This window comes from Promicromonospora sukumoe (assembly GCF_014137995.1).
Lineage (GTDB): Bacteria > Actinomycetota > Actinomycetes > Actinomycetales > Cellulomonadaceae > Promicromonospora > Promicromonospora sukumoe.
In genome coordinates this window covers 687574-743006 of record NZ_JACGWV010000002.1, presented here as the reverse complement: position 1 = coordinate 743006, position 55433 = coordinate 687574, and the positions used below count along the sequence as shown (strand labels likewise).

At 73.3% G+C, this 55433-nt stretch carries 53 protein-coding genes (2 of these 53 only partly in view); 27 read left to right on the top strand and 26 right to left on the bottom strand.

Annotated features, from left to right (window positions below):
- On the bottom strand, window positions 1-332 hold the 5' portion of the coding sequence (locus FHX71_RS20320; protein ID WP_182619263.1) for an ATP-binding cassette domain-containing protein. It extends 1909 nt beyond the left edge of the window; 332 of the gene's 2241 nt are visible here — the first part of the coding sequence; it begins with the start codon at window positions 330-332; the stop codon falls past the left edge of the window.
- 197 nt (window positions 333-529) lie between these two features.
- Here FHX71_RS20320 and FHX71_RS20315 point away from each other — a divergent pair, with 197 nt between their 5' ends.
- Window positions 530-1024, top strand: coding sequence for a helix-turn-helix domain-containing protein (locus tag FHX71_RS20315; protein WP_281383858.1), 495 nt, complete (start codon window positions 530-532; stop codon window positions 1022-1024).
- A 15-nt stretch (window positions 1025-1039) separates the two neighbouring features.
- Here the strand turns inward: FHX71_RS20315 and FHX71_RS20310 are convergent, their stop codons facing one another.
- From FHX71_RS20310 to FHX71_RS20295, 4 genes are all read right to left on the bottom strand, one after another.
- Complete coding sequence (locus FHX71_RS20310) at window positions 1040-1642, bottom strand: ClpP family protease (protein WP_182619262.1); 603 nt, start codon at window positions 1640-1642, stop codon at window positions 1040-1042.
- A gap of 115 nt (window positions 1643-1757) precedes the next feature.
- Window positions 1758-2435, bottom strand: a complete 678-nt coding sequence (locus tag FHX71_RS28865) for an ArsR/SmtB family transcription factor (RefSeq protein WP_220490219.1) — start codon at window positions 2433-2435, stop codon at window positions 1758-1760.
- A gap of 30 nt (window positions 2436-2465) precedes the next feature.
- A complete protein-coding gene (locus tag FHX71_RS20300; protein WP_182619261.1) occupies window positions 2466-2681 on the bottom strand; it encodes a hypothetical protein in 216 nt (71 codons plus the stop codon).
- Between the two features lie 115 nt (window positions 2682-2796).
- On the bottom strand, window positions 2797-3288 hold the full coding sequence (locus FHX71_RS20295) for a MarR family winged helix-turn-helix transcriptional regulator (protein WP_182619260.1): 492 nt from the start codon (window positions 3286-3288) through the stop codon (window positions 2797-2799).
- A gap of 59 nt (window positions 3289-3347) precedes the next feature.
- Between FHX71_RS20295 and FHX71_RS20290 the strand changes: the two genes are divergently transcribed.
- Window positions 3348-4583, top strand: coding sequence for an MFS transporter (locus tag FHX71_RS20290; protein WP_182619259.1), 1236 nt, complete (start codon window positions 3348-3350; stop codon window positions 4581-4583).
- Window positions 4584-4808: 225 nt separating this feature from the next.
- Window positions 4809-8762 carry an efflux RND transporter permease subunit gene (locus FHX71_RS20285; protein WP_182619258.1) on the top strand — a complete coding sequence of 1318 codons (3954 nt, stop codon included), beginning with the start codon at window positions 4809-4811 and terminating at the stop codon, window positions 8760-8762.
- A 186-nt stretch (window positions 8763-8948) separates the two neighbouring features.
- Here the strand turns inward: FHX71_RS20285 and FHX71_RS20280 are convergent, their stop codons facing one another.
- Window positions 8949-9836 (bottom strand): ABC transporter permease subunit, encoded by an 888-nt coding sequence (locus tag FHX71_RS20280; RefSeq protein WP_182619257.1) that lies wholly within the window; start codon window positions 9834-9836, stop codon window positions 8949-8951.
- A complete protein-coding gene (locus FHX71_RS20275; protein WP_182619256.1) occupies window positions 9833-10786 on the bottom strand; it encodes an ABC transporter ATP-binding protein in 954 nt (317 codons plus the stop codon). The genes FHX71_RS20280 and FHX71_RS20275 overlap by 4 nt, the downstream gene beginning before the upstream one ends.
- Window positions 10787-10964: 178 nt before the next feature.
- Here FHX71_RS20275 and FHX71_RS20270 point away from each other — a divergent pair, with 178 nt between their 5' ends.
- The gene (locus tag FHX71_RS20270) at window positions 10965-11861 is read left to right on the top strand and encodes a Bax inhibitor-1/YccA family protein (RefSeq protein ID WP_182619255.1); all 897 of its coding nucleotides are present in this window, start codon (window positions 10965-10967) and stop codon (window positions 11859-11861) included.
- Window positions 11862-12007: 146 nt separating this feature from the next.
- Here FHX71_RS20270 and FHX71_RS20265 read toward each other — a convergent pair whose 3' ends face one another.
- The 4 genes from FHX71_RS20265 to FHX71_RS20250 form a co-directional block, all read right to left on the bottom strand.
- Window positions 12008-12778: a hypothetical protein gene (locus FHX71_RS20265; protein WP_182619254.1), complete on the bottom strand. Its 771-nt coding sequence runs from the start codon at window positions 12776-12778 to the stop codon at window positions 12008-12010.
- Entirely contained in the window at window positions 12775-13434 is a 660-nt protein-coding gene (locus FHX71_RS20260) for a TetR/AcrR family transcriptional regulator (RefSeq protein ID WP_182619253.1), read from the bottom strand. The genes FHX71_RS20265 and FHX71_RS20260 overlap by 4 nt, the downstream gene beginning before the upstream one ends.
- Complete coding sequence (locus FHX71_RS20255; RefSeq protein ID WP_182619252.1) at window positions 13427-14284, bottom strand: alpha/beta fold hydrolase; 858 nt, start codon at window positions 14282-14284, stop codon at window positions 13427-13429. Before FHX71_RS20255 ends, FHX71_RS20260 begins: the two co-directional genes overlap by 8 nt.
- 138 nt (window positions 14285-14422) lie before the next feature.
- Complete coding sequence (locus tag FHX71_RS20250) at window positions 14423-16450, bottom strand: glycoside hydrolase family 15 protein (protein ID WP_182619251.1); 2028 nt, start codon at window positions 16448-16450, stop codon at window positions 14423-14425.
- 179 nt (window positions 16451-16629) lie between these two features.
- On the opposite strand from FHX71_RS20250, the gene FHX71_RS20245 reads away from it, so the two are divergent.
- On the top strand, window positions 16630-17052 hold the full coding sequence (locus FHX71_RS20245; RefSeq protein WP_182619250.1) for a YciI family protein: 423 nt from the start codon (window positions 16630-16632) through the stop codon (window positions 17050-17052).
- Window positions 17053-17116: 64 nt separating this feature from the next.
- Window positions 17117-18424 carry an RNA polymerase sigma factor gene (locus FHX71_RS20240; RefSeq protein ID WP_182619249.1) on the top strand — a complete coding sequence of 436 codons (1308 nt, stop codon included), beginning with the start codon at window positions 17117-17119 and terminating at the stop codon, window positions 18422-18424.
- A 72-nt stretch (window positions 18425-18496) separates the two neighbouring features.
- On the opposite strand, the gene FHX71_RS20235 is transcribed toward FHX71_RS20240, so the two are convergent.
- Window positions 18497-19498, bottom strand: coding sequence for a DMT family transporter (locus FHX71_RS20235; RefSeq protein WP_246403350.1), 1002 nt, complete (start codon window positions 19496-19498; stop codon window positions 18497-18499).
- A gap of 83 nt (window positions 19499-19581) precedes the next feature.
- On the opposite strand from FHX71_RS20235, the gene FHX71_RS20230 reads away from it, so the two are divergent.
- A complete protein-coding gene (locus FHX71_RS20230; protein WP_182619248.1) occupies window positions 19582-20493 on the top strand; it encodes a LysR family transcriptional regulator in 912 nt (303 codons plus the stop codon).
- Between the two features lie 58 nt (window positions 20494-20551).
- Window positions 20552-20953 carry an FKBP-type peptidyl-prolyl cis-trans isomerase gene (locus FHX71_RS20225; RefSeq protein ID WP_182619247.1) on the top strand — a complete coding sequence of 134 codons (402 nt, stop codon included), beginning with the start codon at window positions 20552-20554 and terminating at the stop codon, window positions 20951-20953.
- A gap of 105 nt (window positions 20954-21058) precedes the next feature.
- On the opposite strand, the gene FHX71_RS20220 is transcribed toward FHX71_RS20225, so the two are convergent.
- From FHX71_RS20220 to FHX71_RS20210, 3 genes are all read right to left on the bottom strand, one after another.
- Window positions 21059-23053, bottom strand: a complete 1995-nt coding sequence (locus tag FHX71_RS20220) for a pectate lyase-like domain-containing protein (protein ID WP_182619246.1) — start codon at window positions 23051-23053, stop codon at window positions 21059-21061.
- 85 nt (window positions 23054-23138) lie between these two features.
- Window positions 23139-24545, bottom strand: a complete 1407-nt coding sequence (locus FHX71_RS20215) for a class I SAM-dependent methyltransferase (RefSeq protein WP_312877151.1) — start codon at window positions 24543-24545, stop codon at window positions 23139-23141.
- Window positions 24542-24943 carry a DUF5997 family protein gene (locus FHX71_RS20210; protein WP_182619245.1) on the bottom strand — a complete coding sequence of 134 codons (402 nt, stop codon included), beginning with the start codon at window positions 24941-24943 and terminating at the stop codon, window positions 24542-24544. The genes FHX71_RS20215 and FHX71_RS20210 overlap by 4 nt, the downstream gene beginning before the upstream one ends.
- Window positions 24944-25040: 97 nt before the next feature.
- Here FHX71_RS20210 and FHX71_RS20205 point away from each other — a divergent pair, with 97 nt between their 5' ends.
- Both FHX71_RS20205 and FHX71_RS20200 read left to right on the top strand, forming a co-directional pair.
- Entirely contained in the window at window positions 25041-25967 is a 927-nt protein-coding gene (locus FHX71_RS20205) for a LysR family substrate-binding domain-containing protein (RefSeq protein WP_182619244.1), read from the top strand.
- Between the two features lie 143 nt (window positions 25968-26110).
- Entirely contained in the window at window positions 26111-26413 is a 303-nt protein-coding gene (locus tag FHX71_RS20200; protein ID WP_246403463.1) for an LPXTG cell wall anchor domain-containing protein, read from the top strand.
- 29 nt (window positions 26414-26442) lie between these two features.
- Here FHX71_RS20200 and FHX71_RS20195 read toward each other — a convergent pair whose 3' ends face one another.
- The 4 genes from FHX71_RS20195 to msrA all read right to left on the bottom strand — a co-directional run bounded on the left by FHX71_RS20195 (window position 26443) and on the right by msrA (window position 32763).
- Window positions 26443-28617, bottom strand: a complete 2175-nt coding sequence (locus FHX71_RS20195) for an alpha-galactosidase (RefSeq protein ID WP_182619242.1) — start codon at window positions 28615-28617, stop codon at window positions 26443-26445.
- An 88-nt stretch (window positions 28618-28705) separates the two neighbouring features.
- On the bottom strand, window positions 28706-31252 hold the full coding sequence (locus FHX71_RS20190; RefSeq protein WP_182619241.1) for a glycoside hydrolase family 2 protein: 2547 nt from the start codon (window positions 31250-31252) through the stop codon (window positions 28706-28708).
- Between the two features lie 132 nt (window positions 31253-31384).
- On the bottom strand, window positions 31385-31987 hold the full coding sequence (locus FHX71_RS20185; protein WP_182619240.1) for a pentapeptide repeat-containing protein: 603 nt from the start codon (window positions 31985-31987) through the stop codon (window positions 31385-31387).
- A gap of 92 nt (window positions 31988-32079) precedes the next feature.
- Entirely contained in the window at window positions 32080-32763 is a 684-nt protein-coding gene (gene msrA / locus FHX71_RS20180; protein WP_182619239.1) for a peptide-methionine (S)-S-oxide reductase MsrA, read from the bottom strand.
- 163 nt (window positions 32764-32926) lie between these two features.
- On the opposite strand from msrA, the gene FHX71_RS20175 reads away from it, so the two are divergent.
- From FHX71_RS20175 to FHX71_RS20150, 6 genes are all read left to right on the top strand, one after another.
- Window positions 32927-33700 (top strand): metallophosphoesterase family protein, encoded by a 774-nt coding sequence (locus FHX71_RS20175; protein WP_182619238.1) that lies wholly within the window; start codon window positions 32927-32929, stop codon window positions 33698-33700.
- A 69-nt stretch (window positions 33701-33769) separates the two neighbouring features.
- Window positions 33770-34369 carry a YdeI/OmpD-associated family protein gene (locus FHX71_RS20170; protein ID WP_182619237.1) on the top strand — a complete coding sequence of 200 codons (600 nt, stop codon included), beginning with the start codon at window positions 33770-33772 and terminating at the stop codon, window positions 34367-34369.
- A 126-nt stretch (window positions 34370-34495) separates the two neighbouring features.
- Window positions 34496-35743 (top strand): AI-2E family transporter, encoded by a 1248-nt coding sequence (locus tag FHX71_RS20165; RefSeq protein WP_182619236.1) that lies wholly within the window; start codon window positions 34496-34498, stop codon window positions 35741-35743.
- 30 nt (window positions 35744-35773) lie between these two features.
- Entirely contained in the window at window positions 35774-37033 is a 1260-nt protein-coding gene (ilvA, locus tag FHX71_RS20160; protein WP_220490217.1) for a threonine ammonia-lyase, read from the top strand.
- A gap of 106 nt (window positions 37034-37139) precedes the next feature.
- The gene (locus FHX71_RS20155; RefSeq protein ID WP_182619234.1) at window positions 37140-37502 is read left to right on the top strand and encodes a YciI family protein; all 363 of its coding nucleotides are present in this window, start codon (window positions 37140-37142) and stop codon (window positions 37500-37502) included.
- Complete coding sequence (locus tag FHX71_RS20150) at window positions 37499-38959, top strand: RNA polymerase sigma factor (RefSeq protein ID WP_182619233.1); 1461 nt, start codon at window positions 37499-37501, stop codon at window positions 38957-38959. Before FHX71_RS20155 ends, FHX71_RS20150 begins: the two co-directional genes overlap by 4 nt.
- 21 nt (window positions 38960-38980) lie before the next feature.
- Here the strand turns inward: FHX71_RS20150 and greA are convergent, their stop codons facing one another.
- Both greA and FHX71_RS20140 read right to left on the bottom strand, forming a co-directional pair.
- Window positions 38981-39463 carry a transcription elongation factor GreA gene (gene greA, locus FHX71_RS20145; RefSeq protein WP_108495916.1) on the bottom strand — a complete coding sequence of 161 codons (483 nt, stop codon included), beginning with the start codon at window positions 39461-39463 and terminating at the stop codon, window positions 38981-38983.
- A gap of 205 nt (window positions 39464-39668) precedes the next feature.
- Window positions 39669-40178, bottom strand: a complete 510-nt coding sequence (locus FHX71_RS20140; RefSeq protein ID WP_182619232.1) for a DUF4307 domain-containing protein — start codon at window positions 40176-40178, stop codon at window positions 39669-39671.
- 172 nt (window positions 40179-40350) lie between these two features.
- Here FHX71_RS20140 and mca point away from each other — a divergent pair, with 172 nt between their 5' ends.
- From mca to FHX71_RS20125, 3 genes are read left to right on the top strand one after another with little or no spacing between them, the layout of a single operon-like run.
- On the top strand, window positions 40351-41238 hold the full coding sequence (gene mca / locus FHX71_RS20135) for a mycothiol conjugate amidase Mca (RefSeq protein WP_182620001.1): 888 nt from the start codon (window positions 40351-40353) through the stop codon (window positions 41236-41238).
- Window positions 41235-41657: a hypothetical protein gene (locus FHX71_RS20130; protein ID WP_182619231.1), complete on the top strand. Its 423-nt coding sequence runs from the start codon at window positions 41235-41237 to the stop codon at window positions 41655-41657. The genes mca and FHX71_RS20130 overlap by 4 nt, the downstream gene beginning before the upstream one ends.
- The gene (locus FHX71_RS20125) at window positions 41650-42468 is read left to right on the top strand and encodes a carbon-nitrogen hydrolase family protein (protein WP_220490216.1); all 819 of its coding nucleotides are present in this window, start codon (window positions 41650-41652) and stop codon (window positions 42466-42468) included. The genes FHX71_RS20130 and FHX71_RS20125 overlap by 8 nt, the downstream gene beginning before the upstream one ends.
- Before the next feature lie 50 nt (window positions 42469-42518).
- On the opposite strand, the gene trhA is transcribed toward FHX71_RS20125, so the two are convergent.
- Window positions 42519-43277 (bottom strand): PAQR family membrane homeostasis protein TrhA, encoded by a 759-nt coding sequence (gene trhA / locus FHX71_RS20120; RefSeq protein WP_182619229.1) that lies wholly within the window; start codon window positions 43275-43277, stop codon window positions 42519-42521.
- 297 nt (window positions 43278-43574) lie between these two features.
- On the opposite strand from trhA, the gene FHX71_RS20115 reads away from it, so the two are divergent.
- Window positions 43575-44336, top strand: a complete 762-nt coding sequence (locus FHX71_RS20115; protein WP_182619228.1) for an isoprenyl transferase — start codon at window positions 43575-43577, stop codon at window positions 44334-44336.
- A gap of 137 nt (window positions 44337-44473) precedes the next feature.
- Complete coding sequence (locus FHX71_RS20110) at window positions 44474-44941, top strand: MarR family winged helix-turn-helix transcriptional regulator (protein ID WP_182619227.1); 468 nt, start codon at window positions 44474-44476, stop codon at window positions 44939-44941.
- A 48-nt stretch (window positions 44942-44989) separates the two neighbouring features.
- Here the strand turns inward: FHX71_RS20110 and FHX71_RS20105 are convergent, their stop codons facing one another.
- On the bottom strand, window positions 44990-45889 hold the full coding sequence (locus FHX71_RS20105) for a LysR family transcriptional regulator (RefSeq protein ID WP_182619226.1): 900 nt from the start codon (window positions 45887-45889) through the stop codon (window positions 44990-44992).
- 87 nt (window positions 45890-45976) lie between these two features.
- On the opposite strand from FHX71_RS20105, the gene ald reads away from it, so the two are divergent.
- On the top strand, window positions 45977-47095 hold the full coding sequence (gene ald, locus FHX71_RS20100) for an alanine dehydrogenase (RefSeq protein WP_182619225.1): 1119 nt from the start codon (window positions 45977-45979) through the stop codon (window positions 47093-47095).
- A 26-nt stretch (window positions 47096-47121) separates the two neighbouring features.
- On the top strand, window positions 47122-48273 hold the full coding sequence (locus FHX71_RS20095) for a glycerate kinase (RefSeq protein WP_182619224.1): 1152 nt from the start codon (window positions 47122-47124) through the stop codon (window positions 48271-48273).
- A gap of 12 nt (window positions 48274-48285) precedes the next feature.
- Here the strand turns inward: FHX71_RS20095 and FHX71_RS20090 are convergent, their stop codons facing one another.
- A complete protein-coding gene (locus tag FHX71_RS20090) occupies window positions 48286-49584 on the bottom strand; it encodes an MFS transporter (RefSeq protein WP_182619223.1) in 1299 nt (432 codons plus the stop codon).
- 72 nt (window positions 49585-49656) lie between these two features.
- On the opposite strand from FHX71_RS20090, the gene FHX71_RS20085 reads away from it, so the two are divergent.
- The 3 genes from FHX71_RS20085 to hemQ all read left to right on the top strand — a co-directional run bounded on the left by FHX71_RS20085 (window position 49657) and on the right by hemQ (window position 52630).
- A complete protein-coding gene (locus tag FHX71_RS20085; RefSeq protein ID WP_182619222.1) occupies window positions 49657-50535 on the top strand; it encodes a LysR family transcriptional regulator in 879 nt (292 codons plus the stop codon).
- Between the two features lie 138 nt (window positions 50536-50673).
- Window positions 50674-51828, top strand: coding sequence for a ferrochelatase (locus FHX71_RS20080; RefSeq protein ID WP_182619221.1), 1155 nt, complete (start codon window positions 50674-50676; stop codon window positions 51826-51828).
- A 52-nt stretch (window positions 51829-51880) separates the two neighbouring features.
- Window positions 51881-52630, top strand: coding sequence for a hydrogen peroxide-dependent heme synthase (gene hemQ / locus FHX71_RS20075; protein WP_182619220.1), 750 nt, complete (start codon window positions 51881-51883; stop codon window positions 52628-52630).
- A 91-nt stretch (window positions 52631-52721) separates the two neighbouring features.
- Here the strand turns inward: hemQ and FHX71_RS20070 are convergent, their stop codons facing one another.
- Window positions 52722-53636 carry a class I SAM-dependent methyltransferase gene (locus FHX71_RS20070; RefSeq protein ID WP_312877150.1) on the bottom strand — a complete coding sequence of 305 codons (915 nt, stop codon included), beginning with the start codon at window positions 53634-53636 and terminating at the stop codon, window positions 52722-52724.
- 123 nt (window positions 53637-53759) lie between these two features.
- On the opposite strand from FHX71_RS20070, the gene FHX71_RS20065 reads away from it, so the two are divergent.
- The gene (locus FHX71_RS20065) at window positions 53760-54161 is read left to right on the top strand and encodes a hypothetical protein (RefSeq protein WP_182619219.1); all 402 of its coding nucleotides are present in this window, start codon (window positions 53760-53762) and stop codon (window positions 54159-54161) included.
- Window positions 54162-54262: 101 nt separating this feature from the next.
- Here FHX71_RS20065 and FHX71_RS20060 read toward each other — a convergent pair whose 3' ends face one another.
- Window positions 54263-55433, bottom strand: partial view of a Glu/Leu/Phe/Val family dehydrogenase gene (locus tag FHX71_RS20060; RefSeq protein WP_376770151.1) — the 3' portion only. 137 nt of this gene lie beyond the right edge of the window; only the last 1171 of its 1308 coding nucleotides appear in the window; its start codon lies off the right edge, out of view; its stop codon occupies window positions 54263-54265.

Below are 55433 nucleotides of genomic sequence, written 5' to 3'. Positions count from 1 at the left end.
CGCAGCATTGTGTAGGCGTCGGTGGCCGTGCCGACGGTCGAGCGCGCGTTGGCGCCCATCGGCTCCTGGTCCACGACGATGGCGGCCGACAGGTTCGACAGCGTGTCGACGTCGGGACGCGGGGGAGAGGGCATGAACCCCTGGAGGAACGCCGAGTAGGTCTCGTCGATCAGCCGCCGCGACTCCGCGGCGACGGTACCGAACACGAGCGAGCTCTTGCCTGATCCGGACACCCCGGTGAACACCGTGAGCTTGCGCTTGGGGATGTCGAGCGAGACACCCTGCAGGTTGTTCTCACGGGCTCCGCGCACCTCGATAGATCCGAACACCACTGTCCTCTCCTGGTCGGTGGTCCCATGGTGCCAGGAGCCACTGACACGCACCCGGCCTGCGCCGCCCGTGCCCGGGCCGCCCCTGCCCGCACCTCTCCTGCCCGGGCCGCGCGTTACGCCAGCAGCAGATGCCGGAACGACCCGGGATGTCAGTGGGGTTGGGTAGCGTGACGGGTACCAACGGCGGGAGTGGGCACATGGCGATGATCTCGGTAGGTACGGAGAGCCCGGCCGGGCTCGGCACCACGCACGACGGCGCACCGGGAGCCCGGTCGGGCACCCTCGAGCACACCCGGGAACCGCTGCTGCGCGACCTCGTCGGTGGCATCCTCCGGCGCGCGCGGCGCGAGCAGCGCCGCACCCTGGCCGACGTCGCCACCGACGCGCGCGTCTCGACCGCCTACCTCTCCGAGGTCGAGCGGGGGCGCAAGGAGGCCTCCTCCGAGGTGCTCGCCGCGGTGTGCGAGGCGCTCGGCCTGCGCCTGGTCGACCTCGTGGAGCGCGCGTGGGCCGACCTCGCGATCGCCCTCGCGGAGCAGGAGGAGGGCCGCCGGGTCCGCGTCCTGTCCTCCGCCGCCCGCCGCTCGGCCGGCTTCTCGTCGTCGCGCCACCCGCTCCAGGCCGGCCAACAGGCTCCGGCCCGCACGTCCGCCGTCGGGCGGCGCGGGGAGGCCGTGCTGCTGGCGGCCTGAGCCGCCGGCCCGGGCTCAGAGCCCGGCGCGCCGCTTCCCGCCCGGCCGGACGTCGTCCACCCGGTCCACGATCCTGTCGACGATGCCGTAGTCCACGGCCTGCTCGGCGGTGAACCAGCGGTCGCGCCCGGCGTCCGCGGCGATCGTCTCCACCCGCTGCCCGGTGTCCTCGGACTGGAGCCGCGTCACCACGTCCTCGATGTGCCGGATGTTCTCGGCCTGCACCACGACGTCCGTCGTCGTGCCGCCGGCCCCGCCGGCCGGCTGGTGCATCATGATCCGCGCGTGCGGCAGCGCGTAGCGCTTGCCCGGGGCGCCGGCCGCCAGCAGGAGCTGCGCCGTGCCGCCCACGAAGCCGATCGCGACCGTGGAGACGGCGTTCGGCAGCAGCCGCATCGTGTCGTGGACGACCAGCCCGGCGCTCGTCGGGCCGCCGGGGGAGTTGAGGTAGAGGCTGATGTCGGCCGCCGGGTCCTCGGCGGCGAGCAGCAGGAGCTGCGAGGTCACGCGGTTGGCGACGGCGTCGTCGATCTCGCTGCCGACCAGCACGATCCGCTGGTGCAGCAGGCGCGTGGCGAGGTGGTCGTCGAGGGGCTGGGTCTGGCTGGTCTCGGTCATGACTCCACGATCGCCCGACGGCGACGGCCCGGACAGCGGTCTCTGCCCGCCGCAGATCTGCTCCTGGCAGAGGCGGGGCGAAGACGGTACGGAGGCGGTGCGGAGGCCGGACGGATCAGAGCGGGTTGCCCGCCGGGTCGATCGTCGGGAACACGTCGAAGTGCACCTCGAACGGGAGCGTCCCGGGCACGTCCTCCTGAGAGCTGAGCGGGTCGATGTGCTCGGCCACGAAGCGGTCCCACGCCGCCACCAGCGCCTCCATCTGCTCCGGCGTGGCCCACTTGTTGGCGGCGAAGAACGTGGTGGCCCCCTGCCACTTCTCCAGCGTCTCCTCGTCCGCGCCCTGGCCCGCGCGGACGAAGGCCATCACCCGCTCGTGGCGCAGGCGCAGGAACTCCATGTTGACCGCCTCGGCGGTCTGCCGGCTGGCGGGGGACTCCTTGCCCACGGTCGAGATGCTGAACCCGCCGGGGGTGCGTTCCCACCAGCGCTCCCGCGCCGTGCCCTTGCCCTCGACCTCGCGGACGAGGCCGTGCTTGGCGAGCTGGCGCAGGTGGTAGCTCGTCGACCCGCTGGACTCGCCGACGATCTCGCCGAGCTTGCTGGCGGTCAGCGGCCCGTGGCTCGGGAGCAGGTCGAGGATGCGGATGCGGAGCGGGTGGGAGAGCGCGCGCAGTGCCTCCGTACCGAGCTCCGCCGGCGGCCCGGCGGTCGCGGCCGGGGCCGGCGGTACGGACGGTGCGGGCGCGTACTGGTCCGCCTCGTGCCCCGGGGTGTCTTCGCGCGCAGTCATAGGCAGGACGTTAACCGGTGCTCGGCGGGTTCAGCGCAGCGCGAGCGGGTGGCGGGCCGCCGCGTTGTCGCGGACGCGCTCGGCGTGGGCCCGCTGCCGGGCGGCGCGCTCGGCCTCCTGACGCTGGGCCGCGCGGTCGCGGGCGGGTGCCTCCTGGCGCCCGGCGGGGACGGACGACGCGACGGTGCGCGGCGGGAGGAAGTGGCGGACCTGCGGGGCGGTGGTGGTGGTGGCGAAGGCGCTCATCGTGGCTGCTCCTGGCTCGGTGGGGCTCGGGTGGGGTAGCTCGTGCCACCCACCCTACGGATGCCAACACACCTTTGCAAGGGTTTCTTTGCAACAAGTTCTTTGGAAGCGGAGGTCAGTCCTCGGGGTCGCGCCGGAACGCGTCCAGGTCGTGGTTCAGGCGCTCCAGCATCTCGGCGAGCAGCGCGCGCTCGAAGGGGGACCACCCAGTGAGGATCTGGTCGTACATCGCGCTGCGGCGTGCGCGTTCCTGTTCGAGCTGCGCCCGGCCGGCCTCGGTCGCCTCCACGCGCACGGCCCGCCCGTCGAGCGGGTCGCGGCTGCGCCGCGCGAACCCGGCCTTCTCCAGACTGACCACCTGGCGGGTCACCGTGGAGGCGTCGAGGCACTGGCGTGCGGCGAGCGCGTTGATGCCGAGCGGGCCCTCCCTGCCGAGCACCTGGAGCAGCAGGTACCCCGAGCGTTCGAGCGCCGGGGTGTGGCCCGCGCGGATCGCCCCGGTGCGCTCCGCGCGCCGCAGCAGGAGCGCGAGCTGCAGCTCGACGCGCGACAGCGGGGCCTCGTCGGGGTACTCGTCGCCCACGTTCTCTTCCGTCCTCCTCGACATAGGTGTAGCCTACAGGCATATACCTGTGTGATACAGATAAATGATCCTGAGGAGGCCGCGTGGCCACCGCGCGCAACGAACCGAACAAGACAGCCATCTACGCCACCGCGCTCACCGCGTTCTTCGCGATCGCAGGCATCGCCGTCGTCGACCCGATCCTGCCCGTCATCGGCGCGGAGATCGGGGCCACCACCTGGGAGATCGAGCTCCTGTTCACCGCGTACATCGCGGTCATGGCCATCGGCATGATCCCTGCCGTGATGGCGACGGGCAGGTTCGGCTACAAGAAGATCCTGGCGACCGGCGTCACGCTGGTCGCGATCGCCGCGGTGCTGGCCGCGCTGAGCGGCAACATCGTGCAGCTCGCGGTGCTGCGCGGAGTGTGGGGTCTGGGCAACGCGATGTTCTTCGCCACCGCCATGGTGCTGCTCGTCGCGCTCGCCAGGGACCGCGAGTGGGTGGTCGGCCTGTTCGAGACGTGTGTCGGGCTCGGCTTCGCCGTCGGCCCCCTGATCGGCGGCCTGCTGGGGCACATCAGCTGGCGGGTGCCGTTCTTCGTCTGCGGCCTGCTCATGGTCGTCGCGCTGATCGTGTCCGCCACCAGGCTCAAGGACCCGGCCGAGAAGCCGGCGCCGCTCAAGCTCGGGCAGGTCTTCGGCCTGTTCCGCAAGCCGGGCTTCCTGGCCCTCGCGGTCGTGACGGCCGCCTACAACTTCGTGTTCTTCGTCGTGCTCGGCTACGTGCCGGTGTTCCTCGGCCTCGACGTGGTGCCGCTCGGCCTGGTCTTCACCGCCTGGGGTATCGGCGTGGCCGTCGGCATCCTCGCGGTGGGCCACCGGCTGGCGCACCGGATCGGCTTCGTCCAGACGCTGGGCGTCGCGATCGCCGGCGTGCTCGTGTGCGTGGCCCTGCTCGCCGTCGGCGTCGGGACCGCCGGCTCCATCGCGGTGACCATCGTGGCCGGCGTGTTCATGGGTATCGCCAACGCGAACCTCACCGACCTGTCGCTCGCCCTCGGTGACCCGGACCGCCGGGTCACGACCGGCGCCTTCAACCTCGTGCGCTGGGGCTTCGCGGCGCCCGCCCCCGTGGTCGCGGGCCTGCTTGCGGAGGGCGTCAGCCCCGCGTCGCCGTTCTGGGTGGCCTCGGCGGTGCTGCTCGTCGGCGTCGTCGTCTTCCTGGTGACGGCGCACCTCATGGCCCGGCCGATCGGCGAGCGCGTGCTCTGGCAGCGCTGGAACCGGGCCGCCCGCGTCGCCGAGGGCACGCCCGAGGAGGCCATGTCCGAGCTGTGACCCGTCGCCCTGGCCCGTCGTGCGGACGGGTCAGGGCGCGCGGGGTCCAGGCGCGCGGTGCTGGACGGATTCCGGGCGGATGTCAATGCCTCCGTCCGCTTGCGGGGGGTCCGGCGCGCTGCCCTACTCTGTGACTTCGGCCGGATTTCACCCCGTTGGTCCCGCGCAGGTCGCGACGGCGGTCCGTGCCGTGCGCCCGATCCTCGCCCGCACCGTGGAGTCTCCGTGTTCCGTCTCGCCCGGCTGTCCCTCGCGAACCGAGCAGTCGTAGCACTGGTGACCATCGCGATAGCGGTGTTCGGCGTCCTCAGCATGACCTCCCTGAAGCAGGAGCTGATCCCGTCGCTCCAGCTCCCGACGGGCATCGTGAGCGCGGTGTACCAGGGCTCGTCGCCCGAGGTCGTGGAGGAGCAGGTCACCGACAAGATCGAGGAGGCCGTCACCTCCGTCGACGGGATCGCGTCGGTGCGGTCGACGGCGTCCACGGGCATCTCGCTGACCACCGTCGAGTTCACGTACGGCACCGACATGGAGTCCGCCACGCAGCGCCTCCAGAGCGCCGTCGCGGGCGTCCAGCCCACCCTGCCCGACGACGTCGAGCCGCAGGTCACGACCGGTTCCGTCGACGACGTGCCCGTGGTCCAGATGGCGATCTCCGGCGACAAGAGCCCGAACGCCCTCGCGAGCACCGTCGAGGACGTCGTCGTCCCCGCGCTGGAGGAGGTCGACGGCGTCCGCGCCGTCGCGGTGACCGGGCAGAGCGAGACCGAGGTCCGCATCCTGCCCGACCAGGGCAAGCTCGCCGCGGCCGGGCTCGCGGCCGACGACCTCACCACCGTGCTGCAGGACAACGGCGTGGTCATCCCGGCCGGGGAGATCACCGAGGGCGGCCGCGCGTGGTCCGTCCAGCTCGGCAAGCCGGTGGACATGGTCGACCAGCTCAAGCAGCTCCCCGTCCTCCCGGGCGGCGGCGCGGGCGGCGGGGCGGATGGCGCGGCCGGCGGGGCGGCCGGAGCGGGCGACGCGGCAGGGGCCGGCGGCACGACGACGCCGGGCGCCACTGCCGACGCCCTGCCGACCGAACCGGCCGCGCCCGTGCTGCTGGGCCAGGTCGCCTCGGTGAAGCTCAAGCCGGTCGACCCGACGTCCTACTCCCGGCTCGACGGCTCGCCGTCGCTCGGCCTGGCCATCACCAAGACGCCGGAGGCCAACACCGTCGAGGTGTCCCACGCGATCGAGGCGGCGCTCGCCGAGACCGAGGTGGCCGGCACGCTCGCCGAGCGCGACATCGCGACGGCGGTCGTCTTCGACCAGGCCCCGTTCATCGAGGAGTCGATCCATGGCCTCGCCACCGAGGGCGGGCTCGGCCTGCTCTTCGCGGTGCTCGTCATCCTGGTCTTCCTGATGTCGATGCGGTCCACGCTTGTGTCCGCGATCTCGATCCCGCTGTCGCTCGCGGTCACCTTCATCGCGATGGAGGCGGGCGGGTACACGCTGAACATCCTGACGCTCGGCGCGCTCACCATCTCCATCGGGCGGGTGGTCGACGACGCGATCGTCGTCATCGAGAACATCAAGCGGCACATGTCCACCGGCGAGGAGAGGGCCACGGCGATCCTCGCGGCGGTCCGCGAGGTGGGCGGCGCCATCGCCGCCTCGACGATCTGCACCGTCGCGGTGTTCCTGCCGATCGCGCTGGTGGGCGGCATGGTGGGCGAGCTGTTCCGGCCGTTCGCCCTGACCGTGTCGATCGCGATGCTGGCCTCGCTCGTCGTGGCGCTGACGATCGTGCCGGTGCTGGCCTACTGGTTCATCCGGCCGCCGAAGAAGGCGCGGCGCGGGGGAGCGGCCGACCGCGAGCAGGTCGAGAGCAAGGAGCGGCGCGGCGTCTGGCAGCGCGTCTACGTGCCGACGCTGAACGGCGCGCTGCGGCTGCCCGCCGTCACGATCGTGGTGGCCGTGGCGATCCTCGGCGGCACCGCCGCCCTCGTCCCGCGCGTCGAGACCAGCTTTCTCGGCGACAGCGGCCAGGACACCGTGACCGTCACGCAGCACTACGCGCCCGGCACCTCGCTGGAGGGCCAGGACGAGGCGGCGCGCCAGGTCGAGACCGCGCTGGCCGACGTCGCCGCCGTGGACAGCGTGCAGGCCACCGTCGGCGGCGGCGGTGACATGTCGATGGCCGCGTTCGGCGGCGCGAGCACCGGCCTCAAGGCCACGTTCGCGATCACCCTGGACGACGACGCCGACGGCGAGCAGGCGGCCGCCGACATCCGCGCCGCCGTCGGCGGCCTGACCGAGGAGCCCGCGACGGAGGTCTCCGTCTCCGCCGGCGACTCGGTGGGCACGTCCTCGATCGACCTCGTCGTCCGGGCCCGCGACGACGAGACGCTGACCGAGGCCACGAACCAGGTTCAGGAGGCGATGAGCGGCCTGGACGCCTCCGCGGAGGTCACCAACGACCTGGCCGCCGCCCAGGAGATCGTCGAGGTGTCCGTCGACCGCAAGGCCGCGGCGCAGTACGGGCTCACCGAGACGCAGGTGTCGGGGATCGCCTCGGCGGCGATGACCGGCGCCCAGGACGTCGGCGAGCTCCAGACCGCCGAGGGGCCGGTCGGCGTGAACCTCTGGGCCGGGAAGGTCCCGGCGACCATGGACGAGATCGGCGAGATCCCCGTCCCGACCGCGGCCGGCCCCGTGCCGCTGAGCGACGTCGCACAGGTCGAGCTCGCCAGCTCGCCGACGTCGATCACGCGGATCGACGGCGAGCGATCGGCCACGGTCTCGGTGACGCCCGCCGGTGCCGACCTCGGCGCGGCCACCGACGCCGTCGACGCCGAGCTCGCGTCGATCGACCTGCCGGCCGGGGCCGCGGTGTCGGTGGGCGGAGCCGCCGCCGACCAGGCCGAGGCGTTCGGCGACCTGGGCCTGGCGCTCGTGGCCGCGATCGCCCTCGTGTTCGTGGTCATGGTGGCGACGTTCCGCAGCCTGGCGCAGCCGTTCATCCTGCTGGTGTCCGTCCCGTTCGCCGCGGTGGGCGCCCTGGTCGCGCTCGTCGTGACGGACACCCCGCTGGGTGTGCCCGCCCTCATCGGGACGCTGCTGCTGGTCGGGATCGTGGTGTCCAACGCGATCGTGCTCATCGACCTCATCAACCAGTACCGCGCCCGGGGCATGGGCCTCGACGAGGCCGTGCGCGAGGGGGCCCGCAAGCGGCTGCGGCCGATCGTGATGACGGCCCTGGCGACGGTCTTCGCGCTGACCCCCATGGGGATCGGGCTGACCGGCGGCGGGGCGTTCATCTCGCAGCCGCTGGCCCTGGTCGTCATCGGCGGCCTGGTGTCGTCGACCCTGCTGACCCTGTACGTCGTGCCGGTGATCTACACGCTGTTCGAGCGCCGGGCGGAACGCCGTCGGGCCGCGGACGAGGCGGCCGGCCGGGTGCGTCGTCCGCTGACGGGTGCGCTGGTCAGCGTGGCGACGGGTGCGCTGCGCGCCGTCGGGCGTCAGGGGGCGCGGACCCCGGCAGTGGCGGCCGCCGGTGGTGCGGCTGCCGGCGGTGCCGTGGCTGGTGCGGCTGCCGGTGGTGCTGTGCCGCAGAGTTGGCCGCCGGTCCAGGAAGCGTCGCCTCCTGCGGCCTCGCCGGCTCCGGTCCCACCGACGTCGGCCCCACCCACCCCGGCCCCGCCCGTCTGGCCGACGCCGGCCGGTCCGGCTCCGGCACCGCAGTACGCGCCGCAGCAGCGCGTCCCGCAGGAGCAGGCCGCCCCGCGGTACGCGCCGCGTCGGCAGCCGAGCCCGCAGCAGCACCCGGCTCCGCCGCAGCGACCCGCGCCGCAGCAGCAGCCGGGCCCGCAGCCGTTCGCACCGCAGCAGGCCACGCCGCAGCATGCCGCTCCGCAGCACCAGGCGCCGCGGCAGCCAGGTCAGCAGCCCGGTCAGCAGCCCGCGCCCCAGTTCGCCCCGCAGTTCGCACCCCAGCACAGCGCCTCGGGAAACCACGGCGCCCCGGGAAACCACAGTGCCCCGCGCAACCCGCAGCACCAGCAGTACGTCCCCCGGCAGCAGCCGGCGGCGCAGGCCGCGCTGCCCCAGCGCCGTCAGGAGCCGCAGCCGGAGCCGGAGCGCCGGCAGCCCGAGCCTGCACCGGTCTGGCCGCACCCGCTCGACCCGATGTGACGGTCGGGCTTCCAGGACCCGGCCCGGTCCCGAAAACAGTTGGTCCCCGGGGTGTGTCGCGGAGAGTAGACACTGTCTACTCGGAGCGACACACCCCGGGGACCAACTGTTTCCGCACCGCCCACGCTGGGCGCCCGACGGCCGAGGCCCGACGCCGACCCGCGGCCGGCGTCGGGCCCGCGGCTGCTACGCGTCCTGGAACTTGACGCGCATCGCCGCGCCCGCCAGCACCAGCGCCGTGTAGCCGGCGAGCACGCTGATGCCCACCCACGGGTCGAGCACGTCGGGGAACGCGCCCGCGTTCGGCGTGATCTGTGTGCCCGCCACGCTCGGCAGCAGCTTGTTCACCGTGCCGACCCACTCGAGCTGGGAGGCCGCGAAGGTGGCGATCTGGACGATCGTCGGGATCACCAGGAAGATCGCGACCACCGTGAAGATCGCGCCCGCCGTGTGCCGCAGCAGGGCGCCCAGGCCCAGCGCGAACAGGGCCACGAGCGTCACGTACAGCACCGTGCCGCCGAGCGCGCGCACCTGGTCGCTGTCGCCGAAGTCCACGGTCGCGTCGTTGCCGTTCAGGAGCGGGTAGGTGACGAGCCAGCTCAGCGCCAGGGAGACGGTGATGAGCACGGCCGTGACCAGCACGAGCACCAGGGCCTTGCCGAAGAACGCCGGGAGGCGCTTGGGCACCGCGGCGAACGTGGACCGGATCATGCCGGTGGAGTACTCACCGGTGATCATCAGGGCGCCGAGCACCGCGACCACGAGGGCCGCCATCTCGAAGCCCGCTGCCACCACGGTGGTCCCGCCGAGCATGGTGCCCATCGCGGCCTGGTCCTCGGGCGACGCGCCCTCCATCTCGCTGCCCACGAGCTGGACGATCAACGCCAGCATCAGTGCGAAGCCGACCATCACCACGACGGTCGCGCCGAGGGTCCACCACGTCGAGCGCAGCGTCCACAGCTTGATCCACTCCGAGCGCAGCACGCGCCAGAAGGTGACGTTGTGCACCGGGGTGTGCTCCGTCGTCGGGCCCGACGCCGATCCGCTCGCCGGAGCGGTGACTGTCGCGCTCATGCCTTGCTCCCCTCGAGGTGGGACGTCGCGGCCGCGACGGCGGCGATGCCCTCGGACTGGTACTCCACCGCGTCCGCGGTGAGAGACATGTAGGCCTCCTCCAGCGTGGAGGCGACCGGCGTGAGCTCGTGCAGCACGATCCGCGAGGCGGCGGCCAGCTCGCCGACGGCGGCCGCCTCGGTGCCGCGGACCTCCAGCAGCCCGGGCTCGACGTCCTCCACCTCGGCGTTCTTGGCCTTCAGGAGGTCGGCGAGCTCCGTGGCCTGCGGCGACCGGACGCGCACGACCTTGCGGGCCGCGCTCTCCACGAACTCCGCGACCGGGGCGTCGGCGAGGATGCGGCCCCGGCCGATCACGATCACGTGGTCGGCCGTGAGGGCGACCTCGCTCATGAGGTGGCTGGACAGGAAGACCGTGCGGCCCTCGGACGCCAGGTACTTGGCGATGTTGCGGACCCAGAGCACGCCTTCCGGGTCGAGGCCGTTGACGGGCTCGTCCAGGATCAGCGTGCGCGGGTCGCCGAGCAGGGCCGCGGCGATGCCGAGCCGCTGGCCCATGCCGAGCGAGAAGCCGCCCACGCGCTTGCTCGCGACCGACTGCAGGCCCGTGAGATCGATCACCTCGTCGACGCGCTTGGTGGCGATGCCGTGCGTGGCGGCCATGGCGAGCAGGTGGTTGCGTGCGGTGCGGCCGGTGTGCACGGCCTTCGCGTCGAGCAGGGCACCGACCTCGGCGAGCGGACGGCGGTGCGCCGCGTAGGGCTTGCCGTTCACGGTGACCGCGCCCGCCGTGGGCCGGTCCAGGCCCATGATCATGCGCATGGTGGTCGACTTGCCGGCGCCGTTCGGGCCCAGGAAGCCCGTCACCTGGCCCGGCTGCACCGTGAACGTGACTCCGTCCACGGCGGTCTTCGCGCCGTACCTCTTCGTCAGGCCTCTGGCCTCGATCATCGCTTGCCCTTCCAGGAGACTCGTTGTTACGAGAGTAGGTAGCGGACAGCGGGCGCCGCACCCATAACCGGCCCTGATCATCCCGTGGTCGGACCCACTTCATCCGATGGGATGACCTGGGAACTCCTGGACCGTCCTCAGCGTTCCCTAGGATGGTCAGACAGACCAGGAGGAGCAGATGAGCAACCCCGTCTTTTCAAGAAGCGACGTCTTCGGTGAACCCCGTCGTACCGGCAATGCCGGTGGACGCCGCGGCGGCACCGCCACCTACCCCAACCAGAGTCCCGCATACGGCACCCCGCCGCAGCCTGGCCAGTACGGCCAGTACGGCGCCGCGGGACAGCAGGCGATGGACGCGTCGCAGCTCGACGCGATGTACGAGTCGCCGTCCGCCACCACGGCGGACACCAAGCGGCTGACGTACGACGACGTGATCATCAAGACCGGTGGGCTGCTCGCCCTTCTGGTCGTGGTGGCCGCGGCGACGTGGACGCTGGTTCCCCCGGCGATGCTGAGCATGGTCATGATCGTGGGCGCGATCGGCGGCCTGGTCCTGGGTCTGGTGAACGCCTTCAAGCGGAACCCCAGCCCGGCGCTCATCGTGCTCTACACGGTGTTCCAGGGCGCGTTCCTCGGCGCGATCTCGCTGGTCTACAGCCAGATCGCGCAGGGCGCCGTCCCGCAGGCCGTGATCGGTACGGTCTCGGTGTTCGCGGTGAGCCTGTTCCTGTTCAAGAGCGGCAAGGTCCGGGTCACGCCGAAGTTCACGCGCTGGCTCATGTTCGCGCTGATCGGGTACGCCCTGTTCAGCCTGATCAACTTCGTGCTCCTGATCACGGGTGTGCTGGACGGCTTCGGCATGCGTAGCGGCCCGATCGGCGTGATCGTCGGCCTCGTCGCCGTCGGCCTCGCGGCCGCCTCGCTGATCGTGGACTTCGACTCGATCAAGCGGGGTGTCGAGGCCGGCGTGCCGGCCAAGATGGCTTGGTCGGCGGCCTTTGGCCTGCTCGTGACGCTGATCTGGCTGTACCTGGAGATCCTGCGCATCGTCGCGATCTTCAACAGCAGCGACTGACGCTCTCGCCGGCCGCATGTAGGGCCGTCTGACAGCAACGACAGAGGCGTGGACCCCGGAAGGGGTTCACGCCTCTGTCGTATCCACAGCTCTGTCCACAGGGCTTTGTCGACGCTTGTTGGCCACCGCGCATGTCGTCCGCAGGGCTACCGGTTCGCTCCGGAAACCCGGCCGCTGCCCACCACCACCGCGACCAGCACGCAGCCCGCCGCGACCAGCACGCCGTGTGTGATCCGCAGCTCCGGCCCGCCGAAGAACTGGGGCAGCACCAGCACCAGGCCGAGCGCGAGGGGCAGGCCGATCCACCGCGGGTGCGTGCCGGCGCCCTGCGGCCCCGAGGCCCGCCCACCCGACCGCCACAGCGCCACGGCGGCGAGCACGCCGGACACGGCCAGCAGGAGCAGCCCGGCGCCGAACAGCGTCACGGCCCACGGCTGCATGCGCAGCACCTCGACGTCGGCGAGCAGGCCGAGGTCGCCGTCGCGCAGCGCCGCCTCCGCGAGGGTGCGGATGCCGAAGATCTCGGCCCCGAAGTAGAGCGCGGCGAAGCCCGCGCCTGTCCACGCGGTGACCAGGGCCCAGGTCGCGCTCCGCACGCCGGGGTTCCCGCCGCGTCCGGCCCCTGCCGAATCGCTACCGACCCCCACCAGCAGCGCCCGCAGCCCGAGCAGCGCGGGCGCCATCAGGCCCAGCCCGAGGATGCCGAGCAGGTGCGACACGACCCAGCGGTCGGAGGCGAACGCGGTGGCGAGTCCGGTGCTAGCGACGGTCTCGTCGGGCCACGGCCGCAGCACGGGGAACAGCAGGAAGGCGACCCCGGCCGCCACGAAGGCGACGGCGGTCCAGCGCGCGGTCGTGCTGCCGCCGGACCGGCCGGCGTCGGCGGAGCGTGCGGTCGTGCTGCGGACGGTGCTCATCGGTGGCTCCCGGCGGTGTCGTGGTCGAGGTGGTCCAGGCCGGCGTCGGCGGCGCCGCCGTCAGCGCCGTCGGGCACGCCGAGCGCGGTGACCCCCGCGACCAGCATGTCCAGCAGCACGGTGAAGCTCTGGTCGACGTCCTCCCGCATCCGGAAGCCGCCCCCGAGCTCGAGGATGACGAAGCCGTGGAAGCCCGCCCGGACCGCGCGGATCGCGTCGATCAGGCGCTCGTCGGGCAGGCCGAAGCCGTGCAGCACGGCGCCGACCACCCGGACGCTCTCGGCGGCCGCCTCGCGCAGCCGCTCGTCGGCCGGGTCCTCCGGGTCGGGACCCACCTGGGTGGACGCGTACCGGCCGGGGTGCGCGTGCGCGTAGGTGCGCCACGAGGTCGCCAGGGCCCGCAGCGCGTCGCTCCCGGCCCGGCCGACGGTCGCCGACGTCGCGGCGGCCGTCACCTCCTGGACGGCGATCAGGGCGACCTCGCGGCGCAGGTCGGCCAGCGAGCCGACGTGCTTGTAGAGGCTCGGGGTCGCGACACCGGCCTTGGCGGCCACCTTGGCGAGGGTCAGGTCGGCGTAGCCGCTCGCCCCGCCGTCGTCGACCACCTCGAGCGCCAGGCGCACGACGGCGTCGTGGGACAGACCCGCCCTAGGCATTCCGGCCGCCCTCGGTCGCGTCCGGGAGCCCGGCGAGGAAGTCGAGCACGGCCGGCACCACGACGTCGGGCGCCTGCTGCGCCGGGTAGTGCCCGGCCTCGTCGACCAGGACGCCGCGCGACCCGATCGTCTCCGTGATCCAGGTGAGCTCCTTCGCCGGGTCGGTGAAGTCGGGGTCGAGCGCGCCGACCACGGCCAGTGACGGCGCCGTGACCTCGGACAGCCGGGCCTCGACGACCGAGTGGTCGAGCACCATGGCGAGATCGCGGAACGAGCGCAGGTGCGCCGGGTCGCGCAGGCTCTGCCGGACCTCCGCCACCTGCTCGGCGTGCCGGGCGGAGCGGCGGCCCTTGCTGATCGACGAGTAGTAGGCGGCCCAGAACGCGGCGCCCCAGGGCCGGGCGAGGAGCACGCGGAAGACGCCCCGCAGCACCTTCTGCATGGCCGGGGAGCCCGTCTGGCGCAGGAGCGGGCTGAGCAGCACGAGACCGCGCACGAGCTCCGGGCGCTCGGCGGCTGCCCAGGCGGCGGCGGACGACGCCATCGAGTTGCCGAGCAGCACGGCCGGCCCGGCGCCGAGGTGCTCGACGAGCGCGATGAAGTCCGTGCCGGTGGCGTCGTCACCGTGCGTGCGGAACGTGGTGTCGGAGTCGCCGTGGCCGCGCAGGTCCGCGACGACCACGCGGTAGCCGGCGTCGACGAGCGCGGGGGCGAGGTCGTCGTAGGTGGACCGCAGGTCGCCCATGCCGGGCATGGCGACGACGAGCGGCCCGGTGCCCGCGTCGGTGTAGGCGATGTTGCCCTCGGGTCGTTGGAGGAAGGAGAGCTTGTTGCTCTGGCTTGTTGTCATAGCCTTAAAGCTACGCCTATTAGCCAACGCGCGCAAGACCCCCGAAAAACGAGCTGAGTGCGGGATCTTCGCCCCTGGCCGAGGCCAGGAAGGGCGAAGATCCCGCACTCAGCGGGGCACTACGGGGGTGTCAGCGGGTCACATCTGGCGGGAGACTCCGAAGTAGCCCTTCTCGGACTCGCCGGTCTCCGCCTTGATCACGTGCATGACGGCGTTGATCAGCGCCAGGTGCGTGAACGCCTGCGGGAAGTTGCCGAGGTGCCGGCCGCTGCCGGGCTCGATCTCCTCCGCGTACAGGTCGAGCGAGGACGCGTAGCCAAGCAGCCGCTCGCACAGCGCCCGGGCCCGCTCCACCTCGCCGATCTCGACGAGCGCGGACACCAGCCAGAACGAGCAGATGGTGAACGAGCCCTCCTCGCCCTGCAGGCCGTCGTCGGTCTCGTCGGTGCGGTACCGCAGCACCAGGCCGTCCTCGGTCAGCTCGTCCGCGATCGCGAGCACGGTGGCCCGCACCCGCGGGTCGTCCGACGGCAGGAACCGCAGCAGCGGCACGAGCAGCAGCGACGCGTCGAGCGCCGGGTCGCCGTAGCGCTGCGTGAAGACGCCGCGGTCGTCCACGCCCTTGGTGCAGATGTCGTCGGCGATCTCGTCGGCGATCTTCTGCCACGCCTTGGCGTAGTCCGGCTCGTCGTACAGGCGGGCCAGCTTGGCGCCGCGGTCCATCGCCACCCAGCACATGAGCTTGGAGCTGGTGAAGTGCTGCGGCTCGCCGCGCACCTCCCAGATGCCCCGGTCCGGCTCGTGCCAGTGCTTCATGGCCTCCTCGACCTGCCGCTTGAGGATGGGCCACAGCGACTCGGGGAGTTGGTCGCGCGACTTGGCGTGCAGCCACACCGAGTCGAGCACCGCGCCCCACACGTCGTGCTGGCGCTGGTCGTACGCGGCGTTGCCGACGCGCACGGGCTGGGCGCCCTCGTAGCCCGACAGGTGCGGGAGCTCGAACTCCTCCAGCGTCTCCTCGCCGCCCACGCCGTACATGATCTGGAGCTGCCGGTTGTCGCGGCAGACGTCCTGGATGAACGCGAAGAAGTCGTTGGCCTCCCGCTCCAGGCCCAGCGTGTACAGGCCCCAGAGCGCGAACGTCGAGTCGCGGATCCACGCGTACCGGTAGTCCCAGTTGCGCTCCCCGCCCGGGGTCTCGGGCAGCGACGTCGTCGCCGCGGCGATCAGCGCGCCCGTGGGGGAGTAGGTCAGCCCCTTCAGCGTGAGCGCGGAACGCTGCAGGTAGACGCGCCACGGGTGGTCCGGGAACGTGCCCTGCGTGATCCAGTCGCGCCAGTACCGCTCGGTACGCCACATGGCGTCGAGGGCTTCCTTGTAGCTGGTCGGCGGGTCCTGCGAGCCCCAGGACATCGCCACGAAGTGCTCGTCACCCTGCGACATCCGCGTACGCGCCGTCGCCCGCTTGCCCTCCAGCCCGAACCGCAGGCTGGACCGCAGGTGCACGTCCGGGGTGGGGTCGCCGATCTTGGCGACGACCGCGGAGTAGCCGCTGTTCTCGTACTCCCAGTCCACCTCGGACCGCGCGTAGTCGGGGCGCGGCTCGCACTCGACCTCGACCTCGACCGTGCCCGACACGCACTTGATGGTGCGCAGCAGGATGTGCTCGGCGTCGTCGTCCGTAGGCGTGCGGCGGTGCGTGCCGGAGCGGGACTCCAGGTCGTGCCACGGCCCCATCAGCATGGCGTCGCGCACCACGAGCCAGCCGGTCTCCGTCTGCCACGTGGTCTCGAGGATCAGGGTGCCGGGCAGGTAGCGGCGCGCGCTCGGCACGCGCACGCCGTGCGGGCCCACCCGGAAGTGGCCCGCTCCCCGGTCGAGGATCTTGGCGAAGATGCTGGGTGAGTCGGGGCGGGGGACGCACATCCACTCCACGCTGCCCGACGGCGCGATGAGCGCGTTGGCCTCGCAGTCCGACAGGAACCCGTACTCGCCGATGTGCGGGAACTTGCTGCGCCCGTCCCAGACCTGCGGGGACGGGGCGTCGCTCGATCTGTGTGTTCTGGCCGGTGTCGGGCTGGCAGGCGTCGGCTTCTTGCCGCGCCGGGAGGACGTACCGGCGGCAGGGGCGTCGGGCCCCTGCGCTTCAATCGATTCGAGCGTCATGGGTATCAAGGGTTCCGCACGTTCCGCGCGTGTGGCAAGCCGGATCTGTGTGACGCGCGGAACCTGTCCGCATGCTCCACGAAAAAAGATTCTGGCACGTGTCGATCCACCTGTTTCCCGTTCGACCTGTGGATGAGAAGGTCCCACCAGGGACCGGAAACCACACAGGAGAAGAGACCATGGCCAAGTACATGCTCATCATGCGGGCGACCGACGAGACCGTGACCGCCTACGAGAACATGGACTTCGAGGAGATCATCAACGCCATGGGCGTGTTCAACGAGGAGATGATCAAGGCCGGCGTGCTGGTGGCCGGCGAAGGCCTCGAGGATGCCGCCGATTCCGTCGTCGTGGACTACTCCACCGAGACGCCCGTCGTGACCGACGGTCCCTACGGCGAGACCAAGGAGCTGTTCAACGGCTTCTGGATCCTCGACGTCGCCTCGAAGGAGGAAGCCGTCGAGTGGGCCAAGCGCGCGCCGCTGACCGGTCCGGGCAGCAAGGCCGAGATCCGCAAGGTCACCGAGATCGACCAGTTCCCGCAGGACAACGAGTACATCCAGAAGGAGAAGGCCTGGCGCGAGTCCACCGGCCAGCACTGAGGCCGGGTCCGCCGGGAGTCTTCAGGGGCAGGGCAGGGCAGGACACGGCAGGGAAGGGAGAGGGATGAGCGACGACGACGCCGCGCGGCGGGCCGTCGAGGCGGTCTGGCGGATCGAGTCCGCCCACATCGTCGGCGCACTCACCCGCTACACGCGCGACTTCGAGCTCGCCGAGGACGTGGCCCAGGAGGCGCTCGCCGCGGCGCTCGTCTCCTGGCCGCGGGACGGCACGCCGCGCGACCCCGCGGCGTGGCTCATCGCGACGGCCCGGCGCCGGGCGATCGACGCCTACCGCCGTCGGGCCGGGCGGGCCGAGCGGTACGCCGCGCTGGCCCACGGGCTCGCCGAGGGCGAGGTCGCCGTGGGCCTGGGCGCGCCGACGTCGTCCGCCCCGGGGGCGCTCGCGGGCGACCCGGGCGCGGAGCCCGGGCTGCTCGACCCCGAGCGTATCGACGACGACGTGCTCGCCCTCATGTTCGTGTCCTGCCACCCGGTGCTCTCCCGGGAGGCGCGGATCGCCTTGACCCTGCGGGTCGTGGGCGGTCTGACCAGCGACGAGATCGCCCGCGCGTTCCTCGTGCCGGTCGCGACGGTCCAGGCGCGCATCACGCGCGCCAAGAAGACCATCGCGGCGGCGCAGGTCCCGTTCGAGGTGCCCGACGGCGCGGACCGCGCCACCCGGCTCTCGTCGGTGCGGGGCGTGCTGTACGTGATCTTCACCGAGGGCTCGTCGGCGACGTCGGGCGACGACTGGATCCGGCACGACCTGGCGCGCGAGGCCGTGCGCCTGACCCGAGTGCTGGCCCGGCTCGCCCCGGAGCCCGAGACCTTCGGCCTGCTCGCCCTGATGGAGCTGACGGCAGCCCGGTTCCCCGCCCGGACCGGGCCGTCGGGGGAGCCCGTCCTCCTGGAGGACCAGGACCGGCGCCGGTGGGACCGCGCGGCGATCCGGCGGGGCCGGGCGGCGATACAGCGCGCCGTCGGCCCGGAGGGCATGGCCTCCTACGCGCTCCAGGCCGCCATCGCGGAGTGCCACGCGGTGGCCCCTTCCGTGCCGGAGACCGACTGGGAGCGGATCGTGGTGCTCTACGAGGCGCTGGGCCGCATCGCGCCGTCGCCCGTCGTGGACCTGAACCGGGCCGTGGCCGTGGCGATGGCGCACGGGCCCGACCTCGGGCTGCGCGCCGTCGACGGCCTGGCCGACCAGGGCGTGCTCGCCGGGTCGCACCTGCTGCCCGGCGTGCGCGGCGAGCTGCTGTCCCGGCTCGGCCGCACCGCCGAGGCCCGCGGCGAGTACCTCCGCGCGGCGGAGCTCTGCGGCAACGCCGCAGAACGCGGCGTCCTGGAAGCCAAGGCGGCCGCCCTCCCGTAACCCGCCCGCCCGCTCGTTGAGTGCTGGGTATTTGCCCTCTCGGAACGTTTCGAAAGGGCAAATACCCAGCACTCAACGGAGGCGGAGGGTGGCTACCAGGACGCCCGCCAGGCACAGGGCGCCGCCGGCCAGGGCGACCGGGGTGGGGACCTCGCCGAGCAGGGCCCACGACATCAGGACGGCCAAGGGCGCGGCGGCGTAGGTCGCGGCGCCGAGGCGGCCCGCCGTCGTCCGGGTGAGCGCGTAGCCCCAGGTGACGAACGCGATCGCCGTGGGGAACACGCCCAGGTAGACGACGCTCAGGGTCGCCGACGTCGGGGCCGCCGCGAGCTCGGTCACCAGCACGGGCAGGAACGGCAGGCACACGACCGTCCCGGCCAGGCAGCCCAGCCAGGTCATCGTCAGCGAGTCGACCTGGGGCAGCAGCCGCTTCTGCAGGATGGTGCTCCCGGCGTAGATGACCGCTGCCGCCAGCCCGAGTAGCACGCTGACGACGTCGGAGGCCCCGCTGGAGGTGGCCAGCGCGATGCCGGCGACCCCCGCGAACGCGATGCCGATGCCCGCCAGCAGCCGGGCGGGGAAGCCCTCCCCCAGGGAGATCCCGGCGAACACCGCGATGAGGATCGGTGCGAGGCCCACCAGCAGGGACGCGGTGCCGGCGTCGAGCGTGCGCTCCGCCGCGTTGAGGGCGAGGTTGTAGAGCCCGAACCAGAGCACGCCCCAGACGACGACGCCCACCAGCGTGCGGCCGCGCGGCAGCCGGAGCTTGCCGGCCAGGCCCGCGATCACGGTCAGCGCCAGGGTGCCCACGAAGATGCGGCCCAGGGCGAGGGCGCCCGGCGAGTAGTCGAAGCCGGCGGACCGGATGCCGATGAACGCCGAGCCCCACAGCACGACGGTCACCGCGGCGGCGGCCGGGACCAGCAGACGGTGCGGGGCGGCGGGCGGCGCGGCGGGGGACGTCGGCGCGGCCGGCGCTGCCGGGGCCTCCGGCCCGGTGGTGGTGCTCATGTCCGCAACCCTGCCGGGCGCGAGCGGCGAGGTCTGGCGGCTATCGGCCGTGGCGTTGCTCATGGTGCGATCCTCGCCCGACACCATCGTGAAGCACCAGCGACGATTCCTACATCTGGATTCAGTCTGGCTGTACTGTGGTGCGCATGCTCGACGTCCACCGCCTCCGCGTCTTCCGCTCCGTCGTCGCCTCCGGATCGATCGGTGCCGCGGCGGCGAACCTCGGCTACACGCCCTCCGCCGTCAGCCAGCACGTCTCCGCGCTCCAGCGCGAGACCGGGCTCAAGCTCCTGGCCCGGCACGGTCGCGGCATCCGCCCGACGGCGGCCGGGCGTGCGCTCGCCGCGCAGGCCGACGGCGTCCTGGAACGGCTCGGCGAGGCCGAGTCGATGGTCGCCGACCTGCGGGCCGGCCGCACCGGCTCGCTCTCGATCGCCTACTTCGCCTCGGTGGGCTCGGCCTGGCTGCCCGACGTCGTCCGGGTGATCACCACGGACTTTCCCGGCGTGCGCCTCGACCTGGAGCTCGCCGAGCACATCCCGGACAAGACCGAGGAGCGGGCCGACCTGCAGGTCGCCGTCGCCCAGACGGACTTCGACGCCGGCAGCGGCTTCACCGCGCACCACCTGCTCGACGACCCGTACGTCGCCGTGCTGCCGCGCAGCCACCGGTTCGCGGGCCGCGACGAGATCGAGCTCGCCGAGCTGGCCGAGGAGTCCTGGGTCGACAACGACTTCGCGCGCGGCTGGTGCCGCCGCAACCTCCTGGAGGCGTGCACGGCCGCGGGGTTCAGCCCCACTTTCCACGTCGAGGCGCACGACTACCCGACGGCGGTCGCGTTCGTCGAGGCCGGGATCGGCATGACCGTGCTGCCCGAGCTCGGCGCCGTCCAGCTCCCGGCCGGCACGATCGCGGTGCCCGTGGTGCGGCCCGCCCCGGTCCGCTCGATCTACGCGGTGGTGCAGGACGCCGTCGCGCACACCCCGCCCGCCATCGCCGCGCTGGAGGCGCTGCGCCGGGCCGCCGTCGCTTCGCGGGCAGCGGTGGTGGCCGCATAGGGTGGGCAGGTACCCGACGCCGGGCAATCGGCGTCATCCCGAGCGAGAGGCAATCCTCGTGACCACGCTTCCTACCGCCTCCGGGTCCTTCGGTGACAAGCCGGAGCTGACCTTCCCCGAGGGTGGCGCACCCGCCGGCCTGCAGGTGCAGGTGCTCGCCGAGGGCAACGGTCCGGTCGTCGAGTCCGGGCGCACCATCGTGGTGAACTACCTGGGCCAGACCTGGGGCGGCCACGTCTTCGACAACTCGTACGACCGCGGCACCACGATCGACTTCCCGATCGGTGTCGGCGCCGTCATCGGTGGCTGGGACAAGGGCATGGTGGGCCAGAACGTCGGCTCGCGCCTGCTGCTCTCGATCCCGCCGGAGCACGGCTACGGTGCGCGCGGCGTGCCGCAGGCCGGCATCGGCGGCGGCGACACCCTCGTCTTCGTGGTGGACGTCGTCGACGTCAAGTGACGACGCCTGCTTGAACTGAGCTGAAACCGCTGAGTGCGGGGTAGTTGGACCAACAGGGTTGGTCCAACAAATACCCCGCACTCAGCGGTTTCGGTTTGAGCGGGGTTACGGGTAGCTGACCACCTGGGACCGCTGCGTGCCCTGCTGGACCGAGCCGCCGGTGCCGTTGATGACGTGGTTGATGCCGCCCGAGCCGTTGAGGAAGATGGCGGTCATCGACCGGAACGTCACGCCCGGGGTGTCCGGCGCCTGGATGCCGGACTCCAGGCGGATGTCCTGGCCCTGGTTGAAGAACGAGTACGTGCCGGTGCCGATCGCGGAGTGGTTCTGCACGTCGTCGGCGACGCGGTAGGCGGCGTAGCCGAGGCGGTCGCCGTCCATCCACGCGGCCTGGTTCGGCACGTCGTACGGGATCTCGTTCTGGTAGAAGAGCGTCTGGCCGTCCTCGCCGTTCCAGATGGTCTGCTCCTCCTGGTAGTGCTCCACGAAGAGCCCCGTCGCGGTGACGCGGTCACCGTTGACGATGACGCCGTGGGCACCGGTGTTGACGTCCCAGCCGATGCCGTTGCCGTGGTCACCGCGCCAGGCCCAGATGTGGTCCAGGAGCGTGTCGGGGCTGTTCACCTCGATGGAGGTGACGGCCTTGCCCGCCCAGGGGCCGCCCACGCGGACGAAGACGTCGGTCAGCGTGGTCGGGTCGGCGGCGTCGGAGACCGTGGCCCCCTGCGGGCCGACCTGGATGAGCGTCTCCGACTCGGGGACGTTGGCGTCGGCGGTGATGCCGGCGATCTTGACGCCCGCCACGTCGCCGACCTCGACCACGGCGTTGCCGGCGGTCGGGGTCAGGGAGGCGTAGCCCAGGCCGAGCACGACGGTGTCGGCGCGGTCGATGGTCAGGGGCGCGTCGAGCTCGTACACGCCCGGCGTCAGGATGAGGTTCTTGCCACCGGCGAGCGCGGCGTTGATCGACGCGGCGTCGTCCGTGCCCTCCTTGGCGACGTAGAAGTCGGAGATCCCGATCGACTGCCCGGCGTCCGGCCCGGTGGACCAGTCGGTCCCGCTGCTGTCGGTCTTCGCGTTCGGCACGAACACGGACAGCTCGCCGTCGTCGCCCCGGTACAGGAACGGGGCCTCGCGGCTGACCGGCGTCGAGCTGACGGTCGTCGTCACGCCGACGTTCTCGCCCACCGTCTGGCCGAAGTTGGTGGCCGGCGCGCCCTGCACCCCGGCGAAGACCATGTTCCAGACGCCGCCGTCCCAGGCGCCCACCTCGGAGTTCCGGGTGAACCACTGCTGCTGGGAGCCGGACACGATGGTGCCGGAGACGCGCGAGTTGGCGAGGTAGCCGCCCGAGGCGAACTCGCCGTACCGGCCGAAGATCGTCAGGTCGCCCTGGATGTCCATGCGGCGCATGGGCGCCGCCTGCGAGACGGCGAACCGCATCTGGTGCGGCTCGGTCACGCCCGCGGGGAACGGCAGGGCCGCGTCCTCGCCGACCGGGCGCTGGATCGGGTTGATGCCCATGTTCGAGATCGACCGCCAGAAGCGGGTCAGCGAGCCGGGGTCGGCGCACGCCCAGGGCTCGTTCGGGCAGCCCACCACGGGCTCCACGTGCAGGGCGCCGTTGATGTGGACGTCGTCGGGCTGCGCGCCGAGGCCGGCGATCGACTCGTAGTAGCCCACGTGGGCGTTCACGATGCCGGTGGCGGTGGCCGGGTTGTCCTGGCCCGCGGCGCTCCCGTAGGTGCCGGGCTCGAAGAAGACCTGGTGCCGGTCGAGGCTGAACTCCGCCTCGTCGTTCACCGTGTCGAGGAACGCGTTGATCTGGTCGGCGGTCCAGGTCTCGTCGATGAACGTGACGTTGGAGCCGAAGTCCGGGTCGGCCGCCGCCTTCTTCGGCTTGGGGGTCTTGGGCTTGGTCGGCTTGTGCTTGCCGGGCTTCTCCGGCTTCGTCGCGGACGCCTTTGCCATGGTCCTGCCCTCGTCGGCGGCGGCCGGGGCCGCGGTGGCGGGCAGCGCGGTGACCGCGGCGCCCGCGGCCAGCGATGCCGCGACCGCCGCGACGGCGGCGCCGCGCAGGGTGGTGCGAAGTGTCCTCATCGACAGTTCCTTACGTGCTCGGGGCAGGCCGGCCGGGGCCGGGCGTGCTGCCGTGCGGGTGCGCCCGGTCGAGCGCCCAGCCAGGCTAACCGCCGGTCACTGACATGTCGGTAAGTAGTTTCCGCACGCTCCGGGTCACGGTGAACCGCGGGTTCTGGGCCACGTGCTCCGTCGGCCCGACGGCGCGCTCCAGCGCGCGCCGGTAGTGCAGGGCCGTGTTGAAGACGGTCCACAGCTCGCCACCGTCGCGCAGGACGCGGCCCGCCGTGGCGAACATCCGGTGGGCCGCGTCGGTGCTCAGCGCGGCCCGGTCGTGGAAGGGCGGGTTGAGCAGCACGAGGTCGGCCGAGCCGTCGGGGATCGGGAGCAGGGCCCCGGCGTCGTCCCGCACGACCCCGGCCGGGCGGACGCCGTTCGCCGCGAGCGTGGCCGCGGCCGAGTCGCAGGCGGCCCGGCTCCGGTCCGAGGCGAGCACGTGGGCGTGGGGGTACCTGAGGCCGAGGACGGCGGCGAGGATGCCGGTGCCGCACCCCAGGTCGACGACGACCGGGTGGGCGTCCATGCCGGGCACGGGGCGGTCGGGCGTGGCGGGTGCCTCCGACGTGTCAGACGTACAGGTCACCGGGGGGACCTGTACGTCTGACAGGTCGGGCCAGCGGGGGGCCTGGGCTAGGAGGAAGCGCGTGCCCTGGTCCAGGGTGGCGCCCGCGAACGCGGCGCCGTGCGCGACGACGGTGAGGCCGTCGGGGGCGGTGCCGGCCGGGGCGTCCGCCGTGGGAGCGCCCGGGGCGACGGCGCGCGCACCCCGCGGCGCGATCGCGTCCAGGATCTCCCGGTCGGTGAGCCGCGCCGTGACGGGATAGGTCAGCGGCCCGACGTCGGACCGCGGCTCCCGGGCGATCAGCAGCCGCGACTTCTGCCGGGCGAGCGACGCCCCGACCTGCGCGAACGACGCCGCGAGCACGTCGTTCATCGCGTGCGTCATGTGCTTGACCCGCCCGCCGGCGAACAGGGTGACGGCGGGGTCGGCGTACCGGGCCACGTGCTCGGCGATCTCGGTCAGCTCCGCGAGCGACGTCGGGAGCTGGAGCAGCACGACGCGGGCGCCCTCGAACAGCCGGGGCTCGAGCCGGTCGTGCTGGGTGTACCCCGGCCCGGCGGCGTCGGGCGACCCGGGAGCGCTCGCGGCGACGTGCGCGTCCCGCAGGAGCCTGCTCGCGCGGCGGGAGTTGGCGGTCAGCGCTGCCTCGGCCGTCACGGCGTCCGTCTGCGTGCGGACGTGGCGGGCACCGCTCGCGATGGCGCCCAGGGTGAGCGCGCCGAACCGGTCGCCGACCACCACGACGTCGTCGGGGCGCTCCCGGATCAGCGCCGCCGCCTCGTCGAGCAGCAGCCGGTCGGTCGCGTCGACGGCGACGGGGCCGTCGGCCCGCGACCCGTCCTCGGGGTAGGGCAGGAGCCGCGCGAGGACGGCGTCCACCTCGGGGCTCACCGGGCGGAGCGGGCCTTCTTCTCGGCGGCCTTGCGGGCCTCCTCGACCCGCTCGTCCTCGGCCCGCACCTGCGCGGCGGTCTGCCGCTCCTGCGCCAGCCACTCCGGCGGGTTCTCGCGCAGCTCGTTGATCTGCTCGGTGGTCAGCGGGTCGGTGATGCCGCCGCGGGCCAGACCGGCGATCGAGATGCCGAGGCGCCCCGCCACGACCGGCCGCGGGTGCGGTCCGTTGCGGCGCAGCTCCGCGAGCCACTCGGGCGGGTTGGTCTCCAGCTCCTCGAGCTCCGCGCGCGAGATCGGGGTGTCCTGGAACTCCTGCGGCGTGGCAGGCAGGTAGACGCCGAGTCGCTTGGCGGCGTTGGACGGCTTGAACCGCTGCGAGGCGAAGGGGGAACTCATGTTCCCAGGGTATCGGCGTGCGCCCCTCGCGCTCTCCATGGCGGGCGTGATCCTCGCCGCTCGCGTCCGACGCCGCCAGGCCCCGTAGCCTGGGGGCGTGAGCCAGCCCGTGCCCGACGTCGACCCCAGCGCCCCTGACGTCGACCCCGCCGACACCCCCGAGACCGCCGCCCCGTCGCGCCTCCGCCTCGCCTACGTGCCCGGCGCGACGCCCGGCAAGTGGGCGAGCGTCTGGCAGGAGCGGCTGCCCGACGTCCCCCTCGACCTGGTCCAGGTCGAGGCGACCGCCGTACCGGAGGCGCTGGAGGCCGGCGAGGTGGACGCCGCGATCGGCCGGCTCCCCGTGGACAAGGACGTGTTCTCCGCGATCCCGCTCTACGAGGAGGCGTCGGTGGTCTGCTTCTCGCGGGACCACCTGCTCGCCGCCCTCGACGAGGACGAGGCCGTGTCCACCGCGGACCTCGCGCAGGAGACGGTCTGGGTGCCCGGCGACGACGTCCTCTTCGTCGGCCGCACCGTGCCCGGCCTGGTCCCGGCCGACCCGGACGGGAACCCGCTGGACCGGGTCCCGGCCACGGCCGACGTCGTCGCGACCGTCGCCGCGAACGTGGGCGTCGCCGTGCTGCCGATGTCGCTCGCGCGGCTGCACCGGCGCAAGGACGTGACCTACCGCCCGCTCTCCGACGGCCCGACGGCGCCCGTCGGCCTGGTGTGGCCGATCGAGCGCACCACGGACCTGGTCGAGGAGCTCATCGGCATCGTCCGCGGGCGCACGGTCAACAGCTCGCGCGGCCGCGGCGGGCCGTCCGCCCGCCAGGCCCAGGACGGCGCGTCCGCCGATGCGCCGACAGCGAAATCCGCGCGGTCCGGGGTGAAGAACTCTGCCAAGGGCGGGTCCGCCGGAACCAAGGGCCGGTCGGGTGCAGGCCGGAGTGCTGCGAAGAGCGGCGGCCGCGGAGGTGTTCAGCGCGGCAAGGGTGCGCGTCCGGCGTCGAGCAAGAAGAAGAAGGGCAAAGGACGGTAGGGCGACCGTCAAGTTCTGTACTCTTTTTCCAGAGATGGACCGATATTGGCGATCTGCGCCATGGTCGCTACGATCCGGGAGTCGTGCTCGCCATCGGGCACGAGGACTGACCCCCGTTTCGTAAGGAGCGCCCAGTGCGCAAGATGACCGTCATGGGAGCCTCCGCGCTCCTCGTCGCCGGCCTTGTAGCCTCCCCGGCCGTCGCGTTCGCGGCGCCCGCTCTGGCTGCCTCCCCGAACGCCGTCTCCCTGAGCGGTGCGGACCTCGTCGAGCTCGCCTTCCCGGGCGCGTCGTCCGACGTGCTGCCGGCCGGCCAGGACGAGGCCGACGAGCTGGCCGCGACCGGCGCGAGCAGCGTCATCGGCTTCACGCTGATCGCGGTGGCCCTCGTGGGCGGCGGCACCACGCTCATGGTCCTGCGGCGTCAGGGCGCGCTGGAGGGCTGACGCCCCGCGGCGCCCGCCCTCCCGGACGGTCAGTCCGCCGCGACCGCCCTGGCCTCGACGACCAGCGCCTGCATCGGCCACAGGGTGGGGAGCTGCAGCCCCACCTCGGTCAGCACCGAGCCGGGCACCTCCACCGGCTCCTTGCCCAGCCATCCCGGGGTGATCCCGCCCGACCAGCGCGCGGACCCGACCTCGTCGCGCACCCGCACGCTGTAGCGCCGGGCTGGGTCGAGGCCGTCGAGCCGCACCCGCTCGGTGAGCGCGTCCTGGAGCGAGGCGACGGTCGCGACCGTCCACACGCCCGCGGTCCCGTCGGGCGCCACGAAGCCCGTGACCCGCAGCGCGGGGTCCACGGTGTCGCCGTGCACCACCGTGCCGGTGTGCACGAGCGACCGCAGCTCCTTGTAGAGGGCCGCGTACGCCGTGACCGCGACCAGCTCGTCGTCCGTGCAGGTCAGCAGGTCCCACTCGAACCCGGCGTGCCCCTGCAGCGCCGTCGCGACCCGGTACGAGAGGTCGGTGGACCGCCCCGAGGAGTGCGCCGGCGACGGGCCGACGTGCGCCCCGATCAGCTCGGGCGGCAGCACGAGCGACGTCCACCGCTGGATGTCCTGGCGCTCCACCGGGTCGTTCGAGTCGGAGGCCCACACGCGGTCGGTGATCTCGAGGATGCCCAGGTCGGTCCGCGCGCCGCCCGAGGAGCACGACTCGATCTCCAGCCCGGGGTGGTCCGCCTTGAGCCGCGCGATCAGCGCGTACGCGGCGAGGGTCTGCACGTGGGTGCCCGGCCGCCCGACGCCGTCGGCCCCGACGTGCACGGGCTCCGCGAGGTCGCGGTTGTGGTCCCACTTGATGAAGTCGATGCCCAGCTCCGTCACCAGGGCCGAGATCTGGCCGCGCACGTGCTCCCACGCCTCGGGGACGGCGAGGTCCAGCACGTACTGCGTGCGGAACGACAGCCCGTCCGGCGACGGCACTGCGGCCGTGTTCGACAGGATCCACTCGGGGTGCGCGCGGGCCAGGTCGGAGTCGAGGTTGACCATCTCGGGCTCGAACCACAGCCCGAACTCCATGCCCAGCTCGTGGACGAGGCCGGCGAGCGGGCCCAGGCCGTCGGGCCACACGTCGGTGTCGACCACCCAGTCGCCCAGCCCGGTGGTGTCGTCGCGCCGGGAGTGGAACCAGCCGTCGTCGAGCACGAACCGCTCCACGCCCACGCTCGCCGCCCGGCGCGCGAGCCGCTCCAGCTTGCTCGGGGAGTGGTCGAAGTAGACGGCCTCCCACGTGTTCAGCACGAGCGGCCGCGGGCTGGTCACGTGCTGCGGTCGGGCCCGCAGCCAGGTGTGGAAACGGTCCGCGACGCCGTCCAGGCCGCGCGGCGACCAGGAGAAGTACGCGACCGGCGTGCGGTAGGCCTCGCCCGGCGCGAGCCGGACCTCGCCCGGCCGCACGAGCTCGCCCGCCCCGAGCAGCGTGGCGTGCTCGGTGAGGTGGTCCACGCGGTGGGTCACGTCGGCGCTCCACCCCAGGTGCGTGGCCCACGCCTCGCCCGTCCGGTTCCGCGGCGTGCCCGACGACGCCACCGTCACCCAGGGCGCGTCGTGCCCCGACCGGCCCCGGCGGGTCTGCCGCGCCGTGCTGCCGCCCGGCAGGAGCGTGGTGACGGGCGCCTTCTCGCGGGACCAGCGGCCGGTGAACTGGGTCAGGTGGTCCGCGGACCGCGGCACGGGCAGCGTCGCCTCCAGCCAGTGCACGTCCACGGGCCCGCCGCCGTCGTTCGTCAGCTCGTGCCACAGCAGGACCAGCCCGCCCATGCCGATCTCCACGTGGGACCGCAGCGTGAGCCCCAGGTCCGGGTCCTGTGCTGTGACCAGCAGGTCGGCGGTGTCCCGCGTCACGTCGGTGACGGTCCAGCGGGGGAAGAGCGAGATGCCGTCGGCGGCCACGAGCAGGCCGGGGCGGCCTGCCCAGCCGTCCGACTCCTGCGGCAGCAGGGAGGGCCGCCACGCGGCGTCGAGCGTCCCGGGAGCGGTCTGCCGGCTGGTCGCCGCGTCGAGGGACCCCAGGTCGGCGAGCGAGAGGTCGCCCAGGTCGGGGCCCCAGTGGAGCACCAGCGGCAGCCCGCGCGCGGGGTGGGCCACGACCACGGCGACACCGTCGCGGCGCAGCACCGACCAGCTGGAGACCTCGTCGAACCTGTGCATCGTGCTTTCCCTTCGCCCCCTGACCACACCGTACGCGCGGTCACCGACATCAGATCTGGTTTCGCCCCCGCTCCTGCGGGTGATGCGCCTAGCGCGCGACGAGGTCGTTCTCGGTGCGCAGCACCGGCCGCGCGGTCAGCGCCGCCGGGTCGAGCTCGCGGCCCGTCGTCACGTGGAACACCGCCGTGGCTCCCGCCGGGAGGTCCACCACCTGGTCGTCCACCTGGGCACCGGGGTCGAGCCGGTCCGCGAGCAGGGTCACGCCGAGCGCCAGCGACGACGCCGTCACCTCGACGCGGTAGCCGCCGTCCTGGCTGGTCACCAGGGTCTCCAGCGGGGCCGGGTCGAGGGCCAGGTCCTTGCTCTCGGCCCACCGGTGCACCGCGCGCTCGGCGCCGAGGCGCACGACCAGCACCTCGTGCGCGACGTCGGCCACGGCCGCCAGGTCGCCCTCCAGGGGCACGAGGGTCACCGAGCGCGGTGCCACCACCACCTCGCTGCCCGACGACGCCAGCACCTCGCCGCCCAGCGTGGTCCGGGCCGCGTCGACCTGCCCGGCCCACGGCTCGTCGGTGTCGTTGACCAGCGCCGCGACCAGACCGTCGCCGCGCGGCTGCACCGTGACCACCCGGTCGGCGAACGCGTGCCGCAGCGCGTACCAGAGGGGCTTGCGCCGCCCGTCGCCGTCGACGGCTGCCCAGGACGTGACCGGCCAGCAGTCGTTGAGCTGCCACACGATCGCGCCCGCGGTGCGCGGCCACCACGACCGGTAGTGCTCCACGGCGTACCGGATCGCGCGCGCCTGGTTGAGCTGCGTGGCCCAGTGCCAGTCCACGAAGTCCTCGGGGACGTCCAGGTGCGGGGCCAGGCCGCGGTCGAGCTTGCCGTTGCCGTCGATCGCCTTCTGGTGCAGCAGGAAGACCTCGGACGCCTTGAAGCCCTCGGGCACGGCCGCGCCACCGGGCACGGCAGCGCTGTCAGGAAGGACGGCGCGCTGGAGGGTCGCCCAGGTGGGCGGCCCCTGGAAGCCGAACTCCGAGGCGAACCGCGGCGCGTCGTCGCGGTAGTGCGTGTAGTCCACGCGGTTCCACACGTCCCACTGGTGGTGCGTCCCGTGGTCCGGGTCGTTGGGGTGCACCTGCTCGGGCGTGGCGCCGGGGGAGTAGGGCGAGCCGTCGGAGTACGGGCGGGTCGGGTCGACCTCGGCCAGCACCTTCGGGAAGAGCTCGTAGTAGTAGCCGGCGCCCCAGGTCAGGTCGCCCAGCGGCTCCTTCCAGCCCCAGTCCTCGTGGCCCCAGATGTTCTCGTTGCCGCCGTTCCACAGCACCAGCGACGGGTGCGGCGCCAGCCGGGACGCGTTCTCCCGCAGCTCGGCCTCGAACTCGGACCGGTGGGGCTCCTCCTCCGGGTAGGCCGCGCAGGCCAGCAGGATGTCCTGCCAGACCATGACGCCCTTCTCGTCGCAGAGGTCGTAGAAGTCGTCCGACTCGTAGATGCCGCCGCCCCACACCCGCAGCAGGTTGAGGTTGGCGCCGAGTGCCTGGTCGACGCGCCGCTCCAGGCGCTCGCGCGTGATGCGCGTCAGCAGGTGGTCGTCGGGGATCCAGTTGGCCCCGCGCGCGAAGACCGGCGTCCCGTTGATCTGGAACACGAAGCTCGTGCCGTGCTCGTCGCGCTCCCGGTCCACCTCGACGGTACGGAACGCGACCCGGCTCGACCAGGTGTCCAGCGGGTTCGAGCGGTCCTCGCCGTGGCCCTCGTAGACGGCCACCTCGATCGGGTAGAGCGGCTGCTCGCCGTACCCGGCGGGCCACCACAGGTCGACGTCGCCGGCCTCGACCTGGACGTCCAGGACGCCGCCGGCCCAGCCGGCCGGGATGCCCGTCGTCACACCGCGGTCGCCGACGGACACGTCGACGACCAGGGGCCCGGCCTCGGACAGGCCGGACGTCTCGATCTCGACGCGCACGTCGACCAGCCCGCCGCCGTCGTCGGCCACGGTGGCCAGCGGTGTGACGCGCGCGATCCGGGCGACGCGCCAGCGCTCGACCCGCACGGGCTTCCACAGGCCCGCCGTCTGCAGGTCCGGGCCCCAGTCCCAGCCGAACGAGCAGGCCATCTTGCGGACCATGTTGAACGGCTGGTCGTACGCCATGGGGCGGGTGCCGATCCGGGCGGCCTCGGCCTCGGCCACCTCGATCGCGGGGTCGAGGTCGACCACCAGGTTGGCCGGCGTGCCGACCAGCCCGCGCACGTCGTACCGGTAGGAGCGGTGCATGTTCGCGGTCCGGCCGAGGTGCACGCGTCCCGCGCCGGCGGCGGCCTGCTCGACGTCGGTGTCGACGGCCACGCCGGCCACCGTGTCGATGCCCTCGAAGAGCAGGTCGACGCGCTCGTCGTCCGCGGCGGGCGGCTCGTCCAGCACGGTCGCGTACCGCCAGGAGGTGCGCTTCATCCAGGCGAGCGCGGTCTCGTTGGTGCCGAGGTACGGGTCAGGGATGAGCCCCTGCTCCAGCAGGGCGGTGTGGCTCGTGCCCGGGACGGTCGCCGGGACGGGGACCCCGGCCAGGTCCGCCGGGACGGGGCCACCCGTCGCGGTCACGGTCCATTCGGTCAGGTCGCGGCTGATCTTCATCGATCCTCGTCCTCCCAGAGCGGTTCGCTCAGTGCGTGTGCGAGCGGACCCGAGCATAGGGCGCGGGCCGACGCGGATCGAACCGATATCACCGGGTGGGCGAGGGGCCGGGACGACGTCCGGCCGGGGCGCTCAGTCGGGCCGGACCACCAGGCCGAGCCGCTCGGCGAGCAGGATCGCCTGGGCCTCGCCGACCACCGCCCCGGTGAGGTTCGCGCCGAGCGGGTCGAGCGCCGACAGGTCGCTGCCCCGCAGGTCGACGTTGCGGAGGTCGGCCTCGGCGAGGTCCGCCCCGGACAGGTCGCAGCCGAGCAGGACGGCGCCGGACGCCTTGATCCCGGACAGGTCGGCCTCGCGCAGGCGGACGCCGTCGAACCGGGCGCCGGCCAGCTCCGCCCGGTGCAGGTCGGTGAAGGACCAGTTGCCGCCCTCGACCTTGAGCAGGTCGAACCGGCAGTTGTTGAACTGAGAGCCCACGAGCTTGCAGCGTTCCAGCGTCGTGTCGAAGAAGACGCACGCGTCGAAGACGCAGGACGTGAACGCGAGCTCTGTCAGGTGGGCGCTGTTGAAGCGCACGCCCCGGAACACGCACGAGTCGAACGTGGCGCCCGTCCCGGTGGCCTCCGTCATGTCCACGTCGGCGAACAGCGTGGCCATGTGGTCCTCGCCGGACAGGTCGCGGGAGTACCAGTCCTCGGCGCGGACGGTGAGCTCGGTGGCGGGCATCCGGATCATGCGGCCGACCCTACGCGCCGGCACTGACAGTGCCCGGTGCGGGTACGGCAGCGCCCCGCCGCCGTGGGCGACGGGGCGCGGTGCGCGAGCGGTCAGGCGGCGTCCGGGAAGGGGACGCCCGTGGTCGCGTGGCAGCGGTAGCCGTTCGGGTTCTTCGCGGCCGACAGGTACTGCTGGTGGTAGTCCTCGGCGTAGTAGAACGGGCCGGCCTCGGCAGCGGGCTCGATCTCCGTGGTGATCGCGTCGTACCCCTTGGCGCTCAGCACTTCGGCGTAGCGCTTGGCGGTCTCCTGCGCGGCCTCGGCCTGCTCCGGCGTCGTCCAGTAGATGCCCGAGCGGTACTGCGTGCCCACGTCGTTGCCCTGGCGGAAGCCCTGCGTCGGGTCGTGCCGCTCCCAGAAGATCTTGAGCAGCTCGGCCTCGCTGACCTTCGTGGGGTCGTACGCCACGAGAGCGGTCTCGGTGTGGCCGGTCCGCGCGGTGCAGACCTCCTCGTACGTCGGGTTGGGCGTGGTGCCGCCCATGTAGCCGACGGCGGTGCTCACGACGCCCGGGACCTGCCAGTAGATCTCCTCGGCACCCCAGAAACAGCCCATCGCCAGGTAGAGCACGCGGGTGCCCGGCTCCCACGGTCCGGTGATCGACGATCCGAGCACCGTGTGCGGGCGGGGGTTCTGCAGCTGCGGAGCGGTACGGCCCGGCAGGGCGTCCTCGGGCGCGACCATGGTGGTCTTGGAACCGGAGCCGGGGCCGAAGAGCGAGTTGAGGAACGTCATCGGACACACATCCTTTGGGTCTGATTCGTGCGGCAGCACGTTTGTCCATCACAACACGGACGCGGGTGACAGTGTTCCTCAAGGGGCGCGCGGTGGTGGGCCGGCCGTTCTGCCCTGGGCAGATGCGGTGGCGCCGCCCGGCGGCGCGCGCCATCGTCGGCACATGAGCAGCGAGGTGGGGACCGTAGCGGTCCTGTCGGACGTCCACGGGGTGCTCCCGGTCCTTGACGCAGTGCTCGCCGAGCCCGACGTGGCGGGCGCCGACCTCGTGGTCGTCACCGGCGACCACGCCGCCGGACCGCAGCCCGTCGAGGTGCTGGACCGCCTCCGGTCGCTGGGGGAGCGGGCCGTGCTGGTGCGCGGGAACGCGGACCGCGAGCTGGTCGCCCTCGCGCGCGGCGGCACCACGGAGATCCCGGACCCGGTCGCCCCCTGGGCGGCGGCCCAGCTCCGGCCCGACGACGTCGCGCTGCTCGACACCCTGCCCCACCCCGTGGAGCTCAGTGTGCGCGGGTTCGGGCGCGTCGTCTTCTGCCACGGCACCCCGCGCGACGACGACGAGGTGGTGCTCGTCGACTCCTCGCTGGAACGCTGGGCCGACGTGCTCGGCGGCCTCGACGACGACGTCACGACCGTGGTCATGGGGCACACCCACATGCCGTTCGCGCGGCTCGTCGACCGGCGCCTGTGCGTCAACCCGGGCAGCGTCGGCATGCCGTACGGCCGCGCGGGCGGCTCGTGGGCCCTGCTGCGCGACGGCCAGGTCGAGCTGCGGCACACGCCGGTCGACGTCGAGGCGGCCGTGGCGGCGGTCGCCGCCGGGAGTGCCTACCCCGGCGCCGAGGAGTGGGCGCGGGCGTACGTGACCTCGGCCAACAGCGACGCCGACGCGCTGCGCGTGTTCGGGCCCCGGGACGGCCGCCTCCCGCGGAGCTGAGCCGCTGGGCCCGGCCGGTCGGAGCCCGGCCCCCTGGCGGTGTCAGTGGCTCGGCGTAGCGTCCTGTCCATGGCCGACACCGGAACCGAGGTCCTGTTCGCCGACGCCGCGGCGTGGCGGGCCTGGCTCGACGAGAACGAGCAGACGTCCGACGGCGTCTGGCTGATCCTCGCCCGCAAGGGCAAGGACGCCCCGACGAGCCTCAACTACGACACCGCGCTCGACGAGGCCCTGTGCAGCGGCTGGATCGACGCGCAGGGACGCAGCCGCGACGACTCGACGTCGCTCCAGCGGTTCTGCCCGCGCCGCACGCGCAGCCGCTGGTCGGCGCGCAACGTGCGGATCGTGGACCGCCTGATCACCGAGGGGCGCATGCGGCCCCGCGGCCAGCAAGAGATCGACCGGGCCAAGGACGACGGCCGCTGGGACGTCGCGTACGAGGGCAGCAAGAACATCGAGGTGCCGCCCGACCTCGCCGAGGCGCTCGCGGCCAGCCCGCGCGCGGCGGCGATGTTCGGCATCCTCACCGCGCAGAACCGGTTCGCGATCCTGTTCCGGATCACCGGCGTCAAGAAGCCGGAGACGCGGGCGCGGAACATCACCAAGTTCGTCGGCATGCTCGAACGGGGCGAGACGGTCTACCCGCAGAAGCGCACGCTGGAGGGTTGACCAGGCGCGACATCTGTCGGACCGGTGAGCGCCCCGTGAGCCTTCCGTGCGGCGAGTGGGCGTGCCAGCAGTGTGTCGGTGTGCTCCCCTAGGGTGTTGTCCGTGCCACAGACCGAGGAGACAAGCGTGACGTCGAGCCAGACCACAGCGCCGCCCCCCACCGACGAGTCGGGCGCCGTCCCGCCGGCCATCCGGGCCGCCGCCTCGTGGTCGTGGCGCATGTTGCTGATCGGCGCCTTCGTGGCCGCCGTGCTGTGGCTGCTCGCCCTGCTCAAGACGATCGTCGTCCCGGTGGCGGTCGCGCTGCTCCTGACGATCATGCTGACGCCGGTGCGGCGCGTGCTGCACGAGCGGCTGCGGGTCCCGCGCGGGCTGGCCGCGGGGCTCTCCCTGATCGGCCTGATCGTGGTGGTCGCCGGCTTGATCACCCTGGCCGGGCAGTCGATCGCCAACGGGTTCGCCGACCTGCGCACGCAGGCCATCAGCGGCTTCAACGAGCTGTGGTCGCAGCTCTCGGCCACGTTCGGGCTCGAGAACGAGCTGGAGAGCTACAGCCGCGACATCCTCGACCAGCTCGAGGCCCAGCAGAGCGCGATCGTGAGCGGCGCCCTGGGCGCCGCGGCGACGGCGGGCAGCGTCCTGGTCGGCGCCCTGATCGCACTGTTCTGCACCTTCTTCTTCCTGCACGACCCGCGGGGCATCTGGGGCTGGATCGTCGGGCTGCTCCCGCTGTCCGCCCGCGAGCGGGTCAACCAGGCCGGGCGCCGCGGCGCCGTCACGCTCGCCGCCTACACCCGCACGCAGATCCTGGTCGCGGCCGTCGACGCCGTGGGCATCGGCCTCGGCGCAGTGTTCTTCGTGCCGTCGCTGGCGCTCCCGATCGCGATCCTGGTGTTCGTCGGTTCGTTCGTGCCCGTGGTCGGTGCCATCGTCACCGGCGCCATCGCCGTCGTCGTCGTCCTCGTGTCCAACGGCTGGGTCGCGGCGCTCATCATGCTCGGCGTGGTGCTGCTGGTGCAGCAGATCGAGTCGCACGCGCTGCAGCCGTTCCTCATGGGTCAGGCCGTCTCGTTGCACCCCGTCGCGGTGATCCTCGCGGTGGCCGCCGGCTCGTTCGCGGCCGGCATCATCGGCGCCCTGTTCGCCGTGCCGCTGGCCGCCGTCCTGAACACCGTGATCCTGTATCTCAACGGGCACGACAAGTTCCCGGAGCTCGGCGACGAGGACGCCCTACCGATCCGATGGCGAGCCGCCGACGCCCCGCCGATCCCGCTGCGCCTGCGCCGCAGCCCCGGCGTGCTGGCCGAGAACGCCGTCGACGACGTCTCCACCGACGACGGGACCACCCCGCCGAAGGGTGATCCCGAGCGCTAGAACGTGCATCTGGCGGCGCAGTCGGGCAACATGCGCGCTGTGCCACTGGATCCGTTCGACCTGGAGTCCTACGGCGGTCACCTCACGGTGTCCGCCGACGACGCCCGGGCTGCCGCCGAGCTCCTCGACGGCGTCATCACCCGTACCCCCATCACCGAGAGCCGCGCGCTGTCCACGATCGCCGGGACGAAGGTGCTGCTCAAGTGCGAGAACCTGCAGCGCGCCGGCTCGTTCAAGGTGCGCGGCGCCTACGTGCGCCTCGCACGGCTGTCGCCCGAGGAGCGTGAGCGCGGCGTCGTCGCGGCGTCCGCCGGGAACCACGCGCAGGGCGTCGCGCTCGCCGCGGGGATGCTCGGCATCGACACCGTCGTCTACATGCCCGTGGACGCGGCCCTGCCCAAGGTCGCCGCGACCCGCGGGTACGGCGCCGAGGTGCGGATGGTCGGCACCTCGGTGGACGAGGCGCTGGCCGCCGCGCGCGTCGAGGCCGCCCGCTCCGGCCGCGTGCTGATCCACCCCTTCGACCACGTCGACGTCGTGGCGGGCCAGGGCACCGTCGCCCTGGAGATCCTGGAGCAGGTGCCCGACGTCGCCACCGTCGTCGTGCCGCTCGGCGGCGGCGGGCTGGTGGCCGGGATCGCGGCCGTGCTGGCCGAGGTCGCGCCGCACGTCAAGGTCGTGGGCGTGCAGGCGGCGTCGGCCGCGGCCTATCCCGGCTCGCTGAAGGCGGGCAAGCCGCTGGCGGGCAACCTCGGCGCCACCATGGCCGACGGCATCGCGGTGGGGCTGCCCGGCGACGTGCCGTTCGGGATCGTGCAGAAGGAGGGCGTCGAGGTCCGCACGGTCACCGAGGACCAGCTCTCCCGCGCGCTGCTCGCGGTGCTGGAGCGCTCCAAGCTCATGGTCGAGCCGGCCGGCGCGGCGGGGGTCGCCGGGATCATCGCCGCAGGTCCGGGCGTGTTTCAGGGGCCGGTGGTCGCGGTGCTGTCCGGCGGCAACATCGACCCGCTCGTCCTGATGCGCGTGGTCCAGCACGGCCTGGTCGCCGCGGGCCGGTACCTGAAGCTGCAGGTGCGGCTCATGGACAAGCCCGGGGCCCTCGCGAAGCTGGTGGAGACCATCGCCGCGGCCGGGGCCAACATCGTGGCCGTGGACCACACGCGTACCGATGTCTCGCTCTCGGTGTCCGAGGTCTCGGTCAACCTGCAGCTCGAGACGAAGGGCGCGGAGCACCGGTCAGCCGTCGTGGAGCGGCTGGAGTCCGAGGGCTACGAGGTCGCCGCGTTCTGAGCGGGTCCGGGTGTCGTGACGGCGTCGTCCCGTTCGTCGTCAGGGTGACGCGGCCGACCGGCCGCGCGACGATGTGACCGGGGACCTCCCCGGAAGGGAGCACACCATGCGTTACCTCATGCTCGTCCTGTCCACCCCCGACGCCCCGGCCGAGCCGGAGAACGTGCCCGCGATCGAGGACTGGGTGCGGGACACCTACGACACCGGCCGTGCCGTCCTCGGCGACCGGCTGCGCCCGCCCGCCGACGCGGTCGGCGTGCAGGTCCGCGCCGGAGAGGTGATCGTCACCGACGGTCCGTTCTCCGAGACCAAGGAGGTCATCGCGGGCTTCGACGTGCTCGACGCCCCCGATCTCGACGAGGCCATCAAGATCGCCACCGCCCACCCGATGGCGTACGCGGGAGCGATCGAGCTGCGCCCCTTCTGGCCGCTGGGCCTCGACGACGACGGCGGCGCGGCCGAGGCGTGACCGACGTCGGGCAGGCCGTCACCGCCGCCTTCCGGGACGAGTGGGCGCGGGTGCTCGCCGCCGTCGCGCGGAGCACCGGCGACCTGGACCTCGCGGAGGACTGCGCGCAGGAGGCCTTCGCCGTCGCGCTGCGCACCTGGGAGCGCGACGGCGTGCCGGACCGCCCGGGCGCGTGGCTCACCACCACGGCCCGCAACCGGGCGCTCGACCGGCTGAGGCGGCGCAAGGTCGAGGCCGAGAAGACCGCCACCGCAGCCCGGCTCACCTACCGGGCGGGCGGTCTGCCCGGGGCCGACGACGGGACGGCGGAGCCCGATCCGGTGGGCGACGCGGCGGTGAGCACGCTCGACGGCGCGACGTGGGACGCCGTCGGGCCGGACGAGCCCGACGGCGACCTGCTGCGCCTGGTCTTCACGTGCTGCCACCCGGCCCTGCCCCTGGAGGAGCGGGTGGCGCTCACCCTGCGGTCTCTTACCGGTATGACGACGGCGCAGGTCGCGCGAGCCTTCCTCGTGCCGGAGGCGACCATGGCCCAGCGCCTGACCCGGGCCAAGCGCAAGATCCGCAGCACGGGCATCGCGTTCCGCGTGCCGCCGCCCGAGCTGCTGCCCGAGCGCGTCTCGGCAGTGCTCGCCGTGCTGTACGTGCTGTTCACCGAGGGCTACGACGCGTGGGCGGAGCCCGCCGTCGACGTCGGGGGAGCGGTCGCTGTCGAGGGCGCCGCGGCGCGCCGAGTCCTGGCGGACGACGCCGTGCGGGTGGCCCGGCTCGTCGCGCGGCTCCTGCCCGACGAGCCCGAGGCGCGCGGCCTGCTCGCGCTGCTGCTGCTCCAGCACGCGCGGCGGGCGGCGCGGCTGGGCACGCCCGGTCCGGTGCCCGGCGCCGCGCCGCCCGGCCAGCCCGGCGCCGCGCCGTCCGCGCAGCCCGATGCCGTACCGCGCACGCTGGAGGAGCAGGACCGCTCACTGTGGCGCGCGGACGAGATCGCCGAGGGGCTGGCCGTGCTCGACGACGCGCTCGCGGAGCGCCGCGCGGGGCCCTACCAGGTGCAGGCCGCGATCGCGGCGCTGCACGCGCGGGCGGCGTCGGCCGACCAGACGGACTGGGCCGAGATCGTCGCGCTCTACGACGTGCTGCTCGGCATGACGCGCTCGCCGGTGGTGGCGCTCAACCGGGCGGTCGCGGTGGGGATGCTGCGCGGGCCCGAGGCCGGGCTGGCCGCGGTGGACGACGCCGCGGGCGCGCCCGAGCTGGCGGACTACCATCTGCTCCCGGCGATGCGGGCCGACCTGCTGCGCCGCGCGGGCCGGCCGGCCGAGGCCGCCGCGGAGTACCGGCGGGCGCTCGGCCAGGTGGACCGCGAGGGGGACCGCCGCCTCCTGAGCCTGCGGCTCGCGGAGGTCAACGCCGACGGGCCTGTCAGTCGTACAGGTCACCGGAGTGATCCGTACGTCTGACAGGCCCGTCGGTCTGTTCGCTCAGCCCTGGAAGGGCTTGGCCCCCGTGATCTCGACCGGGATGTCGTTCCCGTTCGGAGCGTGGTAGCTCGTCTTCGCGCCGATCGACTTGCCGTCGATGGCGGCGCCCAGCGGCGACGTCGGCGAGTAGACGTCGAGGTCCGTGGACCCGGCCATCTCGCGCGACCCGAAGAGGAAGTTCATCTCGTCGCCGGCAACGATTGCGGTCACGACCATGCCCGGCTCGACCTTGCCGTCGTCCGCCGGAGTGCCCACGTGGACGTTACGAAGCTTCTCGGTGAGCTCGAGGATGCGCGCCTCGTTCTTCGCCTGCTCCTCGCGGGCGGCGTGGTATCCGCCGTTCTCCTTGAGGTCGCCCTCGTCACGGGCAGCGGCGATGCGCTCGGTGATCTCCGACCGGTAAGGGCCGGAGAGATGCTCCAGCTCAGCCTTGAGCTTGTCGTGCGCCTCCTGGGTGAGCCAGGTGACAGAAGCGTCGGCCACGGGGGCTCTCCTTTCGTCGTTGCTCGTTCGAGCCACAGTTTTGGCAGCGCGCAGATCCCGGCCGACGATGCGGATCGGGCACGCGCGTCAGCCGGTCAACACAGCGTGTGAAACGACGAGAATACCAATTGCCGGGAAAGACAGGCCAAGACATTCCCCGGTTCCGCTGTGAGCGGACGGCGTATCTATTTCCGAGGGCGAACTCTCAGCGCAGGTCACAGTGGTCGACGACGCCCGTGGTGGCGAGCTCCGTCGTGGCGATCGTCACCACGTTGCGCGTGGTGCGGGCCTCGTCCGGACCCACCTCGACGTCGACCGCGCCGACCTCGGCGAAGCTGCGGCTCAGGGCGGTCACCGTGCACACGGCCTCGGTCCCGGGCGGCATGCTGACGTCGAACGTCACCTCGACCTCCTCGGGGCTCGTCACCGAGAAGCCGACGTCGACGAAGGTCACCGGGTCGCGCCGGGTGTCGACGATCGTGAACCAGGCCGCGATGGCGACACCCGCGGCCAGCGCCAGGGCCACCGCGACGCGCGCGCCCACCGACAGCTTGGGCCGCGGCCGCACGCCGTCGGCCTCGTCCCAGGGGTCCTCCTGGCCGGTGCGCGCCGCCGGCGGCTGCGTCCCGGTGCGGCCGCGGCCGTAGCGGGCGGCGAGGTCCGGCGCCGGCGCGTTCGCGTCGCCGGTGGGGACTGCGGGGTCTGGGTCGGTCATCACAGCTCGCTCGGATCGGAGGTGTCGGTGGTTCGTAGCAAGATTGTCCGTGGACCATCATGGTCCATGAGAGTTGATTGTCTCCCAGACGCTCAGGCTCTCGTACCCAGACCCAGTCCCTGCCCCACAGGAGGACCCCGTGTCCGTACCCGAGCGCGAGCCGCTCCGTCTGATGGCGGTGCACGCGCACCCCGACGACGAGTCGAGCAAGGGGGCCGCCGCGACGGCCCGCTATGCCGCAGAGGGGGTGGAGGTCCTCGTCGTGACGTGCACCGGGGGCGAACGGGGCGACATCCTGAACCCGTCGTTCGAGGTGCCCGAGGGGCACGAGTTCGAGACCATCGAGGGCCGCCGGGCCGTGCGTCGCCTGGAGATGGCCAAGGCCGCCGAGGCGCTCGGTGTGCGGCAGCAGTGGCTGGGCTTCGTGGACTCCGGCCTGCCGGAGGGTGACCCGCTGCCCCCGCTGCCCGAGGGCTGCTTCGCGCTGGTCCCGCTGGAGGAGGCCGCCGAGCCCCTGGTGCGAGCCGTGCGCGAGTTCCGGCCGCACGTCATCACCACGTACGACCCGTCCGGCGGCTACCCGCACCCGGACCACATCAAGTGCCACGACGTGTCGTTCGAGGCGTTCGCCGCCGCCGGCGACCCGGACCGCTACCCGGGCACGGGCGAGCCGTGGGAGCCGCTGAAGCTCTACTACAACCACGGCTTCTCGATGAACCGCATCCGCGCGGTGCACGAGGCCGTCGAGGGTGCCGGGCTGGAGTCGCCGTTCGGCGACTGGGTCGAGTCGCGCGACGCGCGCGAGATCCCCGAGCGCCCGGTGACCACCCTGGTCCCGGTGGCCGACTGGTTCCCGAACCGCGACGCCGCCCTCACAGCGCACGCCTCGCAGATCGACCCCGCCGGGTTCTTCTTCGCGGTGCCGCGCGACCTCGAGGTCGACGTCTGGCCCTGGGACGAGTACGAGCTCGCCGAGTCGCGAGTGCCGCTGCCGGAGCGCGCCCCCGGCGAGTACGAGGCGGACCTCTTCGAGGGCGTCCGGTCGGAGGTCCCCGCATGAGCCCCCTGTTCACCGGCGCGATCGCGCTGGCCACCGAGCCGTCCCCGAACCCGACGGAGGGGCAGCTCCGCCCGGGCCTGGAGACGTGGCAGGTCTCGCCGGGCCTGATCGGCTTCCTCGTGACGTTCGCCCTCGCCGTCGCGTGCGTGCTGCTGTTCCTGAACATGAGCAAGCACCTGCGCCAGGCCGGGCACAACGCCCGCCGTGAGGGGCTGCCGGTCCCCGAGGCCAAGGTCATCCGGTTCAGCCGCCCGGGCGAGGACGGCGCCGAGGGCGAGGGCGACGGCCCGGACGCCGGAAACGGCCCGGCGGACGGCCCGACGTCGGACGACGGCAGCGCCGACGGGCCCGACGGCGGCAGCCCCGCCGGCGCGAACGGCGCCGGGAACGGCAAGGGCACCGGTGGCTCGGTTGGCTGACCGCGAGGGCGTCGTGCGGGTGACCGTCGCCCAGGTGGCGGTCAGCGACGACCACGCGGCCAACCGCGAGACGGTGCGGGACGCGTTCCAGATCGCGGCCCGCGCCGGCTCCGGCCTGCTCGTGCTCCCGGAGTACGCGTCCGCGTACGACCCGCGCGGCGTCGGGCCCGAGCACGCCGAGCCGCTCGACGGCCCGTTCGTCACGCTCCTGCGGGACCGGGCGCGCCAGCACGGGATCGCCGCCGTCGCCGGCGTCACGCTGCCGGGCGCCGACGGCGTCCGCGCGGCGAACGCGCTGGTCGTGGTCGACGCCGCGGGCGAGCTCGCCGGGGTCTACCGCAAGGTGCACCTGTACGACGCGTTCGGGTACCAGGAGTCGGAGCTGCTCGAACCGGGCCCCGCCGACGCAGAGCCCGTCACCCTGCGCCTGGGCGGGCTCACCTTCGGCGTGCTGACCTGCTACGACCTGCGCTTCCCCGAGTCGGCCCGCCGTGTGGTCGACGCCGGGGCCGACGTGCTGGTCTACCCGGCCGCCTGGGTCGCGGGTCCGCTCAAGGCCGAGCACTGGCGCACCCTGCTTCAGGCCCGCGCCATCGAGAACACCGCGGTGGTGATCGGCGTCGGGATGACGGGCAAGGGGGTCACGGGCCGCACGCTCCTGGCGGGACCGGACGGCGTCGTCGGGCTGGAGATGGGGGAGGAGCAGGCGTACCGCACGGTCGACCTGGACCCGGCCCCGCTCGCCGAGGTCCGCAAGGCCAACCCGTCGCTGGCGAACCGGCGCTACACCGTCGTCCCGACCGGTGCCTGAGTGTCGGGAAGCCCGTTCGTCGCGGGCCTGAACGGCACCGCGGCCGGCGGTCAGATGGCGAGGTTGGCCAGGTAGATGGCGACCACGTGGCAGGCGAAGCCGAGCACGGTGCACACGTGGAAGATCTCGTGGAACCCGAACCAGGCGGGGCTGGGGTCGGGCTTCTTGGTGCCGTAGACGATGGCGCCGGCCGTGTAGAAGACGCCGCCCGCGGCGATGAGCCAGACGACGGCCGGGCCGCCCGTGGCCCAGAACGCGCCCATGTAGGCGACGGCGACCCAGCCGAGGGCGAGGTAGACCGGCACGTAGACCCAGCGGGGCGCGTTCAGCCAGAAGATCCGGGCGAGCAGCCCGAGCAGCGCGCCGCTCCACACGATGGCGAGCAGGACCGTGCCCTGGGCCGGCGGCATCAGCAGCACCGCGAGCGGGGTGTACGTCCCGGCGATGATCAGGAAGATGTTGGTGTGGTCGAGCCGGCGCAGCACGGCCTCGGTCCGGGGGGACCAGTTGCCGCGGTGGTAGACGGCGGAGACGCCGAAGAGCAGGCATGCGCTCAGGCCGAAGACCGACGCGGAGATCTTGCCCGCCGCCGTCGGGGCGAGGGCGATCAGCACGATGCTCGCCGCGAGGGCGAGGGGGAACGTCCCGGCGTGGATCCAGCCGCGCAGCCGGGGCTTGACCTTCTTCTCGACCTTCTCGACCGTCGAGGACACCGATGTGGAGATGACGTCGAGCGTCTCCGAGACCTTGTGCGTGACGTCGTCCAGGCGGCCGGCCGGACGGTCGGGCCCGTCTGCTCGCTCTACCACGTGGACTCCTCACCGTCGCCGACCGGTGCCTGCCTGGTGCCGGGACACTACCTACGGTCGCGTAACTTACTCTAGCGTAGGTTAGGTGGTCACCGGCCTGACAAGGGCCTTGTGAAGATCCTGCGCCGGGTTGGCGGGAGTCGCCCGCGCAGTGCTGTCCAGGGGCCCGGGGCGGCGGGAACGTGCGCGTTCGAGGGGTACCTTTGTCCACGTCCTGCCGGGCGGAGAGCCCTGCGTCACAGCTGCCGTCCGGACCGCGCGCCGCGGGTCCGGCGACCCCGATCTCCTGAGGTATCCGTGCGCCTGCCCAGCCCGTTGTACCGCCTCTACGAGCGACGCCTGGCGTTCGCCCTGCACGGAGCGACGCTGCCCCGGCACATCGGCGTGATGCTTGACGGCAATCGCCGCTGGGCGCGCTCGTTCGGCGAGACGGCGGCCACGGGGCATCGCCGCGGCGCCGACAAGATCACCGAGTTCCTCGGCTGGGCCGAGTCGCTGGGCATCGAGGTCGTCACCCTGTGGATGCTGTCGACGGACAACCTGAGCCGGTCGGCCGATGAGCTCAGCAACCTCCTGGACATCATCGAGGACGCCGTCTCCGACCTCGCCGAGTCGGGGCGCTGGCGCCTGCGCGTCATCGGGCGGCTCGACCTGCTGCCCGCGCGCCTCGCCAGCGCGCTGCGCGCCGCGGCCGACCGGACCGCCGGTGTGAAGGGCCTGCAGGTCAACGTCGCGATCGGGTACGGCGGCCGCACGGAGATCGCCGACGCCGTCCGCTCCTACCTCACCGAGCGCGCGAAGGACGGGGCCACGCTCGCCGACCTTGCCGAGTCGATCGACGTCGAGCACATCACGGAGCACCTGTACACCAAGGGCCAGCCGGACCCGGAGCTGGTCATCCGGACCTCGGGCGAGCAGCGCATCAGCGGGTTCCTGATGTGGCAGAGCCAGCACACCGAGTTCTACTTCTGCGAGGCCTACTGGCCCGCCTTCCGGCGTGTCGACTTCCTGCGCGCGCTGCGCGATTTCTCCCTCCGGGAACGCCGCCTCGGGCGGTGACGGGAGCGGCCTCCGCAGTGGCCCGGAACCGGGCCGAACCCGGAAATTCGCATGGTGAAATTCGCCACCACCTGCCCAGGTAGGTGACTGAAAGTTCAGTCAGGTAGCGTGCCGAAGATGACAAGGTGGGCACGCTGATGACCGAGCGACGGGTGCCCTCGGCGCGGGAGGCGGCCGAGGCGTGGGAGTCGTTGTTTCGCGCTCAGGTGACGGTGATGCGCCGGCTCCTGGCGGACGACATCTGGGGCGACCTGAGCATGCGCGAGTACGACGTGCTGTTCACGCTCGCCCTCGCGCAGGGCGAGACGCTCCGGCTGCGGGAGCTCAACGAGAACATCCTGATGGCGCAGTCCTCGCTGTCGCGCATGGTGGAGCGACTCGAGAAGCGCGGCCTGGTGCGCCGCCACCCCTCGCCCGACGACGGCCGGGGCGTCCTGGTCAGCCTCACGCCGGAGGGCTCGGAGACGCAGAAGGAGCTGGGCCGGCGGCACGTGCGGTCCATCGCCCACTACGTGGGTCCCGCGCTGGACGCGGAGGACCTGGACCAGCTGCGGCAGCTCGCCGACGCGCTGCGCGGGGCGCAGGCGGACATCGACGACTTCTGACGCGGGGCGCGGCGGGCCGGCGTGGGGCGCCGGCTGCCGCGGCCCTGGTCAGGCGGCTCGCGCCTGACCGCGCAGCGCCTCGACGACGATGCGCACCGCGGCCCGGTCCATGGTCGTGCGGCGCGCCAGGAGGTGGATGTCTCGCCGGGGCGGGTCGACGAGGTCCAGCGTGCGCACGGCGTAGCGGTCGTGCACGGCGAGCAGCGGCAGCAGCGTGATCGACAGGCCCGCCTCGACGTGGCTCAGCAGCGTGCCGTGGCTCTCGAACCGGGCCACCGCCCGTGGCGTGAAGCCGGCCCGCCGGCAGAGGCGTTCGGCCAGGTCGGCCAGGTGCGCGCCGGGGTGCTCGAACGCCCACGGCTCGTCCGCGAGGGTGGTCAGGTCGACGCGTCCGGAGCGCTCGGCCGTGGCCGTGTCCCGCGCCGTCACGAGCACCACGCGGTCGCCCGTCAGCGGCAGGCGCGTGAGGTCGGCGTCGGGCGGCACGGGCGCGTCCGGGAAGTCCGCGCAGACGGCGACGTCCACCTCGCCGCGCTGGAGCGCACCCCGGCTGACCTGGGGTTCCGCCTCGGTGAGCTGCACGGAGATCCGGGGGTGCTCCTCGGCGAGGGCCGCGACCGCGGGCACCACGATGCCGTGGAACGCGCTCGTGAACGCCGACAGCCGCACCACCCCGGTGGGCTCCGAGTGCAGGTCCGCGATGTCGGCCTCGGCGGCGGCGATGCGGTCGAGGATCTGGGCGGCGTGGCCCGCGAGCGTGACGCCGGCGGGGGTGAGCCGGATGCGTCGTCCGACGCGCTCGAAGAGCTGCGTCTTCGCCTCGGTCTCCAGCGTCGAGAGCTGCTGCGACACGCTGGACGGGCTCAGGTGGGTGGCGTCGGCGACGGCGCGCACCGTGCCGAGCAGGTGCAGCTGGTGCAGCAGGCGGAGGCGCCACGGGTTGAGCATGGAGGACATCCTTGTGCAGGAACGCCGAACATTCTATTCAGAAACGTGGTCTGGACCCGCACACGGCGAGGTGCTTACCGTCGCCCCATGAACATCGGCGTTCCGACGGAGACCAAGAACAACGAGTACCGGGTCGCGCTCACGCCCGCCGGTGCCCACGAGCTGGTCCGCCGCGGCCACGACGTGCTGGTGCAGGCCGGCGCCGGGACGGGTTCGGGCTTCGACGACGAGGCCTACCGGATCGCCGGCGCGCGCACCGTCGGCACGGCCGAGGAGGTCTGGGGCTCGGCCGACCTGCTGGTCAAGGTCAAGGAGCCGATCGAGCCCGAGTACGGCCTGATGCGGCCGGACCTGACCCTGTTCACCTACCTCCACCTCGCGGCGTCGAAGCCCTGCACCGACGCGCTGCTCGCCGCCGGCACCACGGCCATCGCCTACGAGACCGTCCAGCTCGCCGACCGGTCCCTCCCGCTGCTGAGCCCCATGAGCGAGGTCGCCGGACGCCTGTCCGCGCAGGTCGGCGCGTACCACCTCATGCGGCCGCAGGGCGGGACGGGCGTGCTCATGGGCGGGGTGCCCGGCACGCCCCGGGCCCGGGTCGTGGTGATCGGTGGCGGCGTCGCCGGGGAGCACGCGGCGGCGAACGCGCTCGGCATGGGCGCCGACGTCACCGTCCTCGACGTCTCCCTGGCCGCCCTGCGCCGCATCGAGGCGCGGTTCGGCGGGGCCGTGGGCACCCGCGTGTCGACGACGTACGAGGTCGCCGAGCAGGTCGCGTCCGCCGACCTGGTCATCGGGTCCGTGCTGATCCCCGGCGCCGCCGCGCCCAAGCTCGTCACCGACGCCATGGTCAAGACCATGAAGTCCGGCGCCGTGCTCGTCGACATCGCCATCGACCAGGGCGGCTGCTTCGAGCACTCGCGCCCGACCACGCACGACGCCCCGACCTTCGCCGTGCACGACACCCTCTACTACTGCGTCGCGAACATGCCCGGCGCGGTGCCCGCGACGTCCACCCGCGCGCTGACCAACGCGACGCTGCCGTACGTCGTCGCCCTCGCCGACAAGGGCTGGCGCGACGCGCTGCGCGCCGACGACGCCCTGGCCCGCGGCCTGAGCACCCGCGCCGGGCACCTCACCAACGCCGGGGTGGCCGAGGCCTTCGGCGCCGAGGCGGTCCCGGTGGCCGAGATCCTGGCGGCCTGAGCCCCGCGACGGCCTACGATCGGCGCGTGGAGCCGCTGCACATCGTCGTCTGCCCGGACTCGTTCAAGGGCAGCCTGTCCGCGTCCGAGGTCGCGTCCGCGATCGCCGAGGGAGTCCAGGACGCCGCGCCCGGCGCCGTCGTCACGCGCCTGCCCATGGCCGACGGCGGCGAGGGCACCCTCGACGCGCTGCTCGCCGTCTGGGGAGGCACACCCGAGGTCGTCGACACGGTCGACGCGATCGGGCGGCCGACGTCGGCCCGGTGGGCGCTCTCGCCCGACGGGCGCACCGCCGTCGTCGAGCTCGCCGAGGCCAGCGGCCTGCCCGGCGTCTCCGACGTGCCCCTCCAGCCGCTGCACGCCGGCACCCGCGGCACCGGCGACCTGGCGCGCGCCGCGCTCGACGCGGGCGTCGCCGAGATCCTCGTCTGCCTGGGCGGCTCCGCCTCCACGGACGGCGGCGCCGGCATCCTCACCGGCCTGGGCGTACGCCTCCTCGCGGCCGACGGCGAGCAGGTGCCCGACGGCGGCGAGGGGCTCGCGTCCGTCGCGTCCCTCGACCTGTCCGGGCTGCACCCGCGAGCCCGCGACGTGCGCTGGCGGCTCGCCGTCGACGTCACCAACCCGCTGGTCGGCGAGCTCGGCGCGGCGCAGGTGTTCGGCCCGCAGAAGGGCGCCCGCGAGGGCGAGGCGGAGTTTCTCGACGGCGCGCTCGCGCACTGGGCCGACGTGCTGCTGCGGGAGACCGGCGCCTCCGTCGCCGAACTGCCCGGCGCCGGGGCCGCGGGCGGCGTGCCCGCCGGACTCGTCGCGGTGCTCGGCGCCGAGACCACGCCCGGCGCCGTGCTGGTCGCCGAGGCCGTCGGCCTGCCGGCCGCGCTCGCCGACGCCGACCTGGTGTTCACGGGGGAGGGGTCCTTCGACTCGCAGTCGGTCAACGGCAAGGTGGCCGACGGCGTCGCGCGCCTCGCCGCGGCGTCACCCACCCGGCCGCCCGTCGTGGTGCTGGCCGGCCAGGTGCTGCTCCCGGAGGCGCAGGCCCGGGCGGCCGGCATCGCCGCGGCGTTCTCGATCGCGCCCGGCCCGGTCGGGCTGGACGACCTGATCTCCCGCACGGCCCCCCGCCTCCGCGACCTGTCGGCGGCGGTGACGAGCCTGGTGCTCGCGAGCCGCGGCTGACCCCCACCCGTGTCAGACGTACAGGTCCCTCGGGTGACCTGTGCGTCTGACACGGGCGGAGCGGCGGCGTGCCCGCAACCACAGGACCGCAGCGGCGCACGCGAGCACCTGGAACCCGCCGGTGACCACCAGCACCGGCCCCGCCCCGAACGCGCCGATCAGCCCGCCGCCGACCAGCAGACCCAGCGAGGCGCCGCCCGCGTGCAGCACCGTCTCCGCGGTGAACGCCGTGCGGCGGCCCGCGCCCGTGGTGCGCTCCACGATCAGCGCATTGAGCGCCGCGATGCCGAACGGCATGGCCAGACCGCCCACGGCCGACACCACGCCGACGGCGAGCAGGTCGGGCGCGGCCATCGGCAGCGCGAGGTACGCGAGCCCGAACACCACCCACGACGTGATGATCGCCGGGATGCGCGGCACGCGGTGCACCACCAGGGGCACGACGAACGAGACGCCGACGGTCGCGGCGCCGTACCCCGCCATGCCCGCGGCGATCAGCTCGCCCGGGCGGTCGAGCTCGACGCCGAGCAGGGCCAGCCCCAGCGCGAACGCGAACCACGTGACGCCGCCGACCCCGGCGAGCGCGAGGCCGACGGCCAGCTCCGGCTCGCCCCGCAGCACTGACCGCAGCGACGGCGCCTCCTCGTCCCGCGGATCAGCCGGTTCCCGCCGGTCGAGCTTGTCGAGACCCGGCTCGGTCTCGACAAGCTCGACCCGCGCTGCGGTCGAGGCGGCCGAGACCGCCGGCACGGTCAGCATCGCCACCGCGGCCAGCGCGACGGCGGCCGCCTCCCACCACAGCAGCGGCTCCGCACCCCAGCTGACCAGCAGCCACGCGCCCAGCGCGGGCGCGAAGATCATGGAGACGCGGTGCGCCAGGTCCTGCCAGGCCAGCGCCTTGGCGCCGACGTCGGGCCCGTTGCCGGGCAGCTCGGCGAGGTCCGCGGTCAGCGCGCGCTGCGCGGGGGAGAGCAGGGCCGACGTCGCGCCCGTGACCAGGCCGGTCGCGCACAGCACCACCGCGCCGACGCCCACGGTCGCCGCGGCGACGGGCACCAGCATCAGCCCGAGCACCTGGACCGCGAGCACGGCGGCCAGCGCGCGGCCCGACACCAGGTGCCTGCGGAGCCGTCGTCCCCACCACCCGGAGGTGAGCAGCGGCAGCCCGGCGAACCCGCCGACCAGGCCGGTGGTCCAGGCGTCGCCGGTCTGGTCGAGCGCGACCAGCGGCAGCGCGACGGCGGTGATGCGCTGGCCGGTCCACGTGACGAACGTGGTGGCGGTCAGCGTGACGAGGTGAGGGTGGCGCACCCCGCCATCCTGCGGGCGTCGCCGGACACCCGGTAGACAGCCACCGGGCAGGACCGAACATAGGCTGGACCTATGAGCTCATACCCCACGGTCGAGGATCTTCGGCTCGTCGACGCCGTGGCGCGGCACGGCTCGCTGGGCGCCGCCGCCCGCGAGCTGCTGGTCAGCCAGCCCTCGGCGAGCCAGCGGCTGGCCGCCCTGGAGCGGCGCGTGGGCACCAGCCTCTTCGACCGCGACACCACGGGCGCGCGCCCGACGGCGGCCGGCCGCGAGTTCTGCGACCAGGCCGCGCACGTCCTGGATCACCTGGGGTCGATCGTCGAGCGCACGCTGTCGGCGGCGCAGTCGCGCACCGTCTCCGTCGGAGCCTTCCCGAGTATCGCGGGCACGCTGTTCGCGGCGCTCGACGTGCTGCTCGACGACGTCGTGGTGCAGCCGGAGGTGGACCACGGCCCCAGGCTGCTGGAGCGGGTCGAGCGCGGCGCGCTCGACGCCGCGTTCACGGGCATCGCCCGGCAGGTCCCCATCCCGCGCGGTCTCGTGGTCACCGAGGTGGGACGGCACGACCTGGTCGTGCTCCTGCCCGACGGCGCCCCGCCGCCGGGTACCGGTCGGCGCCCCTACGCGGGGCAGACCGTCGTCTACTGCCCGCTCGACCTCAGCGCCGACGCCCTGCACCGGCGGCTCACGGAGCTCGGCGCGCAGGCCCGTCCCGGCGCCACGGCGGAGGCCGCCGTCCGGACGGCACGGGAGCGGCGCTGCGCCGTCGTCGTGCCGGACATGGTGGCGCGCTGGTACGCCGCGCCCGGCGACCGCACCGTGCCCGCGCCGGCCCGCGGGCGCGTGACGCTCTCGATGGTGACCCGCAGCCCGGCGCCGCAGATCCTGCTGGACGCGCTGCCGGGCCTGCGCGAGCGCCTTAGGGAGGGCAACACGCACGCCCGCCCCTGACGTGTCAGACGTACAGGTCCCTCCCGGGACCTGTACGTCTGACACCGGAGAGGTTCTGACAGGGCGTCGGTTCGATGTCACGTCCCCTTCGCCCCTCTCCGGTCGGTCCCGCCCGTCGGACGGTGGAAGGATGTGCGCATGCCCGCGAATTCCCCCCGGCCTGCGGCACAGGACGCCGCGCCGTACGACGCCCTCCTGCTCTACTCCTTCGGCGGCCCGAACAAGCCCGAGGACGTGGTGCCGTTCCTGCGGAACGTCACCGCGGGCAAGGGCATCCCGGACGAGCGGCTCGAGGAGGTGGGCGAGCACTACTACGGGTTCGGCGGCAAGAGCCCCATCAACGAGCAGAACCTCGCGCTGAAGGCGGCGCTCGAGGCCGAGCTCGCCGACCGCGGCCTCGACCTGCCGGTCGTGTGGGGTAACCGCAACTGGGCCCCGTACACGACCGACGCCGTCGACGAGCTGGAGGAGCTGGGGGCCAAGCGCACCGTCGCGCTCGTGACCAGCGCCTACTCCTCGTACTCCGGCTGCCGCCAGTACCGCGAGGACCTCGCGATCACGCTGGACAAGCGTGGACAGCTCGGGGCCGACGGGTCGACGGGCGTGCAGTTCGACAAGGTGCGCTCCTACTTCAACCACCCGGGCTTCGCCGAGGCCAACGTGGACGCCGTCGTCGAGGCGTACGCCGAGCTCGAGGCGAACGGCGGGTCGGGGGCGGCCGCGAAGCTCGTGTTCGTGACGCACTCGATCCCGGACACCATGGAGGCGGCGTCGCGTATCTCGCACGCCACGTACTCCGAGCAGCACCTGGACCTGGCCGAGGTGGTCGCGACGCGCGTCGCCGAGCGGCTCGGGCACGAGGTGGCGTGGGACCTGGCCTACTGCTCGCGCTCCGGCCCGCCCAGCCAGCCGTGGCTGGAGCCGGACGTGAACGACCACCTGGAGGTCCTCGCCGGCGAGGGCGTGCGCGACGTCGTCCTGTCGCCCATCGGCTTCATCTCCGACCACATGGAGGTCGCCTACGACCTCGACACCGAGGCGCTGGCCACGGCCAAGGACCTCGGCATCACGGCGGTGCGAGCCGGTACTGTCGGCACCCGGGAGCCGTTCGTCCGCGGGCTCGTCGACCTGCTCCTGGAGCGGGCGGCCCTGGCCCGCGACGAGCAGGTCACCGAGGCGACCGTGGGGTCGCTCCCGGCGCTCCGCTCCGTCTGCGCCCCGGGCTGCTGCCTGCGACGCGACGGTGAGCCGAGCGGCATCCCGGCGCTGTGCAGCACGGACCTGAGCTCCTGAGGTCCGCGGCCCGACGGCGGCCCCGACCCCGCGCCACGACAGAGAGGCAGACATGAACGACACGCACGTGCACGGGGACTCCGGGCACGAGATCGACACCGCGGCGATCAACGAGGGCATCCGCTACACGATGTTCTCGGTCTTCTCCGTGACGGAGACGCTCCCGGCGGACGGTGACGAGCGCAAGGCGGTCGTGGCCGAGGCCGAGTCCGCCGTCGGCGGAGGTGCCGACCCGGCTGCCACCGAGGGCGACCTCGTGGTCCGTGGCTGGTACGACGTGGGCGGCCTGCGCTCCGACGCCGACCTCATGCTGTGGACCCACGGCCCGTCGATCGAGGCCGTGCAGGGCGCCTACCAGCGGCTGCGCGCGTCCGAGCTCGGTCGCTCGCTGGAGCCCGTGTGGTCGGTCGCCGCGCTGCACCGCCCCGCCGAGTTCAACCGCGGCCACGTGCCGGCGTTCCTCGCCGGCGAGACGCCGCGCGACTACCTGTCGGTCTACCCGTTCGTGCGGTCCTACGACTGGTACCTGCTGCCCGAGGCGGAGCGCCGCACCATGCTGCGCGACCACGGCATGGCGGCGGCGCCCTACAAGGACGTCCGGGCCAACACCGTCTCGGCGTTCGCGCTCGGCGACTACGAGTGGATCCTCGCGTTCGAGGCCGACGAGCTGCACCGCATCGTCGACCTGATGCGCGACCTGCGTGCCACCGAGGCCCGCCGGCACGTGCGCGACGAGATCCCGTTCTTCACGGGCCCGCGCACGAGCCTCGCCGACTGGGCGGACCGCCAGCCCCTGAGCTGACGCCGCCCGGCTGGGTGGCCGGGCATTGACTTCGGTCGGTTGCTTTGAGACCGGTCCATCACTGGACCGGTCTCAACGCAACCGACCGACCTCATGTCCGGGGTGCGGTACCTACCAGGGCTGTGGCGCCCAGGTCGTCGTCCGTGAGGACCGTGGGGACCAGCCCGGCCGCCTCCAGGTGCCCGACGGCGGCACTCACCTGGGCCTCGCCCGTCTCGACGAGCAGGTGGCCGCCCGGGCGCAGCAGCGCCGGGGCCAGGGCGATCACGCGGCGCAGGATCGCCAGGCCGTCGTCCCCGCCGTCGAGCGCGGCGTGCGGCTCGTGCTCGCGGGCCTCGGGCGGCATCATCCCGATCGCGTCGGTGGGCACGTAGGGCGCGTTCGCGACGAGGACGTCGACGCGGCCCCGCACGTCGCCGGGCAGGGGAGCGGCGAGGTCGCCGGCGTAGGTGTACGCGCTCAGCCGCCCGGGCGCTTCGGCGTGCGGCAGCGCCGTCCCCGCCGCGCGTGCGGCGAACGACACCGTCGCCAGCGCCTCCAGGTTCTCGTGCGCGCAGACCACGGCCACGGGGTCGACGTCGGCGGCGTGCACCTCGACGTCGGTCCCCGCCGCCAGGAGCCTCGCCGCGACCGCACCACCCAGCGCCCCGCAGCCGCAGCACAGGTCGACGAGGAGCACGGGACGGCCGACGACGGCGAGCGTCGAGGCCCGCGCGGTGGCCTCCCGGACCAGCAGCTCGGACCGCTGCCGCGGCACGAAGACGCCGGGCGCCACGATCCAGCGGCGGCCGTCGAGCTCGGCCCAGCCCACGAGGTGCTCCAGCGGCAGCCCGTCGACCCGCGCCGCCACGAGGGACTCCAGCCGGGCGTCGTCGAGCACGCCGCCCGCCGAAGCGGCCTCGACCAGAATCCGCGCCTCGTCCTCGGCGAACACGCAGCCCGCGGCGCGCAGCCGCGCGACGAGCCGGTCCGTCTCCTGTTCCCGCTCCACCGCGTGTTCGTCCACCGGGCGAGCGTAGTGCGCCGTCACCGCCGGTCACCTGACTTTGGGTGCCCCTGGCCCGCGTCCTGGTTAGCGTGGGTGGACCACCCGACGTCTTGCGCGGGGCAGAGCGGCGAGGGGAGCGCGATGAGGCAGCGTTGGGAAGCGGGGCTCTTCCTGGTGTGGAGCGCGGCGGCGGTCGCCGTCCTCGTCCCGGTGTTCTGGCTGGTCGGGCTGTGGATCGGCGGCGTCTTGCAGGTCGAGCCGGCGATCTACCCGGTGATGGCGCTCCTGGCCGTCCTGGGTCTTGGCGGGATCGCGCTGGCCGGGACGAGGGCCTTGCTCTACCGCGGCCTCTCGCGCCTCCCGGCCGCGGTCCTCGGTGCGGCCGGTCCGGTCGCCGGCCTGGTCGTCGGCTGTCTGTACTGGGACACGGCGTACGCCCTGGTCGAGTGGGCGCCCGTCACGATCCCGGCCGTGCTCGCCGCGGGGGCCGGGGCCGTGCTGGCGCTCCGGCGTCGGGCCGTGGCTCCCGCGCCCGCGCGCTGACACACCCCGTCCCTGAGGCACAGCGTGGGCGAACGTGTCAGACCCCCAGGTCACCCGAGGGACCTGGGGGTCTGACACGTGGATCGGGCAGAGCGTGACCGTCAGGGGTACAGGCCCCGGATCTGGTGCGCCTCCGCGACCCGCTTGACCCCGATGACCAGGGCGGCGTCGCGCAGGGACAGCGCCTCGCGCCGGGCCAGCGCCGACACCTCGGCGTACGCCGTGGTCATGCGGTACTCGAGCTTGTCGGCGATCTCCTGCTCGGTCCACCAGTAGGTCTGGTTGGCCTGGACCCACTCGAAGTACGAGACGACGACGCCGCCCGCGTTCGCGAGGACGTCGGGGACCACGGTGATGCCGTTCTTCGCGAGGATCGCGTCGCCGGCCGCCGTCGTCGGGCCGTTGGCGCCCTCGACCACCCAACGGGCCTTGACCGACCCGGCGGTCATGTCGTCCAGCACGCCCTCGATCGCGGCCGGGACCAGCACGTCGACGGGGAGCGCGAGCAGCTCGGTGTTGGTGACCGCGTCGGCGGCGTCGAACCCGACGACCGAGCCCGTGCGCCGCACGTGGTCCATGAGCAGCGGCACGTCGAGGCCGGCGTCGTTCCGGATGCCGCCGTACTGGTCGCTCACGGCGACGACGCGCGAGCCGCGGGTCGCGAAGATCTCCGCGGCGTGCGAGCCCACCTTGCCGAAGCCCTGGATGGCGACGGACACGTCGCTCAGGTCGACGCCCGCCTCGGCGAGAGCGGCGCCCGTGACGTGCACGATGCCGGCCGACGTCGCGGTGCCGCGGCCCAGCGAACCGCCGACCGCGAGCGGCTTGCCGGTCACGACGGCGGGGATCGTGTACCCGCGGTTGACCGAGTAGGTGTCCATGACCCACGCCATCGTCTGGGCGTCGGTGCCCATGTCCGGGGCCATGATGTCGGTGTCCGGGCCGATCATCGGCATGATCTCCGACGTGTACCGCCGGGTCACGCGCTCGAGCTCTGCCTGGGAGTACCCGCGGGGGTCGATGGCGACGCCGCCCTTGGCGCCGCCGTAGGGCAGGTTGACCACCGCACACTTCCAGGTCATCCACATCGCCAGCGCCCGCACCTCGTCGACGTCGACGGAGGGGTGGTAGCGCAGTCCGCCCTTGCCCGGCCCGAGGCTCACGTTGTGCTGCACGCGGAACCCGTGGAACAGGACGGTCTCGCCCGTGTCCCGGCGCAGCGGCACCGCGACGTGGATCTCGCGGCGCGGCGTCGCGAGCATGCGGTGCAGG

Excerpts from the sequence above, each read along its gene's own strand:
- FHX71_RS20200 (WP_246403463.1), top strand. The coding sequence starts at position 26,111 with ATGACCGTCATGGGAGCCTCCGCGCTCCTCGTCGCCGGCCTTGTAGCC.
- FHX71_RS20110 (WP_182619227.1), top strand. The coding sequence starts at position 44,474 with ATGACCGAGCGACGGGTGCCCTCGGCGCGGGAGGCGGCCGAGGCGTGG.
- FHX71_RS20295 (WP_182619260.1), bottom strand. The coding sequence starts at position 3,288 with ATGTCGAGGAGGACGGAAGAGAACGTGGGCGACGAGTACCCCGACGAG.
- FHX71_RS20170 (WP_182619237.1), top strand. The coding sequence starts at position 33,770 with ATGGCCGACACCGGAACCGAGGTCCTGTTCGCCGACGCCGCGGCGTGG.
- FHX71_RS20255 (WP_182619252.1), bottom strand. The coding sequence starts at position 14,284 with ATGACAACAAGCCAGAGCAACAAGCTCTCCTTCCTCCAACGACCCGAG.
- msrA (WP_182619239.1), bottom strand. The coding sequence starts at position 32,763 with ATGACGTTCCTCAACTCGCTCTTCGGCCCCGGCTCCGGTTCCAAGACC.
- FHX71_RS20250 (WP_182619251.1), bottom strand. The coding sequence starts at position 16,450 with ATGACGCTCGAATCGATTGAAGCGCAGGGGCCCGACGCCCCTGCCGCC.
- FHX71_RS20190 (WP_182619241.1), bottom strand. The coding sequence starts at position 31,252 with ATGAAGATCAGCCGCGACCTGACCGAATGGACCGTGACCGCGACGGGT.
- FHX71_RS20275 (WP_182619256.1), bottom strand. The coding sequence starts at position 10,786 with ATGATCGAGGCCAGAGGCCTGACGAAGAGGTACGGCGCGAAGACCGCC.
- FHX71_RS20240 (WP_182619249.1), top strand. The coding sequence starts at position 17,117 with ATGAGCGACGACGACGCCGCGCGGCGGGCCGTCGAGGCGGTCTGGCGG.
- FHX71_RS20245 (WP_182619250.1), top strand. The coding sequence starts at position 16,630 with ATGGCCAAGTACATGCTCATCATGCGGGCGACCGACGAGACCGTGACC.
- FHX71_RS20140 (WP_182619232.1), bottom strand. The coding sequence starts at position 40,178 with ATGACCGACCCAGACCCCGCAGTCCCCACCGGCGACGCGAACGCGCCG.
- FHX71_RS20080 (WP_182619221.1), top strand. The coding sequence starts at position 50,674 with ATGCCCGCGAATTCCCCCCGGCCTGCGGCACAGGACGCCGCGCCGTAC.
- FHX71_RS20230 (WP_182619248.1), top strand. The coding sequence starts at position 19,582 with ATGCTCGACGTCCACCGCCTCCGCGTCTTCCGCTCCGTCGTCGCCTCC.
- FHX71_RS20185 (WP_182619240.1), bottom strand. The coding sequence starts at position 31,987 with ATGATCCGGATGCCCGCCACCGAGCTCACCGTCCGCGCCGAGGACTGG.
- FHX71_RS20270 (WP_182619255.1), top strand. The coding sequence starts at position 10,965 with ATGAGCAACCCCGTCTTTTCAAGAAGCGACGTCTTCGGTGAACCCCGT.
- FHX71_RS20105 (WP_182619226.1), bottom strand. The coding sequence starts at position 45,889 with ATGCTCAACCCGTGGCGCCTCCGCCTGCTGCACCAGCTGCACCTGCTC.
- FHX71_RS20310 (WP_182619262.1), bottom strand. The coding sequence starts at position 1,642 with ATGACCGAGACCAGCCAGACCCAGCCCCTCGACGACCACCTCGCCACG.
- FHX71_RS20260 (WP_182619253.1), bottom strand. The coding sequence starts at position 13,434 with ATGCCTAGGGCGGGTCTGTCCCACGACGCCGTCGTGCGCCTGGCGCTC.
- FHX71_RS20130 (WP_182619231.1), top strand. The coding sequence starts at position 41,235 with ATGAGCCCCCTGTTCACCGGCGCGATCGCGCTGGCCACCGAGCCGTCC.
- FHX71_RS20235 (WP_246403350.1), bottom strand. The coding sequence starts at position 19,498 with ATGAGCAACGCCACGGCCGATAGCCGCCAGACCTCGCCGCTCGCGCCC.
- FHX71_RS20210 (WP_182619245.1), bottom strand. The coding sequence starts at position 24,943 with ATGAGTTCCCCCTTCGCCTCGCAGCGGTTCAAGCCGTCCAACGCCGCC.
- ilvA (WP_220490217.1), top strand. The coding sequence starts at position 35,774 with ATGCGCGCTGTGCCACTGGATCCGTTCGACCTGGAGTCCTACGGCGGT.
- FHX71_RS20315 (WP_281383858.1), top strand. The coding sequence starts at position 530 with ATGGCGATGATCTCGGTAGGTACGGAGAGCCCGGCCGGGCTCGGCACC.
- FHX71_RS20265 (WP_182619254.1), bottom strand. The coding sequence starts at position 12,778 with ATGAGCACCGTCCGCAGCACGACCGCACGCTCCGCCGACGCCGGCCGG.
- FHX71_RS20085 (WP_182619222.1), top strand. The coding sequence starts at position 49,657 with ATGAGCTCATACCCCACGGTCGAGGATCTTCGGCTCGTCGACGCCGTG.
- FHX71_RS20300 (WP_182619261.1), bottom strand. The coding sequence starts at position 2,681 with ATGAGCGCCTTCGCCACCACCACCACCGCCCCGCAGGTCCGCCACTTC.
- FHX71_RS20155 (WP_182619234.1), top strand. The coding sequence starts at position 37,140 with ATGCGTTACCTCATGCTCGTCCTGTCCACCCCCGACGCCCCGGCCGAG.
- ald (WP_182619225.1), top strand. The coding sequence starts at position 45,977 with ATGAACATCGGCGTTCCGACGGAGACCAAGAACAACGAGTACCGGGTC.
- hemQ (WP_182619220.1), top strand. The coding sequence starts at position 51,881 with ATGAACGACACGCACGTGCACGGGGACTCCGGGCACGAGATCGACACC.
- FHX71_RS20280 (WP_182619257.1), bottom strand. The coding sequence starts at position 9,836 with ATGAGCGCGACAGTCACCGCTCCGGCGAGCGGATCGGCGTCGGGCCCG.
- FHX71_RS20065 (WP_182619219.1), top strand. The coding sequence starts at position 53,760 with ATGAGGCAGCGTTGGGAAGCGGGGCTCTTCCTGGTGTGGAGCGCGGCG.
- FHX71_RS28865 (WP_220490219.1), bottom strand. The coding sequence starts at position 2,435 with ATGACTGCGCGCGAAGACACCCCGGGGCACGAGGCGGACCAGTACGCG.
- FHX71_RS20220 (WP_182619246.1), bottom strand. The coding sequence starts at position 23,053 with ATGAGGACACTTCGCACCACCCTGCGCGGCGCCGCCGTCGCGGCGGTC.
- FHX71_RS20195 (WP_182619242.1), bottom strand. The coding sequence starts at position 28,617 with ATGCACAGGTTCGACGAGGTCTCCAGCTGGTCGGTGCTGCGCCGCGAC.
- FHX71_RS20175 (WP_182619238.1), top strand. The coding sequence starts at position 32,927 with ATGAGCAGCGAGGTGGGGACCGTAGCGGTCCTGTCGGACGTCCACGGG.
- mca (WP_182620001.1), top strand. The coding sequence starts at position 40,351 with ATGGCGGTGCACGCGCACCCCGACGACGAGTCGAGCAAGGGGGCCGCC.